We start from the raw sequence: 53,672 nt of genomic DNA, 5'->3' as shown, positions 1-53,672 counted from the left end.
GAGCCGACATCGGTGAGGATGGCGCCCTTCTTCAGCGCCGGTGCGATCTCCTGGGCGACCGTGCCTGAAGAGCCGACCGGCACCGAAACGATGACCAGATCGGCATCGCGAACCGCTTCTTTCGCATCTGTCGTGTAGGTGTCGCCAAGGCCGAGTTGGCTCGCCCGCTCCAGCGTCGCTTCGCTGCGCGTCGAAATGGCGACTTGGCCGGCAAGTCCCTCGCGGCGGATGACGCGGGCCAGCGACGAACCGATCAGGCCGATGCCGACCAGCGCGATCTTTTCGAACATCGGTGAGGTCATGGTGCCCTAGCTTTTCAGGAATGTCGCGAGTGCTGCGACAACGCCGCGATTGGCCTCTTCGGTGCCGATGCTCATGCGCAGCGCGTTGGGAAAACCGTAGCCGGAAACGCGCCGCAATATGTAGCCGCGCGCACTGAGGTAGTCGTCGGCGGCCGCCGCCGAATGCTTTTTGTCTTCGGGAAAGTGGATCAGGATGAAATTGCCGACGCTCGGGGTCACCCGCAGCCCGAGCCCGGTCAATTGCTCGCTCAGCCAGGCCAGCCAGGTCTCGTTATGCGCGACGCTGCGCTCGATATGAGCGCGGTCGCGGATCGCCGCGATGCCGGCCTCGATCGCCGTCGCATTGACGTTGAAAGGCCCGCGCACGCGGTTGATCGCGTCGATGACGTGCATTGGCGCATAGATCCAGCCGATCCGCGCGCCACCGAGGCCCAATTTCGAGAAGGTGCGGGTCATGACCACGTTTTCCGCGCTGCCCACCAACTCGACGCCGGCTTCATAGTCGTTGCGCCGGACATATTCGGCGTAGGCGGCATCCAGCACCAGAAGCACGTTTCGCGGCAGGCCGGCATGCAGGCGGCGCACCTCCTGGAACGGCACGTAAGTGCCGGTCGGGTTGTTCGGATTGGCAAGGAAGATGATCCTGGTACGCGGCGTCACCGCGGCGAGGATCGCATCGATGTCGGCGCGTTCATCGGTCTCCTTGACCGTTACCGGGACGGCACCGGCCGACTGTATGTAGATCTTGTAGACCATGAAGCCGTGTTCGGTGATGATGGCTTCATCGCCGGGCGCGAGGTAGGTCTGCGCAAGCAGGCCCAGGATCTCGTCGGAACCGTTGGAGCAGACGATGTTCGCCGGATTGAGCCCATGCACCTCGGCGATCGCCTCCCGCAGGCGCCTGGCGCTGCCGTCGGGATAGACCGCGAGCTTGTCGGCGACCGCGCGCGCGGCCTCTATCGCCTTTGGCGAAGGACCGAGCGGGTTCTCGTTCGCCGACAGTTTGTAGACTTTGGCGACACCTTCCGGCGCCGCGCTCTTGCCGGGCACATAGGCTTCGATGTCCATGATGCCGGCGCGGGGCGTTGGACGTGTCTGATCCGGTGTCTGGCTCATTCCATGAAATCCGTCGAGGATGCCTCCATCCGGAGGCCGCAGCGGAAATACAAGCCGTGGCCAGGAATGTCGAGGGGCGGCAATTCGGGATCAAGAACTTGCCGTTGACGAAGCCATGCGTCAGTCCTAGAAGAGCATCGACAGTTCCGTGGTGATTTGGCCGGTCGGCTTGCAGCCACGTTAAACAACTTGCTAAAGGGCCGTTTGCATCTTGTAACCGGCTTTGCGAAGGCATGGCCGGTTTTTGTTGCCCAGACCGGTGGACAACTAAAGCCCGGGCAAGGAGATGTGATGGTCGCTTTGCGCGCTCGAAAAACCAACAACGAGGCCGACCAGCCGTCGAGCCCAGTGTTGCGTTTCGGCGCCGACAAGCCGCTCAAGCTCGACGCCGGCACGCTGCTGTCGCCGTTCCAGATCGCCTACCAAACCTATGGCACGCTCAACGACGCGCGCTCCAACGCCATCCTCGTCTGCCATGCGCTGACCGGCGACCAGCATGTCGCCAACACCAATCCGGTGACCGGCAAGCCGGGCTGGTGGGAAGTGCTGATCGGCCCCGGCAAGATCATCGATACCGACCGTTTCTTCGTCATCTCGTCCAACGTCATCGGCGGCTGCCTCGGTTCCACCGGCCCCGCCTCGACAAATCCCGCAACCGCCAAGCCTTACGGACTCGACCTGCCGATCATCACCATCCGCGACATGGTGCGGGCGCAGCTGATGCTGGTCGAGCATTTCGGCATCGAACAGCTGTTCAGCGTGCTGGGCGGCTCGATGGGCGGCATGCAGGTGCTGCAATGGGCCTCCAGCTATCCCGAGCGCGTCTTCTCGGCCCTGCCGATCGCCACCGGCGCCCGCCATTCCTCGCAGAACATCGCTTTCCACGAGGTCGGCAGGCAAGCGGTGATGGCCGACCCCGACTGGCATGGCGGCAAATATTTCGAGCACGGCAAGCGACCGGAAAAGGGGCTGGCGGTGGCGCGCATGGCCGCCCACATCACTTATCTGTCGGAAGCAGCGCTGCACCGCAAGTTCGGCCGCAACCTGCAGGACCGCGAAGCGTTGACCTTCGGCTTCGATGCCGACTTCCAGATCGAGAGCTATCTGCGCCATCAGGGCATGACCTTCGTCGATCGCTTCGATGCCAACTCCTATCTCTACATGACCCGGGCGATGGACTATTTCGATCTCGCCGCCGACCATGGCGGCCGGCTGGCCGATGCCTTCGCCGGCACCAAGACCCGTTTTTGCCTGGTCTCCTTCACCAGCGACTGGCTGTTCCCGACCGAGGAGAGCCGCTCGGTCGTTCACGCGCTGAACGCGGCCGGCGCCTCGGTATCGTTCGTCGAAATCGAGACCGACCGCGGCCACGACGCCTTCCTGCTCGACGAGCCGGAACTGTTCGCCGCCATCAAAGGCTTCATCGCCTCGGCGGCCCGGGCTAGAGGGCTCGGCGCATGACCTCGAAAAGTTGCACGCTTTTCGGATCAGGACCATGTGCCAGGCATCAGCGCATGACCCTGAAAAGTTGCAGACTTTTCGGATCAGGATCATGCGCCAGGCATCAGCGCATGGCCCCGAAAAGTTGCAGACTTTTCGGGTCAGGACCATGCGCCAGGCAGGAGCCGAGCCAATGAGCGTCAACCGCGCCCAGCGCGTCGACCTCGAAGTCGTCGCCGATCTCATCCCGCCGCAGTCGCGGGTGCTGGACGTCGGTTCCGGCGACGGCCTGCTGCTCGAATTGCTGCAGGCGACCAAGAAGGTCGACGGCCGCGGGCTGGAACTGTCGCAGCGCGGCGTCAACGAATGCGTGGCGCGCGGCCTGTCGGTCATTCAAGGCGATGCCGACAAGGACCTCCAATTCTATCCCGACAAGGGCTTCGACTTTGTCGTCTTGTCGCAGACCTTGCAGGCGACCCGCAATCCGAAGCTGGTGCTCGACGAACTGCTCCGGATCGGCAACCGCGCCATCGTCTCATTCCCCAATTTCGGCCACTGGCGGGTACGCTTTTCGCTGCTCTTCAACGGCCGCATGCCGGTGACCAAGGACCTGCCCTATTACTGGTACGACACCCCCAACATCCATTTCTGCACCATTCGCGATTTCGTCAATCTATGCGACGAACTGGGCGCGACGGTGGAAAAGGCAACCGCGCTCGACGCCAACGGCCAGCGGATCGGCTTCTCGATGCCGTGGTGGTTCTGGAACTTTTTCGGCCAGCAGGCGGTATTTCTGCTGAAACGATAGGTTAACAGGCAGAAGCAACGAACCTCCGACCTCCGCAAAAAACCATATTTTCAGTTTTCCATTCAATGAAATTGCCCAGCATTCTTTGTTGCTTTAACAGGTCTCAAATGGGTTGGTTTGGGGGAAGCAATGAAGACGCTAGTATTAGCAACAGCTTTGATATCGGCCACTTTGATTTCTGGGTGTACGACATCGAAGACCGATTTCCAGAATGGACAAGTCGCGTTGAGCGGCAGCCCGGCGCTGAAGCGGCAGGCGATCCAGCGGTGCATGACCAAGTTCAAGATGCGGTTCGGCAAGGTTGAAAGGGCAAACCTCGCCGCGCTCATGAACGTCCCGGACGCCGGATTGGAACACACGTTCTGCACGCGATTGATGAACGGCTTCGCGAACGGGAGGATCAACTACTCGGATTATCTGGCTGCATTGTCGCACGGCGACATGTCCAACGCGATCAAGGTGCTGCAGGGGCGGTGAAGCTGCCGATGCAGACGCGATCCAAATTCAGTGTCGCCGGACAGATGGCGGCGCCATAGAAGCCGATCGTAGCCGATCATTGCCCTATTCAAGTACGTCGGTGGCCTTGTGCGGATGCGCAACGCCGTCGACAAGGACCACATCGGACTGAGAATTCTCGGTGCGCAGCGGCAAGATCTCCTGATAGGCGGCCGAGCGGTACCATCCGCGCGCCTGCTGCATGTCTGGAAATTCGATCATGACGAGGTGCCCCGGCCAGGTGTTTTCAACCACGTCCACCTCGCTGCCATGCACAATGAAGCGCCCGCCGAACGGCTCAAGCGTGGCATCGATCTTCTGCAGGTACTCGACGATCGGCGGCCCCGGCGTGACCTGGCGCATATGGGCGACGGCGTAGGCGGTCATGGTGTAACTCCTTGTGGTCGAAAGCCGGACAACCGGCTTGATGGGAGCAGTTTGCCGGGACGTTGCGCGCTGGTCGATTACCCCCGAGGTAATGACACCGAATACAAAACTGGCGCGCCGCTGCCGTCACCTGAAAGATATTTCTGCCTGGCACCGATGATTTCCGCCCACCTGCGCTGTCCTTATCGATGAGCGCGCCTGGATGGTCCGGCGGCCGGGAACAGAGAGGTGATCCATGGGATCGTTGCAAAATCAGAATGTCGTCGTCGTCGGAGGCAGCCGGGGTGTCGGCCGCTCCATTGCGGAGGTCGCCCTCAAGGAGAAAGCGACGGTGCTGGCGGTCGCCCGCGGAAAACAGGCCCTGGCGCAATTTGCCTGGGAGGTCTCCGGCGTGAAGACGCTCGCGATCGATGCGACGGTGGACTCCGCCCCCGATAAGGTCTTCGCCGCGCTTGAGCCGGACGTGCTGGTGATCTGCGCAGGTGCGCTGGCCCCTTCCGCGCCGGTGCATGAACAGAACTGGAAGGCCTTCTCGGCAAATTGGGACACCGACGTCAAGGCGTCGTTCCTGTTTTGCCGGGCTGCTCTGCGCCGTCCGCTCAAGCCGGGAACCCGGATCGTTCTGATCTCCAGCGGCGCGGCCTTGAGCGGTGGGCCACCCAATGCCGGCGGCTATGCCGGCGCAAAACGCATGCAGATGTTCCTGGCCGGTCATAGCCAGAAGGAGTCGGACCGGCTTGGCCTCGGCCTGCGCTTCATGGCGCTCGCGCCGATGCGGATCATGCCGGAGACCGGCGTGGGCAAGGCCGGCGTCGACAGCATCGCGGCCTATATGGGCATCCAGCCGGCGGACTTCATCGCCGCCATGACCGACATGCAGACGCCGGCCGATGTCGGACGGGCGGTGGTCGCACTCGCCACCGGCCAGCCGCAAGGCAGTTCCTTCATGGTGAGCGGGAGCGGGCTTGCCCCGGCCGCCTGAGGCGCGCGTAATGCAAACCTGACCCGGAACCCGAAAGTAGCATGACAGACGCTCAACCACCTCTGGAACCGGCACGCCAGCCGATCCTCGATCGGCTGGCCTTCGAGAAGGTCACGGCCGCGCATCGCCGCGAGCTCAAGCTGCATTGCTATCGCATGATGGGTTCGCTGCACGAGGCCGACGACCTCGTCCAGGACACGTTGCTTCGCGCCTGGCGCGCAAGGTCGGAGTTCGACGGGCGGGGTTCGGTTCGCGGTTGGCTCTATATGATCGCGACCAATGCTTGCCTTAACGCCATCAAGGCGACGTCGAGGGCGCGTCGCATTCTCCGGGAACCCGGACGGCCGCCGTCGCACGGGGCGGCCATAGGCGGGCCCGTAGCTGACGTCGCGTGGCTGGAGCCCTACCCCGACGCCGAGCTTCCAGACATTGCCGGCAGCGAGCCAGGTCCGGAAGCCCGTTACGAGAGCCGCGAGGCCGTCCAGCTCGCCTTCGTCGCCGCTATCCAGGATCTGCCGCCCAGGCAGCGCGCCGCGCTGCTGCTTGCCGACGTCCTGGGATGGTCGGCCGTCGAGACGGCGCGTTTGCTGGGCGGATCGACGGCTTCGATCAACAGCGCGTTGCAGCGCGCCCGCGCAACGCTGGCGGCGCGCTATCCTGGCGGACGGCCGGCCAGCCGATCACGGCCCAACGCCGAAGAAGGCCTGCTGCTCGAACGTTACATGCAGGCCTGGCAGGCCGCCAATCTCGAAGGTTTGATCGAGCTCCTGCGTGAGGACGCCATCTATACCATGCCGCCTTGGCGCGAATGGTATCAAGGCCGCGAAGCGATCCGCGGTTTCTTCGAGACCGTCTGGCCGAGGTTCGGCGGCTTCCGCACGCTGGCCACCGCGGCCAATGGCCAACCGGCGGTCGGGGTCTATTCCCGCAGCCACGATGACCCGGCGTGGCGGGCCCATTCCCTGCATGTGTTCGAGCCAGCCGAGGGCGGGATCGCTTCCTTGACGATCTTCATAGGGCCGCTCGGCCCCAGCCTGTTCCCGGCCTTCGGCCTGCCACCGGCCTAGCTTACCCCCTAGCAAGCCTTACCGGTCGAGTTCCGGGAAATACGGGTCGGAGAAAAACCGCCGGTCGCGCTCGCCTTGCAGGCAGTCGATCGGTGCGTCGGTGCGGATCGTCCTCGGATCCTCCTTGGGATACTCGACGCCGCTGACCTCGAGGATCAGTTTGCGGCGAGTGGCGGTGGCGAATTCGGAAACCGCGTAGATCGGTAGCACGAACGAGCCCGGTCCGCCGGTGACGCATTCGGCATAATACCGGTCGAGATGGCTGAAGGTCGGTGACGGGCTGATCAGGATCGGCAACCCGTTGATGACGATGCCCTTCGCCAGCGCCGCATCGCGTGCCGTTGTGACCGGCAAGCCGGTGTTGTTTGGGCCATCGCCAGAGACGTCGATGACGCGGCGTTTGGCCACGAAGGCCGTGCCATCGAAAAGCTCGGCGCCGAAGGCCACGGCACCGGAAATAGAGGTGCCGCGAAAGCTCCTGAACGGGCGGGCCGCGATCTTGTCGGCGAAAGCGTTGGCGCTCTCCTTGCTGTCGATGACGTGCCAGGCAATGACCGCATCGTCGCGGATGGTGCCGGCCCATTCGAAATAGGCGATGGCGATGCGGCCGGAAGGGCCGGTACGCACGGCATTGATGAAGTCGGGATGTCGCAGCGCCGCGACATAGCCGGCGCGCTGCAGGGCAAACTCCCTTTCATCCATCGACTGCGAGATGTCGACGGCCAGCACCAGCTCGACGTCGACGGCAATGGCATTGGCGGGCGCGGCCACAGGTGCTGCCGGGGCACAGGCAAGGCAGGCGAGCAGGGCGAGAGCGTCAAGCATGGCCGATCGGAACGTTCCCATCTGAAACGATCGCGATAGTTTTTCGCCGCGATCGCGGCGAAATAAAGCTTGGCTTCTATTTCTTTCGGCGAGCCGAGGCGATAATCGGGGGCGGTTCGATGGCGCCTGCCCTGACACGGGCCGGCTTGAGGGGCGGTTGGCCGGCATCCTTGACGATGGTCAACGCTCGCGGGAAGAAGCGGGTATTGTGCTGGCCGCGGCCGATATTGAGGATCGCGGCGTCGGGAAGGCGCTTGTCCAGCATCGACAGCACTTGCCTCAGCGTCGCGCCGTCGAACGCGTCCAGCGCCTCGTCGATGATCACCCATTTCGGCCGTCGCAAGGCGAGCCTGGCAAAGGCCAGCAGACGCTGCTCGTCGTCGCTGAGCTCACGCTCCCAGCGCGCCGAGTGATCGAGCGAGGACGACAGGCGTTGCAGCCCGACATCGGCCAGCACCTCCGAAATCTCGGCATCGCTCGCCTCCGCCGCGCCGTCTGAATGGTTGAGCACCTCGCGCAGCCTGCCGAGCGGGAAATAGGGAGTACGCGGAACGAAGATCGGCGCTTCTCCGGCCGGCATGCCGATCCGGCCGCTGCCCCATGGCCACAGACCGGCAATGGCGCGGAAGAAAAGCGTCTTGCCGGCGCCCGGATCTCCGGTGATCATGACGCGGTCGCCGGCGCGGATTTCGACATGCGGCTCGGCAAGCTTGGTGCATCCGTCCGGCGAGGCAATCTCGAGCTTCTCGAATGTCAGGCTGCCGTCGGGATTTTCGCCGAACGAAATGCGCCTTTCCGTATCGTGCAGCGCGTCGGTGTCGCCGAGCGCGATGCGGAAGTCGGCGACCCGCATCAGCGTGGCGCGCCAATCGGCGATGCCGCCGATATTGTTGATGAACCAGCGCAGCGAGGAATGGACCTGGTTGAAGGCGCCGACCGCCATCATCAAGCCGCCAAAGCTGATATCGCCGGCAAAATAGACCGGGGAAGCGACGAGGATCGGCGCGACGACAGTGATCCAGCCATAGGTGTCGGTTACCCAGGAAAGATTGATCTGGGCGCTGTAGATGCGCCGCATGGCGCCCAGCACCATGCCAAGGTCGAATTCGAGCCGGCGCCTGGCATCGGCCTCGCCATGCGCAAGCGCGATGGCATCGACATTCTCGTTGACGCGAACCACCGAGGAGCGCAGTTCCGCCTCACGCGTATAGCGATCGTTGTTGAAGCGGATCAGCGGCCGCCCGACCAGCCAGCTCAACCACGAAGCTGTGCCCGCATAGAGGATCGCCGCCCAGACCATGTAACCGGGTATGGCCAGCGAATGGCCGCCTATGTGGAAGACGAAGCCGGAAGACAGCGACCACAAGACGCCAACGAACGAGGCAAGCAGGATGCAGGACTGCAGCAGGCCGATGCCGAGACCGGTCGAAAGGTCGGAGAGATGCCCGGCATCCTGCTGCAGGCGCTGGTCGGGATTGACGCCGATGGCGCCGGCATGGGTCAGCCGGAAGGCACGCGCCGGCCGCATCCATTCGCCGATCAGGTCGAGCGTCAGCGCCTCGCGCAGCTTCAGGCGAAGCATCTGGTCGAGCCAGGTCTGGCTGACATTGAGCACCACAAGCCCGCCGGCGATGCCGGCGAAGACCAGAAGCTGATGCAGGAAAGCCGGCATGTCGCGCCGCGCCAGCGCGTCGTAGAAAGGCTGGTTCCAGCGATTGAGCAGAACCTGCCCGATCGAGCTCGCCACGATGACGGCGACGATGCCGATCGCTGCCCAAAGCAATTGTTTTCGCACTGGCGAGGTGGTCAGCGCCAATTTGATTGTTGCCAGCTGCTCACGCAGGCTGCTGGCTTCGATCGACGTGGCAAGCTTCTGGGCGCTGGGCTCGACATCCGGATGATCAGCCATGAGTGGATCCTTGCATTCGGAAGCGGTGCTAAACCCCGGTCATAGGATCGACCGCATATGCCTTCAATCGGGCAGCGAACCCGTCCGCGACAGATAGGTGAGAAAAAGCCTGCGTCGGATCACGAACGCGTCATCCTGGCGACGCCGGACGTTCGGCCCCCGACAGCCGGCCAAGCGTCGGCGCGCCATGCGGCGAGAGAACCGGCACGAAGACGCGGCGGGAGGCGCGCTGCGCCACCGGGACGCCCTGATAGAGCCGCTTCTGCGCCTCGACAACGATGACGCCCGAAAAGATCGGCCAGAAGCGCCGGCCGGCACGCTCCAGCACATTGTGGAACTGCATCATGAAACGTCGCGGCGACGGCGGAAAGAACAGCGCATCGGACCACGCCGCCGGCGTGAAATTCGCTTCGCGCAGCAATTCGGTCAGCTGGCCGCGCGAGAACGGCCGGCCATTGCCGAAAGGCGTATGCTCGAAGCGCGCCCAGACGCCGCGCCGGTTGGGCACGACGATGACGACACGGCCGGCCGGCGACAGCACCCGCCAGATCTCGTTCAGCGTCTCGCGCGGGTTCTCGACATGTTCGAGCGAATGGACGAGCAGCATGCGGTCGATACAGGAATCGACCAGCGGCAGCTCCTCGTCGAAGACCAGGGCGGTCGCCGTCGGCCCCGTCGCCGGCCAGACCACCGCGCCCTGCGTCGCCGGCATGAAGGCAAAGACGCGCTCGGCATCGCTGCCGAAGCGCTCCAGCCATGGCAAGGTGTAGCCGAGGCCGACCAGCCGCTCGTTGGGCACAACAGCCCATAGCGAGGACAGCGCCATGGTGATCGAGCGTTCGGCCAGGCGCCCGAGCGTGGTCGAATAGAAGGAACGGAGGTCGACAATATCTGAATGCATGGGCGGAACGGTAGCTTCGAAGCAGTCCAAGTTCAACAAAGGCAGATGACATCGGCTGGCAGGCGCCCTATGTCTGCGCCTGTAAACGGAGAGATATGATGCCGGTCGAGATCGAACAATTCATGTGCCGCAGCGACAATTTCGGCGTGCTGGTGCATGACCCCAAAAGCGGCCAGACGGCGCTCATCGACGCACCAGAAGAGGCGCCGATCCTGGCCGCCATCAAGCGCACCGGCTGGACACCGACGATGATCCTGACCACCCACCACCATCTCGACCACGTCGAGGCCAATCTGGCGCTGAAGGAGCGTTTCAAGCTGCGCATCGTCGGGCCGGAAGCCGAAAAGGCAAAGATTCCCGGCATCGACGAAACCGTCGAGCAAGGCTCGGTCGTCCACCTCGGCGATGAGCGGATCGAGGTCATCGCCACACCCGGCCACACCGCAGGCCATGTCACCTATCACCTGCCGGCGTCAAAAGTGGCATTCGCCGCGGATACGCTGTTTGCGCTCGGCTGTGGGCGGCTGCTCGAATGCAAGCCGCCGGTGATGTACGAATCCCTGAAAAAGCTCGCAGCGCTGCCGGCCGAGACGGTCGTCTATTGCGGACATGAGTATACGCTGGCCAACGCCCGTTTCGCGCTGACCGTCGACCCGACCAATTCGGCGCTGAAAGAGCGTGCCGCCAAGATCGAGGCGCTGCGCGCCGACGGCAAGCCGACGCTGCCGACGACGATCGGCGAGGAACTGTCGACCAATCCGTTCCTGCGCTGGCACGATCCGGCGATCCGCAGGCATCTCGGCCTGGAAAAGGCCTCCGACGCCGAAGTGTTCGCCGAGATCCGCAAGCGCAAGGACAATTTCTGAGCGGCACCAGGAGCTAGGGCATGACCAGTTCCGCCGAAATCATCGCCCTGCTCGGCCTGAAGCCGCATCCGGAAGGCGGCTGGTATGCCGAAACCTTTCGCGACGGCGCGGCAGGCACGCGCGGCCATTCGACGGCGATCTATTTCCTTCTGGAGAAGGACCAATTGTCGGCCTGGCACCGGGTCAAGGACGCGGCCGAGGTTTGGCACTTCTATGACGGTGCGCCGCTGGCGCTGTCGATACATCGAGAAGGCGGTCCCGTCATCGAGGAGATCCTTGGCACGGCGCTTGCCGCAGGCGAGCGGCCGCAGATCGTCGTGCCGGCAGGCTGGTGGCAGTCGGCACGCAGCCTCGGCGAATGGACGCTGGTCGGCTGCACCGTGGCGCCGGGCTTCGATTTCGCCGCCTTCGAATTGGCCGAACCAGGCTGGCTGCCGGGCACGCCGTAGTGGTGAAGACCTGACGCTTGGTACCCAACGACAACAGCCGCTCAGGATGGAAAGCCGTCGTTCAGGTTGTCGCAAGAGTCACTCTCGAACCTCCGAAATTTTGCAACGGAAACTACCCTTGATATTCAGGGGGCGACCAATATGTCCCAACACTTAGGATTTCTGCGAAACTACCCGACGATGATCACTTGGCCGGTGATGGCCCCTTCCACGCTCTTCGCATAGGCGAGCCCCACCCGTTTCGACGAAACGGGCTCGTGACCGGGGAACCACTCGCCATATCTCGGCACGGACACGTCCAGAAGTCCGGGACTCACAACATTGATGCGAAGACCGCGCGGCATCTCGATCGCCGCACCAAGGACAAAACCGCCGAGCGCGCCGTTCGCTGTTGCCGCCCCTGTTCCCATCCGAATGGGATCGCGGTCGAGCACTCCGCTAGTCAGTGTGAACGAGCCGCCATCGCTGACAGTGGCCAACCCTGCCAACACCAGATTGACCTGGCCCATGACCTTATGGCGCAGGCCAAGCATAAACGTCTCTTCGGTGTACTTGCCAAGCGGCCCGAAATGGACATTGCCTGCGGTAGAGATGACGGCATCCACTTTGCCACATTTGGCGTACATGGCATCGAGCGATGCGCGGTCAGCCATATCAACCTGAAAGTCGCCACTAGAGCGGCTGGCCTTGATGATCGCGTGGCGGGAACCCAACTCGTCGCAAACCGCTTTGCCGATGTCACCTTCCGCGCCGACGACAATAATTCTCATGATATTTCTTCTGCCATCTCGTCATATCGTTTGAGCTTGTAGGCAAGGAGTTCGGCGCAGCCATCCAACGCAGCTCGCCGCTTGTCCAGATGCGCTGCGTGATCAAGAAGAACCGCTTTCCGTTCGGGCAGAGTCTCGCTGCCCCGCTGATAAAGCCGCGCAAAGTATCGCATCTGCTCCATGGGCATACCTGTCTCGCGCAGCGAGGACAGGAGTATTAGCCATTCGACATTCTCTGCCGAGAAGTCCCGCCTCCCGTCACGTCCTCGCCTGACCTTCGGAAGCAAACCCAATTTTTCATAATAGCGGATAGTGTCGATACCCAGTCCGCTTGTAGCTGCCGCCTCCGAAATGCGCATGTGTCGCCTACCCTGCCGATTGTGCGCTAGGCTACCAAGCTGGAGCAGCTCTAGGTCAAGCGAGAATTTTTACCCTCTGATCTGACGACCTCGAGGATTGCGTCACAAAGGCTTGCCCATGGGCACCAAGCGTCGGATCTTTCGCCGTTTGCAGGCCGGCATCATCTGAATATCGACATGCCTAGCCTAAAACGAAACCCAGGGTGATCGCCAGCTGACCGGCGTAATACAGCGCCCAGACCGCATGGCGCATCCAGGCACGGTGCGGCGAGATGGCGGGCAGCAGGAACTTTTCCGCGGCAAGCAGCCCGTCGGACAATATGAGCAGGGCGACGCCACCGATGACCCAGGCACTACTCAGGGTAAGCGCGCCAATGCCCATGGCGAGGATTGCCGCCACACGAAGGCCTATCGGCAGGCGCAGTGCCGGGCCGACGCGGCGCCGGAGCGCGAAAACCATCGCCAGCGCCAACACGACCATCGCCAGCACGATCGCTGCCCGCCACGGCTCGGCCAAAAGCAGCCCGAGGCCGCCGCCGGCACGCAGGAACAGCACGACGTAAAGCACATGCGCGGCAAGAAAACTGGCCGCGCCGCCAAGAAATGCCTTCTCGCCGTCGCGCGACAGGAAGGCGTCGCCGACGGCGCTGACGCCCAGTGCGGCGACGAGCAGCCATGGGCCGCTCTGCTGCACGACCAGCACCGCCAGCATCGCCACCGCCAATGTCCTTGCCGCCGACCGCGAAAGACGCGGCGGCATGCCGAGGCTGAACGCATAGATCACCGCCGCCGCCAATGAAAACAGCAGCGTCGCATTGGCATTGGCATCGATGCCGCCGGGAAACGGCATCAAGCGTTTGCCTCGCTCGTGGCCCTCTTGCGCAGCAACAGCGATTTCGCCGCCAGTGCCGCGCCGCCGGTGATCAGCACGCAGGCGGCGAGGATGCGCCATGACGGCTCGGCGAAGCCGGCGGCGATCAGCACCAGTGTCGACAGCAGCGGCGCGGCGTAGCTTGCCGCCCCCAGCACCTGGATGTTGCCGCGCTTGACACCGATGTCCCAGGCATAGAACGCCGCCCCTACCGGCATCAGACCGAGGCCGAGCACGGCCAGCCACTGGCCGGCGCCGTTGGGCAGCACCGTTTCTTCCAGCAACAGATGGCAGACGAGCGAAAGTGCCGCCGTGGCGGCGCAGAACCAGGTGACGATGCTGGTCGGCACCGACGGGAAGCGCCGCGATAACAGCGAATAGGACGACCACAACACGGCACAGACGGCGGCCATCGCATAGCCGAAGGCATAACGTGCATCGAAGGCAAGTCCGCCGCCCTTGGTGACGATCAGGACCGTGCCGGCAAGGCCGAGCAGCGCGCCGACGATATGGTTCCAGGCCAGCCGCTCGCCAGGCATCAGCGCCGATCCCAGCACGATCAGCAGCGGCCACAGATAGGCGATAAGGCTGGCCTCGACGGCCGGCGCATTCCGCAGCGCGGTGAAGTAGAAGAAGTGGTAGCCGAACAGGCCGGCAATGCCGATCACCCAGACTTTGCGTGGTATTTTGACTTGGCGCGGTATCTTCGCGGCGCCATCGGCTGCCGGCATGAACAGCCGGGCAACCAGGCCGACGCAGGTGCCGATCGTAAAGGTGATTGCCGAAAGCAGGAACGGCGGCACCGAACCCGAAGCATCCGTAAACAGCGCCAGCAGCGCCCACATGGCGACCGCGGAGAAGCCGATCAGTGTTGCGCGCGCCATACCCGTCGCCCCGTGGCCCATTGGCGGCGCACCATCACGCCTATTCGTCTGCTTCGAACCGCTCCGCGCTGACCGTCAACGGGCCGATTTGCGTGCTGACCGTGGCGCGGATCGGCGCATATACGCCGCTTTGGCCGACCGGTGCAAACGTCACCATGATGCGGCTGCGTTTCTTCAGGTAGTTCAGCGCCTTGCGGTTCTTGCGGTAGCCGGCCACCGGCTCGAAACCCAGCCTGCAGGTGACCGTATCGCCCTCGTAGCCGGCCACCGAGATCGACCCTTTCGACTCGTAGGTCAGTTTCAGATCGGCACGCATTTCGCCGTCATAGAGCTTCACCGTGCGCCCGCAGACCTGGTCGAGGCTGTCGGCATGGATGACGGTCGCGGCCATCGGATCGAGAACGGATACGAGATCGCTGCCGACCAGCGGTATCCAATTCTCGGGATTGCGCTTCTTTGGCTCAGGCACGACCTTGGTCGAGGTGACCACGCCGTTGGCAAACTGGATGTCGATCATCGACGCCTTCTTGCCGGACGTGTAGTCGGCGCGAAACGCCTGCGGCTGCAACTGCTTGCCCGAAATCTTGCCCTTCGATGAGATCGTGCCTCGCGTATCGTCGAACAATGTGGCGAGCCCGGCGCTGGAGACGCTGCCCTCGATCGAATAGGTGTCGCCCTCGTAATGGCTGGAGAATTTCGCCTTGGCCACGGAAAGGCCGAGGAACGACACCGAATACTCGCCCGTGAAGGATTGCGGCTCGGCGGCCGAAACCGTCGTCGACAGCGCGACGGCGAACAGCACGACCAGGGCATGGAGGAAAGAACGAGGCATGGCGGGTCCTTGATTGTCGACCGGAGACGGGCGATCTGGCATGTCCCTGTGTGACCGCTTATAGGCTGAATTCCGGCCTTAATGTGAAGGCGGCGTCGGCAGGGAACGCTGGGGCTGGTCGGTGGGAGGTGACGGAAGCCAGAAATGAAAAACCCGCCTCGGCGGGCGGGTCGTCGGCGCGAATCAGCACCATACCCAAATTAGTAGCATAGCTGCCGGCACAAAGCAAGAACAAAATGTGGCGCTCGATGAATTTGTCGATCTCCCCCTTGCGGAGGAGATGCCCGGCAGGGCAGAGGGGGTGGGAAGGATCGCCAAGATCCAGCTTATCCTCCCAGTGCCGAGAGTTTTGGCTGCAACGGAGCTAAGTCGGAGGGACAGCACCCCCTCTGGCCTGCCGGCCATCTCCCCCGCAAGCGGGGAGATCGGCAGCTTCGCCACTGGTGCTCATCTCTTGAAGGTGCAATTCCCTCTCCCGAACCAACCCCAAGCTTGACGCATCGGCGAAATGCAACTATGGAACGCCAACTTTTTCCATAAGGCCGCCTGACCGAAACCGCGCGCCACCCGGCGCGGGTCGAATGTTTGGCCAGGACCGAGAACCGAAGGTTAGTATCATGTCCCGCACCTGCGAACTCACTGCCAAGGCAGTCATGTCCGGCAACAATGTGAGCCACGCCAACAACAAGACCAAGCGTCGCTTCCTGCCCAATCTCGTCAATGTGACGCTGATCTCTGAAGCGCTGAACCAGAATGTGCGCCTGCGCATTTCGGCCAACGCGCTGCGTTCGGTCGAGCATCGCGGCGGCCTCGATGCCTTCCTGGCCAAGGCCGATGCCAAGCAATTGTCGCAGCGCGCCCGCCTGTTGAAGAAGCAGATCGCCAAGAAGCTCGCCGAACAGCCGGCCGCCTGAATTTTTCGGCGGCAGCCGCCTTCCAGGGCGTGATCCGAACTCCGGATCGCGTTCCGCTGGTTCCATTACCCAGGATAAAAAAATGATTTTCCTCTCGCGATACCTGCCCTTCGTGGCCGCCATGGCGCTCGTCGTCGTGGCCGCGAACATCCTCGTGCAGTTTCCGATGCAGGGCGCAATCGGCGGGTTGTCGCTGGCCGACATCCTGACCTGGGGCGCCTTCACCTATCCGTTCTCCTTCCTGGTCACCGATCTCGCCAATCGCCGCTACGGCCCGGCGGTGGCGCGCAGGATCGTCTTTGTCGGGTTCATGACAGCGGTGGTCTGCTCGATCGTCATCCCGCCCTTGCTGTTTCGCCACGGCCTGATCGAATTCGAGACCGCCGCCGACCGGCTGGTGCGTATTGCCGCGGCGTCGGGTGCGGCCTTCCTCACCGCGCAATTGCTCGACGTCACCGTGTTCAACCGACTGCGCCGGCAGAGCTGGTGGCGCGCGCCGATCGTCGGCACGCTGGTCGGCTCCGTTTTCGATACGGTGGTGTTTTTCACCGTCGCCTTCGCGGCGGCTTTCGCCTTCGCCGGGCCGAACGATGGCTTTGCGCTGGAGACCGCACCGCTCATGGGCATGCTGCCAGTCGAGACGATGCGCTGGATATCCTGGGCGCTCGGCGATCTCAGCGTCAAGCTGATCATAGCGGTGGTAGCGCTGATCCCTTACCGGCTGCTTGCCGCCCGCTGGAGCCAGCCGGCACTGGCGGCATAGAGCATGATCCCGAACCGAAGGTCCGCGTTAGCGAAAAGTGGGAACCGGTTTTCGGACAAGATCATGCTCAAAGACTATCGAGCATGATCCCCTGGCTTCAGCTGGACTCGGCAAAAACGCCTGACGGCGGACAGGAGCTTCGCCTGAAACGGCGCGGCGGCGAATTCTCGATCATGCTTGGCGCCAACGAGCTGATGAACAGTCGGCTCAGCGGTTCCGAAGAGGCGCTGGCCAAACTGTCCCGTCAAAGGATTGCCGGCCGCCGGAACCCAAGCATCCTGATCGGCGGCCTGGGCATGGGCTTTACCTTGCGCGCGGCGCTGGCCGAGCTCGGCGACGATGCGCAGGTCACTGTTGCCGAACTGGTGCCGGCAGTCGTGACGTGGGCGCGCGGCCCGATGGCCGAGGTTTTCGACGGTTGCCTTGACGACCGGCGCGTCAGTGTTCACGAGACCGATGTCGGTCAGCTCATCCGTTCGCAAGCATCGGCCTGGGACGCGATCCTGCTCGACGTCGACAACGGTCCCGAGGGCATCGTCTACAAGGCCAACGATGCGCTCTACAGCGGCACCGGCCTCAACGCCGCACGCGCCGCGCTCAAGCCCGGCGGTGTGCTGGCGGTCTGGTCGCAGGGCCCTGACGCAGGTTTCACCCGAAGGCTCAAGCAGGCGGGCTTCACGGTCGACGAGGTTAAGGTGCGGGCTCACGGCAAGCGCGGCGCTCGTCACATCGTCTGGCTCGCGAGTAAAGCATAGCGGAAGCAATTCGGGCGGATTGCTGTTTGGGCTCCGCCCGGCATGCCGACACCTACTACTTCGCTTTCTGAAGCTCGGCCGCGAGCGCCTGCAGCAGCCCGCGCGTGCCCTCTTCGCGTCCTTGCGCTGAATCAATGCCATCGAAAAACGCACCCTGTTCGGTATAGGTCAGGCGAGTGCCGTCGCCGGAGGGTGCGAGCTCGACGGTGGTGAGCGACGCCGACAGCGGCTGCGGCCCGACCGCCATCCGGTAGGAAAATACGATGCGTCGGTCAGGGACGATGTCCTGGAACTGCGCATCGAGCCTGATTTCCGGGCCGCCCTGATAGCTGAACCGCGAAACCTCGCCGCCGCCGACATGGAAATCGAAGGTGAACTCGGCGATGGTGAAGCCGTCACCTTCGACGCGCCAGCGCCGCACTGTCGCCTTGTCGGAAAAGGCGAAGAAGACGCGCTCGGGCGATTGCGGATAGGTCCGCTCGATCGTGAAGGTCGAATGGATGACGGAGTGGTCGTTCACGGGCGCAATCTGGTTCATTTCTCTTCGTCCTTTTCCTGGTCGTGGAGTGTTGCGTTCGGTTGGTCAGTCTCCGCCAGAATCTGGCCGAGACGGTCGAGGTGGCGTTCGGCCGGCGTGCGGCGCGCGGCGATCCAGTCGGCGAGCGGGGCGAGCCCGCCGGGCTCGATCCGGCAGGTGCGCACGCGTCCGATTTTTTCGCTGCGGATCAGCCCGCACGCTTCCAGCGCCTGGAGATGCTGGAGCACCGCGGCGAAGGTCATGCCGAACGGCTCCGCCAACTGGCTGACGGTGGCCGGCCCGCGGCCCAGCCTTTCCAGGATTGCCCGCCGCGTCGGCTCGGCAAGAGCCCGCAGGATGCTGTCGATCTCGGAATAGTTAAGCATGGACTTGAGTATTTCGCCGATGACACAAATTGTCAAGCCACAACTAAAGTATTTTTGCAGATGGTGAGAGCCGGTTGGAAACGCGCGACGCGGGTCATTGCGAGGGGAAATCGCCATGGGAAATTGCATGCGCTGCGAAACGGCGCGGAAATGCCAGCATCGCCAACAGCCGATCAATGGCCGATCGCGCGTCAATCCTCGTGCAGGATGAATTCCAGATAGAGGTTGCGCTGCAGGATCGAGTGGTTGTCGTCGGACATCAGCGACACGATCAGCGCGCCGTCGTCGCGGGTCCAGACGTCGAGCGCTTCCATGTTGTCGATCTGGTAATCCATGTCCGCTTCAAGCAGCACCGGCCCGTCGGCGACGGCGCCCTTCTCGACGCTTTCGCCATAGATGCGCCGCAGCCGCATCTTGACGCCGCCGGCCATCGAAAAACTGCGCTCCAGAAGCAACAGGTCGCCATCCGGCAGGAAGGCGCCGTCGGTGATGTCGAAGTCGCCATTGCGCTTGACGGTGAAGACGCCCTTATGCGGCCCTTCGATGATCGCCGCGAAGATGTTACCGGCCTTGTCGAGGCTCTTTTCCGACACCACGACCAGCCCGCCCGCGTGCTGTCCGTAAGGATGGGCGCGGGCGACGGTCTCAAAGCCGCGATTGCGGCGAAGTTCCCAGGCCGGGATCAGGAAGTCCAATTGCTTGAACGGCGCCTTCATGTCGTCCGGATCGATCTTGAACTCTGCGATACGGTGATCGCGCTCGAAGCCGACCGTGGCGATGCCGTCCTGGACCGCGAGGCCTTCGGCATCGACCGCCCATTTCAGGTCGATGGCCTGGCCGGCCGCATCGACCATCTGCTGCATGCGAAAATTCTGAATGCCGGAAGGCCGCTTGTCGGCATCGTGGACAAGGGTGCCGAAGAACCAGAAGCCGGTATCGGCGACGCCGATGAAATCGCTGCCCGGCTTGAGGAACCGAAGCGCCGACAGCGCGCCGAAATCGCGCGTCGGCGAGGTCATTTCGAGCCCGCCGACGAATTCGAGCGGCCCGAACTGTTTGTCCGGCCGGCCGATATGGAATTCGCTGATCGGCCGTGCCGAGATTTCGGCCGGCTCGACCGGGGCCGGCCCGGCAGCGACAGCCGGCGCCAAACTGATGCCTGACAACGCAATGGCGGCCAAAAGCGTCTGCCAAAGGCCGCCGCGGGAAAAAATCATCCGGCGCGCCGCATGCCGCCGCGCCGCGTGTCGCGCACGGTTTCCTCGGCGAACAGCGAGGCCAGCTGCTCGGTCATGGCGCCGGCCAGTTCTTCGGCATCGACGATGGTGACGGCGCGGCGATAGTAGCGGGTGACGTCGTGGCCGATGCCGATGGCCAAAAGCTCGACCGGCGAGCGCGTCTCGATGAGCTCGATGATGGCGCGCAGATGCCGCTCGAGATAATTGCCCGGATTGACCGACAGCGTTGAATCGTCGACCGGCGCGCCGTCCGAGATCATCATCAGGATCTTGCGCTGCTCCGGCCGCGCGATCAGCCGGTTGTGCGCCCAAAGCAGCGCCTCGCCGTCGATGTTTTCCTTGAGCAGGCCCTCGCGCATCATCAGGCCGAGATTGCGGCGCGCCCGCCGCCACGGATGGTCGGCGGATTTATAGATGATGTGGCGCAGATCGTTGAGCCGGCCGGGGTTCGGCGGCTTGCCTTCCTTCAGCCATTTCTCGCGCGCCTGCCCGCCCTTCCAGGCGCGGGTGGTGAAGCCGAGGATTTCGACTGAGACGCCGCAGCGTTCCAGCGTGCGCGCCAGGATGTCGGCGCAGGTGGCCGCGACCGTGATCGGCCGGCCGCGCATCGAACCCGAATTATCGAGCACCAGCGACACCACCGTGTCGCGGAATTTGGTGTCGCGCTCCTGCTTGAAGGACAGAGGCTGCATCGGGTCGATGACAACGCGCACCAGCCGCGCCGGATCGAGATAGCCCTCTTCGAGGTCGAAATCCCAGGAGCGGTTCTGCTGCGCCATCAGGCGGCGCTGCAGCCGGTTGGCCAGCCGCCCGACGACGCCGGAAAGGTTGGCGAGCTGCTTGTCGAGAAAGGCGCGCAGCCGGTCGAGCTCCTCCTCCTCGCAGAGTTCTTCCGCACCTACGGTCTCATCGAAGGCCGTGGTGAAGACCTTGTAGTCGATCTCTTTCGGCAGATTGGTGAAGGGATTGTCGTTGCGGCGCGCCTCGCCGGGCGTCTCCGCGTCGGCGTCGTCATCGTCGGAAAGGTCGTCGGCAGTGGCGTCGGAGGCCTCGGTCTCGGCCGATTGCTCGTCGTCGGACGATGCCTCGGTATCTTCGGACTGCGACTGCTCGGAGCCGGAATCGTCTTCGCCGCCCTCCTCGCTCTGCTCCTCGCCTTGCGGCTGGTTTTCGTCGTTGTCCTCCGAGTCTTCCGTCTCCTGGTCGTCGCCGAGTTCCTCGGCCATTTCCATGGAGGCGAGCATTTCGCGCACGACGCGGGCAAAGGCCTGCTGGTCGTCGAGCTTTGCCGACAGCCCGTCGAGGTCGGCGCTGGCCTTTTCCTCGACCCAGGGGCGCCAGAGATCGACCAGCCGTTCGCCGCTCTTCGGCACAGTGCGGCCGGTCAGCTTTTCGCGCACCATCAGCGCCAGCGCTTCCTCGATCGGCGCGTCGGCCTTGTCCTTGACGTCGACGAGGTTGGCCCTGGCGTATTTGTCCTCGAGCATCGAGCCTATATTGTCAGCGACGCCCTGCATGGCGCGAGAACCGATCGCCTCCACCCGGGCCTGCTCGACCGCGTCATAGATGGCGCGGGCCTGCTTGCCTTCCGGCGCCAGCCTGGTGTGGATGCGCGCATCATGGCAGGCGCGCTTCAGCGCCATGGAATCGCCGAGCCCCCGGGTGATGGCGATATCGGCTTTCGATGCCTTCTTCGGCAGTTCGGGCAGCCGGGCGCGGCTGCCGGCCAGCGCCGGCCGGTCCTTGGCGAAGCCGACTTCGAGGTCCTTGTCGCCGGCGATGGCGCGCATGCAGACGGTAACCGCGCGCTTGAAGCTGTCGTTCTCAGCGCCGGTCTTGGATTTGTTTCGCGTGTTGTCGCCCGGACCCGCCATCGAGACTCTGCTTAGCCCAGCACCACATTGGCAGCCGATTCCGGCAGATCTTCGCCGAAGGCGCGCTGGTAGAACTCGGCGACCAGCGAGCGTTCCAGCTCGTCGCATTTGTTGAGGAAGGTCAGCCGGAACGCCATGCCGATATTGCCGAAGATCTCGGCATTCTCGGCCCAGGTGATGACCGTGCGCGGGCTCATCACCGTCGACAAATCGCCGTTGATGAAGGCCGAGCGCGTCATGTCGGCGACACGCACCATCTTGTTGACGATCTCCTTGCCCTTGCCGTCGCGATAGTGCTTGGCCTTGGCCAGCACGATGTTCACCTCATTGTCGTGCGGCAAATAGTTCAGCGTGGTGACGATCGACCAGCGGTCCATCTGCGCCTGGTTGATCTGCTGGGTGCCGTGATAGAGTCCGGTGGTGTCGCCCAGCCCAACCGTGTTGGCGGTCGAAAACAGCCGGAAGGCCGGATGCGGGCGGATGACCCGGCTCTGGTCGAGCAGCGTCAGCCGGCCCGACGATTCCAGCACGCGCTGGATGACGAACATCACGTCCGGACGCCCGGCATCGTATTCGTCGAAGCACAGCGCAACATTGTGCTGATAGGCCCAGGGCAGGATGCCGTCGCGGAATTCGGTGATCTGCAGCCCGTCCTTGACGACGATGGCGTCCTTGCCGACGAGGTCGATACGGCTGACATGGCTGTCGAGATTAACGCGCACGCAGGGCCAGTTGAGGCGGGCGGCGACCTGCTCGATATGCGTCGATTTGCCGGTGCCGTGATAGCCCGACACCATGACCCGGCGGTTGTAGGCAAAGCCGGCGAGGATCGCCATGGTCGTGTTCTTGTCGAACAGATAGTCCGGGTCGATGTCGGGCACATGCTCGCTCGTCACCGAATAGGCCGGCACCACCATCTTGGAGTCGAAGCCGAATGTCTCCTTCACCGACACCGTGGTGTCGGGCAGGTTGGCGATATCGCGATCGACCTTGTTCATCTCTATCAACGTCTCCACAAGCGAAACGCCGCGTTTCGCTGGCAATCGATTTTGTTCGGGGGCGGTCTTAGAGCCTTTTCCAACCTTATGAAAGTTGGAAAGCGACACGAACCGTAAGGTCGCTCAGCACAAACCTGCCTGCTTGAGCACGCGATAGGCCTGGAGCACATCGCGGAACCGGTCTTCCGAACCTCTGTCGCCGCCATTCGCATCCGGATGGTGGCGTTTCACAAGTTCCTTATAGCGCGCCTTGATATCCTTGCCAGTCGCCTTTGTATCAAGGCCAAGCGTTTCCAGTGCCTTGGCCTCAAGCGGCTTGGCCTTGCGCTCGCGTGCTTCGCGCGGGTCCTTCGGGCCTTTGAACAGATCGAACGGATCGCGCATGCGGTTGTAGTAGCCGGCGCGACCGGAGCGCGCCTGGGCGAAGTCGGGCGAGGAGCGTGTCGAAGCACCGTTGACGCCCATTTTCCAGGTCGGCCGGTGGCCGGTCATGGCCTCCTTCTGGAAGCGGGCAATCTCGGTGTCGGGAACGCCCGAGAAATAATTGAAGCCCTTATTGTACTCGCGCACATGATCGAAGCAGAACTGGAAGTACTCGCCTTCCTTCATGCGTCCGACCGGGGCGCGGTGGGTGCCGGCCTCCTTGCAGCCATCCCACTGGCAGATCGGTGAGCGCGACTTCAGCTCCGCGTCCTTCTCCGGGCGGATGCGAATCTTTTCGAAATATTTTGGGTACGGCTTCATCTCACCCATTTATGGGCTGTTCGCTGATGCGAAACAAGAATTGACATTTTCGCGATGATCGCCCTAACCGCTGAATCGCGGCATAAAACCGGCGAACGGCGAATTTTGTGCGATGACATAGATGTGGTGAAGGGAAGCGGCGATGTCCATACAGGCAACGATGGAAGACAAGCTGAAAAAGGCGTTTTCGCCGGAACGGCTGGCCGTCATCAACGAAAGCCATCTCCATGCCGGCCATCATCATCTGGATTCCGGCCATCACGCCACCTTCGACGGCACCGGCGAGACGCATTTCCGCGTCCGCATCGTCGCGCCCGCCTTTGCCGGCATGAGCCGCGTCGAACGCCACCGCGCCGTCAACGCATTGCTGGCCGAGGAATTGAAATCCGGCGTCCATGCCCTGGCGATCGAGCCGGCGGCGCCCGGCGAAAAGACCCGCTGGTAACTCAGCCGAGGCTCGCCCTCAGGAAAGCCATCACCGCGGCGGTCAACGCATCGCCTTCGGTGCCGAAGTCGCGATTGATCGACATGTGCGAATAGGCGCTGCCATCGAACAGCGTGACCCTGGTTCCGGTGGCGCCCAGACGCCCGGCAAAGGCCTGCGCGTCCGCCGCGCGGGTTTTCGCCCGCGAATAGGCGATGAACGTCGGCGGATGCTTGCGGCCGTCGACATAGGTGACCGGCGACAGCGCCCGCCACTGCGCCGGATCGGGAAAGGCGCGGGCATAGACCCCTGCCATGCCGCCGCTCCTGGCCAACGCCTCCAGATCATAGGCCCTGGTATCGTCGAGGACCAGCGCCGCGACGCCGGGCAGGCCGCCGCGCAGGCCGGTCAGCGCGACGAGATGGCAGCCGGCCGAATGGCCCATCGCGACGATCCGGTCCGGATCGCCGCCATGGCTGGCGATGTTGGCGCGGACGTAGCGATACGCCAGTTCGACATCGGCGGCCTGGGTGGCGACGTCGGCTTCAGGCAGCATCCGGTAGTCGATCGAGACGAAGCAGAAGCCATTGTCGAGCAGGAATTGCGGCTTGGAGTTGACGTTGTTGCGGTTGCCGACCCGCCAGGCGCCGCCATGGACGAAAAAGACGACCGGCAGGCCGCTTGCGCCATCGCGGGAATAAATGTCGAGCTTGGCCGGCCCATAGTCGAAGGTTTCGGGTGATGGCGGACGCAGCTGCAATGCCGCTGCAGCCTGACCCGGCAGCAGCGCCGCCATCGACACCAGAAGCAGGGTTCGCCGATCGATTGTCATAGACTCCTGACTGCCCACGGCTGCCATAAGGCGTGCACTGTCATTCGCCAAGCATCGCCGGCTTGATCCTCAGCCGCGCGATCCGATTCTTGTCGCGTTTCATGACGACGAAGCGCTTGCCGTGAAACGTAAAGGCCTGCTTTTCGTCCGGAATCGACTGCGCCTCGTGGATGACAAGGCCGGCAATGGTGGTGGCTTCCTCGTCCGGCAGGTTCCAGTCGAGCGCCCGGTTGAGGTCGCGGATCGACACCGTGCCGTCGACGACGACGGAGCCGTCGGCTTCCTGCTTGACGCCCTGGATGTCGATGTCGTGCTCGTCGGCGATCTCGCCGACGATCTCCTCGATGATGTCCTCCAGCGTCACCAGTCCCTCGACCTCGCCATATTCGTCGACGACGATGGCGAAATGCGCCTTGCGGCGCAGGAAGGCGTTGAGCTGCTCCTGCAGCGTCGTGGTGTCGGGCACGAACCACGGCCGCGACGCGATCTTCATCACGTCGATCCTGGAGAAATCATTGCCGACCTCGTTCAGCGCGCGCAGCAGGTCCTTCGCGTGCAGCACGCCGACGATGTTGTCGAGCGAGCCCTTCCACAGCGGCATGCGGGTATGCGGGCTCTGCAGGATCTCGCGCACCACCGCTTCCGGCGGGTCGTCGGCGTTGACCGAGCGCATATTGGTGCGGTGGACCATCACGTCCGACACTTCGAGCTCCTCAAGGTCGAACAGGCCGCCAATGCGGGCACGATCCTCGCGCACCACCTGGCCGTCGCGGCGGAAATCGTCGACGGCGCCACGCAATTCCTCATGCGTCGAGCGCTGCGGCTCGATACGCTGCAACTCGTAGCCGAAGGCGGCGAACAGGTGCCGACGCAAGACGAAGCCCAGCAGGCCGAGGCCGGCAAGCGCAGCAGCCGCGATCCAGCCGGCCTGGCTCATCCCGGATGGTTCTCCCCGAGGAACGCCAGCACTTCCGAGGCCGGCACATCCCTGGCGATGAAGGCCTGACCGATGCCGCGCGTCAGGATGAAGGTCAGCGCGCCGCGCGACACCTTTTTGTCCTGGGTGATGAAGGAGAACAGCTTTTCGGCGTCAGGCAATTCGCCTGGAATGTCGGCCATGCACCACGGCAGGCCGACGACGCGAAGGTGCGCCTCGACGCGCGCCGCATCGTCGGGGCTCGCCAAATTGAGCCTTGAAGAAAAACGGTGCGCCAGCGCCATGCCGATGGCAACGCCCTCGCCATGCACCAGCCGCGTGCCGTCATAGCCGGTCGCCGCCTCGAGCGCGTGACCGAAGGTGTGGCCGAGATTGAGCAGCGCACGGTCGCCGGTCTCGAATTCGTCGCGTGCAACGACGTCGGCCTTGGCGCGACAGGCCTCGGCAATCGCTTTTGCCCGCTCCGGCCCGCCGGCAAACACGCGAGACCAGTTTTCCTCCAGCCAGGCGAAGAACTCCGGCCGGTCGATCAGCCCGTATTTGGCCAGTTCGGCATAGCCGGCGCGAAACTCGCGGATCGGCAGCGTGTCGAGCACTTCGGTGTCGGCCAGTACCAGCCTCGGCTGGTGAAACACCCCGACCAGGTTCTTGCCGCGCTTGCTGTTGATGCCGGTCTTGCCGCCGACGGAGGAATCGACCTGCGCCAGCAGCGAGGTCGGGATTTGCACGAAGTTCATGCCGCGCCGCGCGATGCCGGCGGCAAAGCCGGCGAGGTCGCCGATGACGCCGCCGCCGAGCGCGACGACGACATCGCCACGCTCCAGCTTGGCGGCCAGCACGCCGTCGACCACCTCTTCCAGGTGCGCAAAGCTCTTGGTCTTTTCGCCGGGCGGCAGCGTGATGACTGCATGTTGGATGCCACCGCTTGCCAGGCCGGCCGCAAGCGTTGCGAGATGCGCGCTAGCGACGTTTTCGTCGGTGACGACCGCCGCCCTTGTGCCCGGCAGACGGCGCGCAATTTCGGCGCCGGCGCGTGACAGCAGGCCGGGGCCGATCAAAATGTCGTAGGTACGCTCGCCAAGCCCGACTTCGACAGAGACCGTTGCATCAGCGCTCACGACCGCACCTCGTCGATGTCGGCAACGCCGAGATGGCCGCGCAGCGCGTCCACCACTTCGGCGGCAATGATCTCCTTGCGGTCGTCGCGGGTCGGCACGATGACATCGGCCGCGGCGTAAACCGGGTAGCGTTCCGCCATCAGCCGCTCCAGCACCCCCCGGGGATCGGCGCTTTTCAGCAGCGGCCGGTTCTGCTTCTTGGAAACGCGCTCCATCAACAGGTCGATCTCGGCCTTCAGCCAGACCGAAACGCCATGGCTGGCGATCGCCTCGCGCGTCTGCGCATTCATGAAGGCGCCGCCGCCGGTCGACAGCACCTGGGGCCCGTGCTCCAGCACGCGCAGGATGACGCGCTGCTCCAGTGCCCGGAACTCCGCCTCGCCATAGCGCTCGAACAGGTCCGGGACGCTCATGCGCGAAACACTTTCGATCTCCTGGTCGCTGTCGATAAAGGGTAGCGCCAGCATCGCCGCCACCTTGCGGCCGATCGCCGTCTTGCCGGCGCCCATCAGCCCGACAAAGACGATGGAACGGTCGCCCAGCCGGCCGAGCAGCGCGGCATGGCTCTTGCCCGGAGGGTTTGCTGGTAACGCGTTCATGTTTCTAGGGCCTCTTTGCCGGCGTATCGACATCAAAAGCCTGTTTGCGTCAAGCGCGGCGCGCCCGGGACCTGTTATTGGCTTCACCCTTGAATTGGTGGGATTGGCGTCTCATAAGGGCACAGGGTTGGAAATGCAGAACAAGACGACGGGCGAAAATTAATGCCGACACTGTTTCGCTTTGTCGTGACGCTCGTGATTCTGGCCGGCATTGTCTACGGCGCGATGTTCGCCCTGGTCATGTTCGTCGAGCCGAGAAAGGCGGAAATGAGCGTGCGTATCCCTCCGGAAAAGCTCAATCCCAAAAAATGAACAGCGCCGCCCGCATCGAAGCCTTTCTCGAGATGATGAGCGCCGAGCGCGGCGCTGCCGAAAACACGCTTTCCTCCTATCGCCGCGACCTCGAGGACGCTTCCGCCGGGATCGGCGGCGGGCTCGCCGCTGCCACCAGCACCGACATCCGTGCCTATCTCGACGACATCGCCGCGCGCGGCTTTGCCGCCACCTCGCAGGCGCGCAAATTGTCGGCAATCCGTCAGTTCTTCAAGTTCCTCTACGCCGAAGGCCTGCGCGGCGACGATCCGACCGGCACGCTGGACAGCCCGAAGAAAGGCCGGCCGCTGCCGAAGACGATGAGCGAGGCCGATACCGGCCGGCTGCTCGACCGCGCCACGCAGGAGGCGATCGACCCCTCGCTCAACGACGACGACAGCCTGGCGGCGCTGCGCCTGCACGCACTGGTCGAGGTCCTCTACGCCACCGGCCTGCGGGTTTCGGAGTTGGTCAGCCTGCCGGTGACGGTGGCGCAGCGCGACGACCGCTTCTTCATGGTGCGCGGCAAGGGCAACAAGGAACGCATGGTGCCGCTGTCGGCCAAGGCGCGCACGGCGATGCGGACCTGGCTTGCCGCACGGGCGGCGGTGCCGGCTCTTGCCGACAGCCCGTTCCTGTTTCCGGCCGCCTCCGAAAACGGCTATCTCTCGAGACAGGTCTTTGCCCGCGAGCTGAAAGGGCTTGCCGCGCGAGCCGGCATTGCCGCGGCGAAGATATCGCCGCATGTGCTGCGCCATGCTTTCGCCAGCCATCTGCTGCAGAACGGCGCCGATCTCAGGGCCGTGCAGCAGCTGCTCGGCCATGCCGATATTTCAACGACGCAGATCTACACCCATGTGCTGGAGGAGCGGCTGGTGCGTCTGGTCAACGATCATCATCCGCTTGCCGACTAGGCGTCATGTCGCTATGTGAGAACGACGTTCCACCGCGCCCAGCCTGCATTTTCGGGCTTGCGTCAGTCATTGCCTTCCGACTTGCCGGTTCGCCCAAGAATGTACAATTACCTCGATTTCGAAAAGCCTGTGCAGGATCTCGAAGGCAAGATCCTCGAGCTGAAGAAGCTTGCCGAGAACGGTGAGGCGGTCGACGTCGGCGATGAGATCGCCCGTCTCGAGAAGCGCTCACGCGATGCGCTGCGCGACGCCTATAAGGCGCTAACGCCATGGCAGAAGGTGCAGGTGGCGCGCCATCCGGACAGGCCGCATTGCATCGACTACATCAAGGGCCTGCTTACCGATTTCACGCCGCTCGCCGGCGACCGCAATTTCGGCGAGGACCAGGCGATCGTCGGCGGCTTCGCCCGCTTCCGTGGCGAGCCGGTGGCGATCATCGGCCAGGAAAAAGGTTCCGACACGGCAAGCCGGCTGAAGCATAATTTCGGCTCGGTGCGGCCGGAGGGCTACCGCAAGGCGGTACGGCTGATGGAACTCGCCGACCGCTTCCAAATCCCGCTGCTGACGCTGGTCGACACTGCCGGCGCCTATCCCGGCGTCAACGCCGAAGAGCGCGGCCAGGCGGAAGCCATCGCCCGCTCGACCTCAGCCTGCCTTGGCCTGAAGGTGCCGTCGATCTCGGTGGTGATCGGCGAAGGCGGCTCCGGCGGCGCCATAGCGATCGCCACCGCCAACCGCGTCTACATGCTCGAACACGCCATCTATTCGGTGATCTCGCCGGAGGGCGCCGCCTCGATCCTGTGGCGCGACACCACCCGGTCCAGGGATGCTGCGACCAACATGAAGATCACGGCGCAGGATCTGCTGGAGCTGAAGATCATCGACGCCATCGTCGCCGAACCGCTCGGCGGTGCCCATCGCGCCCCCGAAACGGTGATTGCCGCCACCGGCGACCTCATCGCCAGGACGATGAAGGAATTTTCCGGCGCCAACACCGACTTCCGCGAGCATCGCCGCGAGAAATACCTGGCGATGGGCCGCAATCTGTAGCCAACGCAGGTGCGCGGCCTGAAATGTGACGGCGTGGAGCAATTTCGCCACAAAAATGCCGCTGCGTTCGTCACAGTGAGCTTGCCGTAAGGGACGCGCCAATTTCGTTTGGGGCAAGAGGGCTGCTTGGCGCAAGGTCGCTTGCGGTAAGGAATTTTCAAGGTTAACGGGCTTAAGGTCCGTCAGTGGTCAGTTTAGCAGCCGCGGCATCCGCGGCGCAGAGATGAAGACGATAGCCATATCCATGTTTGCCAAGCTTGCCCGCACCGGAGTTCTGATCGCTGCGATCGGCGTCGCCGGCTGCAATGATGCTTCGATGAAGGATTTTGCACCGCAGGCCAACAAGCCGCTGCCGGACAAGATCCTGGCCGAGATGAGGGCCAAGGGCATGGTCCGCACCTCTTCGGTGATGGCCCGCATCTTCAAGGAAGAAGGCAAGCTCGAAATCTGGAAGGCCAAGACCAACGGCCGCTACGACCTGGTCGCCAGCTACGACATCTGCAAATGGTCGGGCAAGCTCGGGCCGAAGTTCACCGAAGGCGACCGCCAAGCGCCGGAAGGCTTTTACACGGTCCGCCCGGCGCAGATGAACCCGCGGTCGAATTATCACCTGTCCTTCAACATCGGCTACCCGAACGCCTATGACCGCGCCAATGGCCGCACTGGTTCCAACCTGATGGTCCATGGCGCCTGCTCGTCGTCGGGCTGCTATTCGATGACCGACGCGCAGATCGAGCAGATCTACGCTTTCGGTCGTGACGCCTTCCAGGGCGGCCAGACCGAGTTCCAGATCCAGGCTTTTCCGTTCCGCATGACTGCAGCCAACATGGCGCGCTACCGCAACGACCCGAACTACGAATTCTGGAAGATGCTGAAGGTCGGCTACGACAATTTCGAAGTCACCAAGGTGCCGCCGAAAGTTGACGTCTGCGAGAAGCGCTACGTCTTCAACCAGGTTGCGGCCGACGGCTCGACCTTTAATCCGACCGGCGCTTGCCCTGCGACCACCCAGCCCGATTCACTGAAGAGCGCCATCAACGCCTATCAAAGCACCTATGAGGCGGCCTTCAACGGCGCCGTCAAGGCCAGCGTGCCGGCACCCAAGCCGACCATCGCCGGGATCAAGGAAGCCAGCATCGTTTCCGACTGGTCGAAACGGCGTGCCCGCGGCGAACGCGTGCCGATCGAGCCGCCGTCGCTCAACCCAGACGGCACGGTGACCGAGACGGCGCGCATGGGCCGCGTCGATTCGCCGGCCGGCCGCAAGATGGCGGCACTCGACGCCGAAAAGGCCGCCAAGCAGAAGGCCGAGGAACAAAGGCTAGCCGCCATTGAAGCGGCCAAGGCCGCCAAAGAGGCAGCCAAGGCGCAGGCGCTGGCCGAGAAGGAAGCGGCCAAGGCGCAGGCACTGGCTGAAAAGGAAGCTGCCAAGACCGCCGCCGAGATGCCTGTCGCCACCGCCACTGTAGCGCCATCGGAGGCCGCCCCGGCAGTCGAAACGCAGGCTGCGGACGCCGAAAGCACGGCGACAAGGTTGAAGAAAAAGCTGCTCGGCATGTTTGGCGGCTGAGCTTCATGCTTGAACAAGAAGATGGGGGCCAAGGAGGCAGGCCCTCAACCAGCCCCGCCGCCGTCTACGACCTCAAAGGTCTGAACTGCCCGTTGCCCGCGCTCAAGGCCAAAAAGCGCTTGGCCGCAATGCAGCCGGGTAGCCGCCTCTGGCTCGAAACCACCGACCCCCTCGCCGTCATCGACATCCCCGCCTTCTGCGCCGAGAGCGGCCATCGGCTGATCGAAACGGCGGCAATATCGGGCGGCCACCGCTTCCTGGTCGAGCGCGGCGGCGGCCGAGCCTGGACTTAGCTCGTTCTGCTGACGGTGCGCTGCCCCTCATCTGCCTGCCGGCATCTTCTCCCCGTATAGTGACGGGGAGAAGGGGCTGGCCGCAACTTTGGCGCTCTTTCTGCGGCGCTGGAGATTGGCGAAATCGTCGACGAGAGCGTCCTTCTTGAGAGGATGCCGGCAGGCAGATGAGGGGCAGCGCGGCGTTCGACTTAAAACTGATGAAAGCCTCTACCGCCCGGCAATAGCCAGCGGGTTGCTTTCCAGTGCCGCGCGGTCCGGCGTGTCGATCGACGGCCGGTTGGTGAAGGCGGCGAACAGCCGGCGGATATAGTCTTCCGGCATGTCGAGCGTGATCAGCACCAGCCTGGTGCCGCGCTGGCTGTCCGGCCAGGCCGGCAGTTGCACCGGCGGATGCAGGATCTTCTGCACGCCATGGATAACCAGCGGCCGCGACGGGTCTTCTGCAAGCTCGATGACGCCCTTCATCCGCAACAGGCGCTCGCCATGCGCCGAGCGCAGCAGATCGAGGAACATCTCGATTGCCGAAAACGGCACCGGCCCGTCATGAACCACCGAATACGCGCGGATGCGGGAATCGTGCCTGTGGCCATGGTCATGGTGACCGTGGTCGGCATGACCATGACCGCTGTGGTCATGGCTGCCAACATCATGGTCGTGGCCGGCTTCTTCGCCGAGCCAACGCTGCACATCGACGGATTTGGTGGCCGGATTGTAGAGGCCGCAATCGAACAGGGTCGCGGCGCTTGCCTGGCTCGCGTCGAGCACCACGGCACCCGGGTTGAGCTGCCTGAGCCGCGCCCGCAACGCCTCCGCGTCGCCTGCATCCGTGGCCAGGTCGGCCTTGCTGAGCACGATGCGATCGGCGACGGCCACCTGCTTCACCGCCTCGACATGGGCATCGAGCGTCGCATTGCCGTTGACGGCGTCGACCAGGGTGATGACGCCGTCGAGCCGGAAGGCCTGGACCAGGGCCGGGTGCGCCATGATCGACTGCAGCACAGGGGCGGGATCGGCGAGCCCGGTGGTCTCGACGACAACGCGGGCAAGCCGGTCGATGCGGCCGGTCTGCAGCCGGTCGACGAGGTCGGCCAACGTGTCGACCAGCTCGCCGCGCACCGTGCAACAGAGGCAGCCGTCGGAAAGCTGGATGATGCCATCGGACGCCTGCTCGACCAGAAGGTGGTCGATCGCCACTTCGCCGAACTCGTTGATGATGACGGCGGTGTCGGCGAGCGCGGGATTCCGGAGCAGCCGGTTGAGCAGCGTCGTCTTGCCGGCGCCGAGAAAGCCGGTGAGCACCGAAACGGGGATCGGGAAGCCGGCCATACGGCTAGTTCAGCGCCTTGGCCGGCCGTTGGACCTGCGCGGCGGTGGTGGACCCGGCCACGGCCGGCTCGGCGCCGGCCGGCGGCGCCCGGTCCGGCCGCCATGTCGGCAGCGGCACGTCGGCATATTCCTTCCCGGAGGCATCGAGCATCGCCTTCGGCTTCGGCCCCGTGGCGCCGCCGAGGCCGACGGCGATAAGCGTCGGCACATGGCCCAGCTTTTCCTGATAGGGCGATTTCGGCACGTCCTTGCCCTTGTCGCCGACGGCGGGTGCGGCTTCCGACTGCTCCTCGACCGGCTTCTTCTTGCAGATCTCGTCGTTCATGTCGTTGGCCGACATGGTGTCGCCATAGGCAGGCAGCGCTGCGACCGTCAGCCAACTCGGGGCCGGGGTTGCAAAGCCCTGGTCGAGCAGTTTTGCCGCCGCCTCGGCGCGGGTGACGGCCGATTGCTCGCCGAGCACCACGGCGACCAGGGTGCGGCCGTTGCGGGTAGCCGAGCCGATCATGTTGAAACCGGACGAGCAGACGAAACCGGTCTTCATGCCGTCGGCACCCGGATAGCGGCCGATCAGGAGGTTGTAGTTGGAGATCGCCTTCTTGCCGACGGCAAGGCCTTCGATCGAAAACCAGGGGGCATATTGCGGAAATTCCTTGCGGATCGCCATCACCAGCAAAGCGAGATCGCGCGCTGTCGTATACTGGTCCGGCGAATAGAGCCCGTTCGGATTGACGAAATGGGACCCGCTCATGCCGAGCCTCCGCGCCTCCGCATTCATGCGTTCGGCAAAGGCCGCTTGCGAACCGCCGATATTCTCGCCGACCGCCATGGCGATATCGTTGGCCGATTTGACCAGCATCATCTTCAGCGCATTGTCCAGCCGCATCACCGAACCCGGCTTGAAGCCCATCTTGCTCGGCGGCTCGCCGGCGGAATGTTTCGTCACCTTGATCGGCGAATCGAGCTGGACCTCGCCCGCGGCAATCGCACGAAACGCCACATAGGCGGTCATCAGCTTGGTCAGCGATGCCGGGTACCAGCGCCTGAACGCCTCCTGATGCTGCAGGATCTTGCCGCTGTTCAGGTCGAACAGGATGGTCGGATTGGCCAAGGCAGGCCCGGCCAGCGCCGCAAGCACCACCGCGCCCGCCACCAACAGTTTGAGGAAATGCCTATAGCGCATCATGAAAACCGAAATAGCCTCTTGCCGCAGTCGCCCCTGGCTCCGTAAGATTTCGTTACACGATCGCCAGGATAATGGTCCGGCTCTCTGTTCCCGGACCACAGTCGCGGTGCTATTTACTCTATGTGACGTCAACATGGCAAAGTGCTGCCGATCACAATGTGGAAGCAGCAGCACAATGCAAAGCAGCGTGCATGGTTGCAGGGCAGCAGGCACAATTGCACAGCAGCAGGTCAAGACCGCCTGCTCCAACAGCGAAATGGAACCATCATGCCGATCCTGAACCGAGCCGCCGAAATGCAGGATGAGGTGGCCGGCTGGCGCCGCCATTTGCATCAGACGCCGGAGCTGAATTTCGACGTCTTCAAGACCGCCGCCTTCGTCACCGAGAAGCTGAAGGCTTTCGGCTGCGACGACATCGTGACGGGTTTGGGCAAGACCGGCGTCGTCGGCATCATCCGCGGCCGCCACGGCGAAGGCTCGACGATCGGCCTGCGCGCCGACATGGACGCCCTGCCGCTCAACGAGATCAGCGGCAAATCCTATGCCTCGACCATCCCCGGCAAGATGCACGCCTGTGGCCATGACGGCCACACCGCGATGCTGTTGGGTGCCGCCAAATACCTCGCTGAAACGCGCAATTTCGCCGGCTCCGTCGCGGTCATCTTCCAGCCGGCCGAAGAGGGCGGCGGCGGCGGCAACGAGATGGTCAAGGACGGCATGATGGAGCGCTTCGGCATCTCCAAGGTGTTCGGCATGCACAACATGCCGGGCCTGCCGGTCGGCCAGTTCGCCATCAGGCCGGGCCCGATCATGGCGGCGACCGCCGAGTTCACCATCACCGTCAAGGGCCGGGGCGGCCACGCGGCGATGCCGCACGGCACCATCGATCCGATCGTCATCACCAGCCAGCTTGTCGGCGCATTGCAGACGATCGCCTCGCGCAGCACCGATCCGGTCGAGGCGGTGGTCGTCTCGGTGACGAAATTCCATGCCGGCGACGCCTATAACATCATTCCCGAGAGCGCCGAGATCGCCGGCACCGTACGCACGCTGAAGAAGGAGGTCGCCAAGAAGGCTGAAGAGCGCATCCGCGCGCTTTGCCAAGGCGTGGGCGCTGCCTTCGGCGCGACAATCGAGGTTGATTACAATGCCAACTACCCCGTCACCTTCAACCATCCGGAAGAGACGGTCTTTGCCAGCGACATCGCGGCCGACGTCGCCGGCGACAGCCATGTGCACCGCGCCATCCAGCCGGTGATGGGCGGCGAGGATTTCTCCTACATGCTGGAAGCGCGGCCGGGCGCCTTCATCTTCATCGGCAATGGCGATACCGCCGGCCTGCACAACCCGGCCTACGACTTCAACGACGAGGTCATCCCGCACGGCATGAGCTATTGGGTGAAGCTGGCGGAGACGGCGCTGGCGGCGTAGCCGTTCGGCATCGGCGGTGGGGCGACCGCCGCACCTCTGGGCGGCAAAATCGGGCAGGACATGTTCTGCTGGTCACTTCCGGCCGGACGACTTCCGGGCAAGGCCGAAGGCAATGCCCAGAGCAATACCTATACCACTGCCCGCAACAATGTTGTCCAACACGACGCCGATGGCCACGCCGATCACGACGCCGAGCGTGAGGTGTTTGGCATCCATTATGCCCGGTCATGTAGCGTGGAAGGGAAGAGCCGCAACCGCTACGGTCCGCTCTTCGGATCCTCGACCTCCAGCGCCTCCATAACCGGCGCCAGCTCATTGTCGTCGGCAGCCTGCGGCTCTTCGCCTGTCCTTGCCTTCTTCAGGGCTGCCTCGATCGCCTCCTGGATGTTGCCGAGCTCGTCTTCGCGAACCTCGTGGCCGTAGCCGGCAGCATCGGCATCCTGCTCGAATTGCTGCGCCAGGACGGCGACGCTCACCTCGCTCTCGGCCGGCAGATTGCCGACATTCTCCTGCAGCCAGGTTTCAAAGAACTCTTTTGTGGCGCTCATGCGGTGTCTCCTTCGGGACACTAAAGCGCGCCGGCATCCCGAAAGTTCCGCTATCTTAACCGTCTTTGCACCGCTCGCCATGTCGGCTACGCAGGAACCCGCCGCTTCAACCAATCGACCATTAGCGTGGTGACTTCGCCCGGCTTCTCCTGCTGTGACCAATGTCCACAGCCGGCGACCACATGTTTTTCGAGATCGGCGATGTGGGCGTCCATTCCATCCATCATCGCTGGAGATAACACGACGTCGTCCTCAGCGCCGATCATGAGCGAAGGCACTTTTATCGTCTGGTCGACATTCAAGCCGGCTCTCCAATTGCGGGACAAGTTGCGGTACCAGTTGATGCCCGGCGTGAAACCGGTGCGCCCGAAGCTCTCGGCATAGAAAGCAAGCTCGTCTGGCGTCAGGATCAGCTCGCCGGGCAGCGTCTTCGGCTCCGGCTGCGAGAGCGCCTGTAGGAATGTCATGTGTCGGGCCTGCGGCGGCAGCTTGGCGTATTGCGCGGCGGTGATAATACCCTTGCGCATATTGCTCCTGAACACCCGCGCCACGTCGTGCGCCATCAAACGGTCCGCGAGATCACCATCTTCGAACATCAGCACATACATGTCGGGATTGTAGACTTCGCGCATCTGCGCGATCGGGTCTTTTGCCGGGTTGGCAACGAACGGCTTGTCCGGGGCGGTCAGCCCCTTGGTGAGGCTCGGATGCAGCCACAGCATTTCATGGGGAATGAATGGCGTGTTGACACCGATGACGCCAGTGACCCGGCTCTGATGCAAAAGCGGCATCTGCCATGCGACCAGGCCGCCCCAGTCATGGCCCGCGAACACGGCCTTTTCGACGCCGAGAGCATCGAGGAGACCGACGAGATCGCCGGTCAGGTGGACCATGTCATAATCCTCGACCTTGGACGGCCGGTCGGTCAGACCATATCCGCGCTGGTCGGGAACAATGACGTGGTAGCCGGCGGCCGCGAGCGGCGCGATCTGGTGACGCCAGGAAAAGGCGAGTTCGGGAAAGCCGTGCAGCAAAACAACCGCCGGTCCCTTGCCGGCTTCATAAACAGCCATATCGATGCCGTTGGAGCGAACGTATCGGACCGGCGGCATGGCCGGCGACGCGCCAAAGACCGGCAGGCAAGGCGCAAGAAGACTGCCGGCGGTGCCGAGAAGCACCGCCCTGCGGGAAAGGGTGATCATGGCAGAAGTTTCCTTAGCTGCTCGAATTCTGATCGAATGACGGCCGGGCAGGCCGAGACGTCTCGGCCGGCGCGGATCAGCACGAGAATGCCTTGGTAGAGAAGCAGAAGCCTGACGACGTGGAGATCGACCTGCCCTCCACCGATCTGGCGCTCCACGACCTGCCGGATGGCGGCTTCCAGCACGGCGAAGCCTTCCGCGAGACCTTCCGAGGCGACCGACGGTTGCGCACCGAACTCGACAGCAGCGTTCGTTAACAAACAGCCGAGGTCGCCGGATTCCGGGGCGGGCAGCAACAACGACAGGAACAACTGTTCCAAACCATCCAGATCGCTTGCTGCGCCGATGTAGGTCTCGATACGGTGTCGGATGACGGCATCGATATAGTGGCCGAAGGCCGCCCGATAGAGACCTTCCTTGTCGCCAAAGGCATTGTAGATCGAGCCAGACGTCAGGCCGGTGGCATCGCTCAGATCCTTGATCGAAATTCCCGCGAAACCGGCCCGTCGAAACGCGTTCATCGCGTCCCCCAGCACAGTGGCTTCGTCAAATAGTCGCGGTCTGGTCATGGAGCAACCCAATGTAAAATGATCATTCTAGAATGAGCATTTTACATCGCCAGTCAAGCGACTCTTTTTGCAAAGACAGCTCGATGGGCACACAGGCACGCCAACGATGCCAGGTTGCATCGCGATCTCCCGGAGCTTGGCCCCTCTGTGAGATTAAAAACCAGGCGGCGTTGGCGCCGCCTGGCCCGGCTGCTTACTGGCTGGCAGCAGTCGTCGGTTCGCACGACACGTTCGGGTTCATGTCGGCGAACGCGCCGGTCGGGTTGCCCTTCCAGGCCCAGACATGCAGCTCGTAAAACGGGCCGAGGCCATAGCGGTTGGGCGCGCTGTTGAAGTTGAACAGATGCCCATCGAGCGAGGCCGGGCCTTTCGAGGTGATGTATTCGACCGCGATCAGTTTTAGCGTGCCGTCGGCCATCGGCTCGTACATCACCGCTTCGGGCTTGGCGACATCGACAGCGTCGTCCTTGAGGTAGCCGGGATTGACGTAGTGGATGCCCATGGCGCCGCCGGTGATGCCGCTGGCGCAGGGGATCGGCGCATAGCCCTCGGCGGTCGCCGCCGCCACATTCTCGAAGCGGCTGTTGGCGGCGCGTACCTTGTCGGCCAGCGGATTGGGACCGGACGCGGGCGCTGCCTGATGCGCCTGCGCCAATGCAGTGCAGGCCGACAGCAGCGCCGCGGCAGCGAGGAATTTGTTGCGAAAGTTGATTGTCATAGTCATTCCATTCTTCTTGAAAAGCACAGCCCGGGCGGCCGCCGGAAGTAAGGAGGTCCGGCAGGTGGGCGCTGTGGCTGTTGTTGCTGGGAGATCCCTGTCCCGATGCGACAAATGCAGGGGAAGATCATCCCTTCGGCAGATACGGGATGGTTCCGGCCAGATCGGAGTTGTCGATCAGCTGGAAACGGCTGTCGCTGCCGCCCTGACGGGCCGAAACAAAGGGTGCGTAGGCGGGATCGTCGGTGAAGGCGCGCGCCGCGGCCTCGGTCGGGAACGCCATCAAGGCAATCAGCGTCGTGTCGAGCGGCTTGCCTTCGAGCGTCTTCACATTGCCGCTGCGCGACAGATATCTGCCGCCGTGCTTGTGAACGAGGTCGTGGACCGACGCGGCATAGGCCGGCATCCACTTCGGGTCCCTCACCTTGATGTCTGCGATAACGTAAGCGGTCATGGGTCATGTCTCCTGGTCGTGCACAGGGGTATCCCGTGCAGCGGCAGAGGGGTCGCATGGCAAGGCCGGCGCCAGCCAGTCCGCGATCTGTACTGGTGCGGCGAATTCGAAATTCGCATTCACTTTGGAGCAACGCAGCGAGCGAATTTCGGATTCAAAAGCCACACCAGCAAGTGCTTGGATTTCCAGTGTGGTTTTGGATTTGAAGTTCCTAACGCTGATGCCACCCAGAAAGCAGGAACTTCAAATCCACCACACTTGGGCCGGTACAGTTTCTGTACTCGCCGCACCGCTGGGAAAGGCCTATGCTCCCGGCTGAGTTTGAGGGGAAGGCAACATCATGACCCAGGCCGGATACAAGCAGTTCTGCCCGTTATCGATGGCCGCGGAGGTGCTGTGCACCCGCTGGACCATGGTTCTGCTTCGCGAATTGGTGGCGGGCTCGACCCGTTTCAACGATCTGCGCCGCGGCGTCCCCAAAATGTCGCCGACCCTTCTGTCGCAACGGCTCAAGGAGCTCGAGCTGGCCGGGATCGTCGAGCGCAAGGAGGTGCGCGGCGAGAAAGGCATCTTCGAATACCGGATGACCGAGGCAGGCAGGGATCTGCGGTCCGTCGTCGAGGCGATGGGCTTTTGGGGGCAGAAATGGGTCGAGTCGCGGCTGTCGCTGAAGAACCTCGATCCGTCGCTGCTGATGTGGGACATGCGGCGCAATCTAAACGCGTCGCCGCTGCCCGACGGGCGCACGGTGATACAATTTCTGTACCAGGAGCTCCCCGCCTCCAAACGGTCGTGGTGGCTGATCGTCGAGAAGCACGGCGAGGTCGACCTCTGCTGGTACGATCCGGGGTTCGATGTCGATCTCTACGTCTCGACCGACCTGCACACCATGACCGAAATCTGGATGGGGCTGATCACCGTCGAGAAGGCCGGACCGAAAGTCATTCTGACGGGCGATCAGGATATCGCCCGCAAAATGCAGACTTGGCTGGGCCTGAGCCCGTTCGCTGTCGAACCCAAGCGAGCAGCCTAGCTGCCTCTTGGCGAAACGATCCGAAGCGGTTATGTGTCGGGCGCGATGGTCCCGTAGCTCAGTAGGATAGAGCGGCAGATTCCTAATCTGTAGGTCACAGGTTCGATTCCTGTCGGGATCACCAAGTTTTTCAAGCGCTTAGCCAACAAGCCGCCGTACTTTTTGGTAAATTAGTACGGCAATTAGTACGGCGAATTTCGCATGAACTTCGGCTTCAGCTGCTCAATCCAACCGAGTTGTGGATTTCCATGATTCTGGAATTGAGTAGATTGTTGGGACGGGCGGCCACCGATGTCGCTTCAGGTGGCGATTTGAGGTGGGGTCTGTCGAGACGCGATGCCGCGCCTCGGCAGGCATTGATTTTACGATGTTTTTTCTAGTCTAGGAGCCCACAGCGATTTGTATCACAGTTTGTATCTCAGTCCGTATCGCACGAGGCTGACCTAGCCACCTGGTAAAATGGCACGTCTTACGAGGCCTGAGCCGTAATCAATGTTGTCGTGCCAGCGCTACATACGGTCCCTTGCACGACAGCCATGGAGCCGAGAGCGGACTGGCAGCTCATAGGTGTGGATCACGGAAAAGTTCGCATTCGACGATTAAGAGCTGGATGACTGCTACCGCCCCCCATTTCCGACATTGATGGATGCGACGCGCGTCCCATAAGCAGCCAACGTCAGTGCCGAGGCTGCAAGGTCAAAGGGTGGCTTTCAGTAGGCCGGCTGTGGCTGCCCTCGAAAAATGCGGTACTGCAAGAACGAAATTTGTTGCCGAGGACCTGATCTGCAGCGCCATACTCTCACAGGGTCCTCAGCTCCTCGTCGGCAATCGCGGCTTGGATCGATCGACAGATCTTTCAGCGAACCTACAAATTTGAAGGGGCGCTTACCGGCGCAACCTGATCGCCACGCTTCAGGAACGCGAGGTTGACCGTGCCGGTGGGGAACTGGCGGCGAAAAAGGCACTGCCGTTCCGAGCTGCCGCCGAGGGCGAAACCGTGACCGGCACCTTCACCGGGGCCGCGCAGCTATCCAGTGGCAAGTTCGCCATCGTCGAGAAGTCCCACGAGTTCACGCTTGTCCCGTGGCGGCCAGTCATCGACCGCCAGCTCGGCCGCGAGGTCAGTGGCATCGTGCAGGGCGGATCGGTGTCCTGGCAGTTGGGGCGGCAGCGGGGATTGGGGCTTTCGCCCTCAAACCCCTTGACCGACTTCACTGAGCACCCGTCGCAGCCATTGATGCCCTGGGTCGGCGTCGTGGCGCGCATGCCAAGTCTGCACCACTCGAAATGAAGGAATATCCAATGGCGGCGGAAAAAGTCGGAGCGGTAGCCGCCCTGCCAACGGTGCGAAGAGACGACGGGGTTCCGTTGCCACGAGCTCGGAGGCATCGACCAGCATCGGTGCCATCAAGAAGTGGCCGACCGTCACGACGACATTCCTCTTCAATCCTTTCTCGGTGAGCACAGCATCGACATAGCCGCTCGGATTGCCCTTCATCGAAACCTGAAGATGGCGCAGCGAGAGATAGCGGTCGAGGTCGAGACTATCGGCCAGATCGGTGTGATCGCCGCGGCCAGCGCAGATGAAGTCCTCTTCGTATAGCAGTTCTTCTCGCATATGGGTCGGCGGCTGGGGGAAGTTGCCGGCGATGAGTTCGACTGCGCCGTCGTCCAGCATCGGCAAACCGACGCTGCGGCTCGTGTTGCGGACCACCAGAGAAACGCCTGGTGCTTCGCGGCCGAGCCGTGCAGTCAGACGCGGTAGCAGCACGAAAGCGGCATAATCGGAGAGACCGACCACGAATTGCCGAGTGCTTTCGGTCGGATCGAACGAGCGCCCGCCGAGCAGGACGCCTTCAACCTGTTCGAGGATCGACCGAACACTCGGCGCAATGTCCTGCGCCAGTGGCGTCGGCGTCATGCCGCGCGGGGATCGGACAAACAGCGGGTCTCCGAACAGAGCCCGAAGGCGATTGAGCGAATGGCTGACCGCCGGCTGGGTCAGCCCAATCCGCTCGGCCGCGCGCGTGGCGTGCCCTTCGGCAACGAGGGCGTCGAAGACGACCAGCAGATTGAGATCGACGTTAGCGATATGAATCTTCTTCATCACGGCGATGCTAATAATGAATTTGATTTATCGCAATCGCCGATGCAAGGTCTGACCTGAAATAAAGCGGGGGCGGGCAGAGTTAGAGAACATGAGTGTCAGGTCCCACCACCGCAGCAACGGGAAGAGTAAGTTCTCGCCGACGCTTTATTGAGGCTGCCTTCATCGCAGCAAGTTCTTTCGCCATCAGTCGGAGCGGGCAAGCCATGGCCTCGGAAACTCATGAGGATCGATTTTCACGCGGCCTGGAGATGCTCCGCCGGATCGGCGGGGAGAATTTCGATGGACCGATCAATGCTCTGGCGGAGACCTCCGCCGATTTGTCGCGCTTCACCGTCGAATATCCCTATGGCGATGTGTTGTCCCGCCCGGGGCTGGATCTCCCGCTAAGGCAGCTCTGCACCGTCTCGATGCTGCTGGCCGACGGAAGCGCCCAGCCGCAATTGAAGTTTCATATCGCCGGCTTTCTCAATGCCGGCGGCACCCCCGAAGCGATCGTCGAACTGCTCTTCGTCTCGATCGCGGTCCTGGGCTTCCCTGCAACCGTCAATGCCGTCGGCATCGTCCGGTCGGTATTCGCCGAACGCGAGCTGGCATTTCAGCCCATCAAGCCCGCGACGGGTGACGGAGCGGGACGCGGATGGGCCGGACGCGAGATGCTGGAGCGGCTCGTAGCGGGCGACGCCCAGGGCTATTTTGACCGCTTCGCCGGCACCGCGCCCGACCTCGCGCAGCTTTCGATCGATTTCGGGTTCGGGGAGGCGCTGGCTCGGGACGGCCTCGATCACAAGGCCAAGCTGCTCGCGATCACGATTTGGCTTTCCCGGTCCCGATCGACATAGGTCCGCGACCTTCGACCCACCATGAAGCATCGAATTTTCGACAGCGAATGTATAGCGCTTATCCGGCGCGCATGTCGCTCTGTTCGAGCCTTTGAACCCCGGCGCTGACCACGGATGTGCTGGCAGCATTGGGATCTTTCCGGTTCGGATGGAAAAGATGCAGGAGGGGGCGTCGGCGTGCTCCTGCGGAAAGCCGCACCCCCTCATGCAAACGCAGCCTCCCCGCGTGGGGAGCGCTTGCCTGCGCTACGGCGGCGGCTTTCCATGCGAGCCGCTTCAAAAATGATGCTGCGAAACGGCTCCGGCTTTATCCGACGAACGCCTCACGCATCCGAGCGAACATGCCTGGCTGTCTCCCGGCAATCGCCGCACGGATGTGACGGGCGGCCGTTACGGCGCTCACCGTCGCGCCGAAATGACAATAGCAGATGATCTCATGCAATTGCCTGTCGGTCAGTTCGAAGAACCGCTTCGCTTCGCCGTAGTTGTCGTTTTCCAACCCGGCGGCGCGGAGGACAGGATCCTCGAAAGCGACTGAGATCGGCGAGCCGTCGCCGCGCATGGCCCCGCGTGATCTAACCGGCTGATACTCGGTCTGGTGTAGCGTCGAGAGTCGCCGGTCAGGGTTCCGTTCAAGGAGCTCCGCCCAGCGTTCAAGACGTTCGCTGCGCGACATGGCCTGGCGCAGGTAGTCCTGATCGATCTCGGCGACGATCTGCAGTTGCTCAAGCGTCTGGTGCTTCATTTTAGCCTCCTATTCGGACGATAGTTGGCCCACCCATATCTTCTTATACCTGCGGCCAGCGTGACTCCGACCGATCGTGAAGTCCAATCACGATGATGCTGGGAGGGCTTCCCCCCACGAAAATGCGGAGGCTTCGCAAAGATCCGGCCATTAATTTGGCGAACGCGGTCAAATGCGCGGCTGTTCGACGATGTCGGTCTGGAGTCCGTGCCGATCGAGGTGATCGACGGGCAGAGTCTGTGCTGGAGTAGCCCGGCTCCATCGCTGGCCGGGCAGCGGGATCAAGCGAGTGGCAGTTTAGCTTCGAAACCGCCGAAGGCCGGGCTGATGCGAGTTCTCCGCCCGGTCGTTGGGCCCTTGTGGCTCCAGTGTACGACTTCCGGCATGACCTGGCGCCTGGCTACTCCGTAGGATCGCAGTTTGTCCGTGTCGAAACCATTATCGAAGTTACCCGGCCCGATGGCGGAGTGTTGCGGATTGCGCGATCCAAGGACCGGTCCGTCCAACAACCAACAAGTTGCGCGGAAGCCATCTCAAAAACGGTCCAGGCTGTGCGTCGTCAGGATGGTAGCCGAACCAGCGAAACAGCCAATCAGGTGTCCCTTCCTTCGACCTTTAGAGACTGAGCAGTCAGCTGCCGCCAAGCGAGAATGACGATCGCTCTCACTGCTGCGGCGCTGGTATCGGTGTGCCGCCAAACCAACCAGCCGCATACGCAATCACGACCAATACCACGATCACGGCTACCACGCCGTACCAGAGGCGCCTGTCCTTGAGATCCATCGTTACCTCCTGCCCGCTACGTGTTGGCCACTGGGCGAATTCCTTGAGCCTTTAGCCGTCATTTCCCAGATGAGCGACCCATTTGCCGTCTGGCAGGCACACAGTAGGCTGGATAAGGGGTCTTTGAGAAGCGCGCAATACGACCGCGCCGGCATGATCGCCAGCGGCTGCGACCGGCGGCGGCAGGCGTGCTCGACGAGTGGCGTTGCGGCATGGATGTCAAAAGATCGGCGATGCCATCCAGCGCCTGTGTGATCGATGCGGCGCGCGTTATCCTGATCTTCCAGCACGGCTCCGCGCAGCCGCACCCCTCATTAGACCGTTTCGAGACGGCTGAACCGAACCGGGATGAGTTTGCGAGTCTTCAGTTGCCCTGCCGCGTCCTTGTCGATGACCGTCAGAAACTGTGCATTTTCAGATCCCAAAGGCAGAACCAAGCGTCCTCCCGGCTTGAGTTGCTTCAGTAAAGCCGGCGGTGTCCGCTCAGCCGCCACCGTGACCAGGACCTTGTCGAATGGGGCGTGCTCAGGCCAGCCGCGAGACCCGTCTCCGACACGAATGCCGACATTGGAGAAGCCGAGACCCTGCAGGAGAGCCTCGGCATGGCTTGCGAATTCCTCGATGATTTCGACGCTCCAAACTTGCCCGGCAAGGTCCGCGAGGATTGCGGTTTGGTAGCCTAGGCCGGTGCCGATCTCGAGCACTACCTCGTGCGGTTGCGGCGCAAGGAGATCGGTCATGAGAGCAACGATGAAGGGCTGCGAGACGGTTTTATCAAAGCCGATCGGCAGCGGCATGTCTTGGTAGGCATAAGGCGCAACTGATGCTGGCACGAAGAGATGCCGCGGTATCCGCCTCATCGCCGCCAATACCCGCTCATCGAGCGCCGCCTTGCCAAGTTCATCGCTTGCAAGATCGGTGTGAATTGCAATCATCTCGACCATGTGCCTGCGTAGAACCGCGAGATGCTCTTCGTTCATCGGCTTCATGACGGTGGGGCGCTCCTCAACCAGTCTGCTGCCTCATAGCCTTATACCCTGTTCGTCTTGTCACAGTAACCATGTCGTCGAGAACGCGGCTTCGGTTGGGGCGGGTTGTACCGCCCTGCTATTTCGTCGCCGTCCTTGGTGCTCTCCCGTTCCTCGCACCGGGGTGGAACGGCGTGCGCATCAGAAGCTCGCCAGCCAGGCGACAACATCGATATAGCGGATCGCCAGCCAATTGAGCACCAATAGGCCGAAGGCCAAAACGACGCCGAACCCTGCGCTGTCGTTCACCGGCTCCATCCCGTGCTGATCGTGCGTGATCTGGCGATTGACGATGGCCGAACCTGGGCGAGCCAGCAGCGCGATTCGCGCTGCAGGCCGGCCATACAATAATCAGCGTTAGCCCGCGTGGCGCTGCTGAGAAGAACCGGAATTTCGTGATGGCTTGCCGCCGCCATTGGCGCGGCACTGGGGGACAGGCTGCCCTTCTGGATCGGCAAACGGCTTGGAAAGCGGGTTTCGCACTATTGGCCCCTCTCCTGTTCTTCGAGCGGTGGGGGGCCGCCGGCGCTTCTTCGGTCCCTTGCGTGCATCCGTACCCATGGTGGCGGGCATCTGCGCGATGCCCGCTCTGACGTTTCAGTTTGCCAATATCGCTTCGGCTCGCCGGAGTTCGTAGCCGACGTTGCACGGTTTTTCGACGTCACGAGAGGACACGTCTTGCTCGCCGGTCCCAAGACGATCGCGAGCGTTCCGGATTTTGCTCGCGCGGATCGGGAACTTGTCGTCGTTCGCTCCAGTATGGATCCCGAGGACACGCTCAAGCGCTTTGCCGGCCGTGTCGTCTTCATCGGCGGCGGTCCACCGGTCTGGGACGCCTACGCGCGCTTCGTCAGCCACTGGGATGTCACGCGGCTGCCCTATGACGGGCCGGCGGACCGCTGGTTCGATGCAAGATGGCTTACGGCGGGTGGCGAAGTTGCCAGAAATCACCGCGACCAATGAAGGCTCGGCTCGTATCGATCTGGGATTATTTAGACCACCTCGCGACTCAAGTTCCAGACCGCATTTTATGCAACTTTACATCGAACACAGAACCGACAGCGGTGCAGCTTGCAATTATTTCGCCGAACGGCGTCACACGGTGATGGTCGTGCAGCACCAGCCCGCGCACAAAACGATCGCGGACTCCTTCCTGCAACTGGTGCAATCCCCGAAAGTCCTGCGGAACCGTTTGCGGAGGCCTTCACCTCGATACCGACGACCCGACCGCGTCGATCCTCGATCACGACGCCGACCTCGTCCTGATTCTTGGTCCGGTAGTGTGAGAAAGACACCCGTCGCTCTGACCACCATGCGAGCTTCAGGAATTCCGACACCACGAACCTCTCGAGCAAAGCACCGAACCGCGATCGGTCCTACGTTCTTCGTCTACGGCCGCTCACAAGATTGTCAACAATCCGATAAAGTTTTGTTGACAGGTGATTGATTTGAGCCTTCACTCACAAAAATCCGCGTATCGGTCGAGTTCTGTCGCAACAATGCGCGGCCTCCAAAGGGGAAAGAACAATGATCAACAGACGTTCAATAATCACATCCGCGGCGCGCGGCGCCGTCTCCGCGCTGGCAATCATGGCCGGCGGCACAATAGCGGTGCACGCCGCCAACAAGGAACTCAAGATCGGCTTTGTCGGCGTGACGAGTGGCGCGGCCGCTGCGTGGGGCACATCCAACGTCCGCTCGATGCAGACGCGCGCCGCCTGGATCAACGAAACCGGCGGTGTGAAGATTGGTGACGAGACCTATGACGTCAAAATCGTCACCTTCGACGACCAGAAGGACCCGAAGCGGGCGATCGCCGGCATGGAGAAGATGGCCCAGGAGGGCATCCACTATGTCGTCGGTCCGAATGTCGACGACGGCGCGGCGGCGGTGCGTCCCGTGGCAGAATCCAAGGGCATCATCTATTTTCCCTACGCATTCCCGAAGGAACTCTACACCCCGCCGGCATCCAACGCCGTGCTCGGCATGATCGCCAACTACCAGTCGGCTCCGGCGATCTACAAATATCTCATGGAAAACAGGGGCGTGAAAAAAGTTGCCTTTGTCGCCGCCAACGAATCCGATCCGCTGAGCCAGCGGGATGGCGGTGTTGCCGCGGCAAAGGCGCTCGGGCTCGAGGTTGTGGCTGCCACGGATGTCTACCAAAACGATACCCGCGATTTCACGCCGGTACTGACGCCGATCGTTTTGCAAAAACCGGACCTGCTGGTGCTTTCGGGCGTCGCGCCGGGCAATGCGCCGCTGCTGATCCGCGCCGCGCGCGAGCTCGGCTACGAAGGCCTGATCTCCACCGAAACGGCGCAGGATGCCAAGGTGTTGGAAGAGGGCGCGGGCGAGTTGGCCAACGGCTTCATCTCGGTCGGCGGCGCATCGACGCCCGAAATCGCGTCCGACACGATGAAGGAGTTCGTCGAACGCTATACGAAAATGTTCGGCGAATACAATGACGAGTCCAACACCAAGGTCTACGCGCTCGAATACATCATCGAGACGCTGAAGGCGAACCCGGCCGCGATCGACAATGTCGAGGAGTTCAAGAAGACGATCGACACTTTCTCGGCGCCCAATCCCTATCTGAAGGACGATGCCAAGCTGACCTATGTCGGAATGACGTCGTTTGGCCAGAAGCGCCAGCTTTCGGTCCCGATGGTGGTCACGGAATACCGCGACGGCAAGTTCGAGACGCTCTTCGTCGCTCAAGTCGATTGACGCAACTGCACTGAAGCGGATTGCCGCAGAGACTCGAGCATTCGTCTTCAGCCTCTGAACGGCCGGAACCATCCTGATGGAACAAGTCATCGCCAACGGGCTTTATCTTGGCGCGCAATACGCCTTGATCGCGCTCGGTCTGACCCTGATCTTCGCGCTAATGAACGTGCTTAACTTTGCCCATGGGCAGATGTACGTTCTCGGCGGCTTCGTCACCTACACCGTCTATGGCCAGCTCGGCATGCCTTTCGTCGTCGCGCTCGTCGCGTCCGGGGTCACGCTGCTGGTCATTGGAGCGCTTGTCGAGAAATTCCTTTTCAGGACGGTGATTAAGCGAAGCGTGCGGGAGGAAAGTACGATGCTTCTCGCGGCGGCGGTCGCATTCTTCCTCGACGCCGTGATCCTCCTCCTGTTCGGCGAAAAGCAGCGCGGCGTGCCGAAGATCGTCAAAGGCGTCTTCGTCTCCGACAGCCTCATAATGCCTTACGACCGGCTGCTGGTCGGCGCACTCGCCATACTGTTCATCGCCTCCTTCGTGCTTTTCATGCAGTACAGCAAGCCGGGACGTGCCATGCGGGCGCTGGCGCAGGACCGGGTCGCGGCGCAGCTGATGGGCGTCGAGGTCGACCGCTATTCGATGATCGGCTTTGCGCTCGGCGCCATGCTTGCCGGCATAGTCGGGGGGCTGCTGGTCGCCATCACCGGCGTCAATTCGGGCATCGGCGGGCCGATCTCGATCAAGGCGTTCTTGATGGTGATGATCGGCGGGGCCGGCGTGGTCAGCGGAGCGATCGCCGGCGGCTTCATCCTCGGCATGATGGAATCGGTCGGCCTGACGGTGCTACGCCAATATGGCGACGTCACTTATCTCGTCATCTTCGCCGCGCTGATGGTGTTCCTGAGCATCCGCCCGAACGGGCTCATGGGCAAGCCGTGGGGATGATGGACATGAAGCGTACACGCAACATCCTCGTCGTCGCTGTCTTCCTGCTGGTCGTACTCGTCGGCGTGCCCTGGCTGATTGAGGCGACCGGTCGGCTCGACCTCTACTACACGCTGACCTCGGTCGCGCTGCTCAGCATCGCCAGCGCCGGGGTGTGGGTGACTTTCTACATCGGCCGCATAAATATCGGCCAGGGCGCCTTCGCGCTTATGGGCGGCTATGTTTCGGCCATTCTTGTCGTCCAGTACGGTGTGTCGTTCTGGCTGACACTGCCGCTGGCTGGGCTATTCTGCGCCGCTGCAAGCGTGCTGATCGGACTGCCCATCCTCAGACTTCGCGGCGTTTATTTCGCCATGGTCACGCTGGTTTTGACCGAAGTGGCGCGGCTGCTCGCGCTGGCGCTGCCGATCACCAACGGAGCCAAGGGCATGGTCAGCATTCCGCTCCCCGGCGGCATCTCGATCTTCGGGCTGACCATCCTTCCAGATTTCGCGGCGCTCCCCAATCCGCGTCCCGCCTTCTATCTGGTGTCGGTTGTGCTGATGGTGCTGTGCTTTGCGGCGCTCTACCGCCTAGTCCATTCGCGCATTGGCAAACTCTGCCAGTCGTTGCAGCAGAACGAGGAACTGGCCTCCTCGATCGGCGTCAACATCGCCTATCTGCGCGTTATCGCCTACGCCATCTCCTCATTCCTCGGCGGTCTCGGCGGTGCGATGTTCGTCGCCATCTCGCAGTCGATCTATCCGTCGAGCTTCACCGTCACCGACTCGGTGAACTTCATGCTGAACTGCTTCCTCGGCGGGCTCGGCCACGTCTTCGGGCCGATGGCACCTTCGTGCTCTATTTCGGCTGGGATTTCCTGTTCGAGACCGGCGAGTTCCAGTTGCTGATCTTCTCTTCGGTGCTGATCGCGCTGATGCTGTTCCTTCCCAACGGCCTGCTCAGCCTCAGGCTGTTCGGCAAGAAGCAGGGCTAGGACCATGACTGAGCTTCTCCAGATCAAGGCAGTGACCAAACGCTTCGGCGGGCTGGTCGCGGTCAACAATGTTTCCTTCGCGGTCCGCGAACGCGAAATCCTCTCCGTCATCGGCCCCAACGGCGCCGGCAAGTCGACGCTGTTCAAGTTGATTTCCTCTTTCCTCAATCCGACCTCGGGCGAAGTGCTATTCCGGGGAGAGCGGATTTCAGGCCTGGCGCCGCATATCGTCGCCCGGAAGGGCGTGGTGCGCACGTTCCAGGAGACGACGATCTTCAAGGGCATGACGGTGCGCGACAATGTCATCATCGCGCATCACCTGCGTTCCAATGCCAGCCTTGCCGGCTTCTATCTCGGCACGAACACCGCACGGCGCGACGAGGATGAATTCGGCCGCTCGGCCGACGAGATCATCGACTTCCTCGATCTCGGCACGCAACGGCATGAGATCGCCAGCACGCTGCCGCACGGCCATCTGCGCGCGCTCGGGATTGCCATCGGGCTCGCTACCAACCCGACCGTGCTTCTGCTCGACGAGCCCTTCGCCGGCATGAACCATGACGAAACCGTGCGCGCGGTGGAGATGGTGCGCGGCGTGCGGAAGCGCGGCGTGACTGTCCTGCTGGTCGAGCACGATATGCCCGCCGTCATGAACATTTCCGACCGCATCGTCGTCCTGAACTTCGGTGTGAAAATCGCCGAGGGAACGCCGAAGGAAATCCAGGAGAACGAAAAGGTCATCGAGGCCTATCTCGGCGTCGAAGATGAGACGATCGGATTTTAGCCATGAGCGAACTGCTGAAAGTCTCCGACATCGAACTCTACTACGACCATGTCTATGCACTGAAGGGCGTGTCGCTCAACGTCAACGAGGGCGAGACCGTCGCGCTGATCGGCGCGAATGGCGCGGGCAAATCCTCGATCCTGCGCGCCATCACCGGCCTGAAGAAAGTCCGCAGCGGCGAGATTCATTTCCGGGGCCACCGCATCGACGGAACGCGCCCGGACGAGCTGGTCAGGATGGGCATCGCCATGGTGCCGGAGGGTCGGCGCGTCTTTTCCTACATGACGGTGCGCGACAATCTGATGATGGGCGCCTTCACCCGCACTGACAAGGCCGAAATCGCCAGGACGCTGGACATGGTGCTCGCGCGCTTTCCGCGCCTGAAGGAACGCTATTCCCAGACGGCGGGCACGATGAGCGGCGGCGAACAGCAGATGCTGGTGATCGGGCGGGCGCTGATGGCCAAACCGAAGCTTCTGCTGCTCGATGAACCACCCTCGCTCGGCGTCGCGCCGAAGCTCGTCCAGGACATCGCCCGCTCCATCGTGGCGATCAATCGCGACGAAAAGGTCAGCGTTCTCTTGGTCGAGCAGAATTCGCGCATGGCGCTGCGCATCTCGCAGCGCGCCTACGCACTGACGACCGGAAAGATCGCGCTGGCCGGACATTCGGCTGAGCTGCTTGGCGACGACCGGGTCAAGAAACTCTATCTCGGCGGCGAAATATGAAAGCGCAAATGGACATACTCGTCGTCAATCCCAACACCACTGCGTCCATGACCGAAAAGATCAGCGAGGCGGCGCGCGGCGCGGCTTCGGCCGGCACCAGGATCATCGCCGTCAATCCGAAGGACGGGCCGCCGAGCGTCGAAGGCTATTTCGACGAGGTCTTCGCCATCCCGGGAATGATCGGCGAGATCCAGAGATATCCGGCGGCGAGCGCCTGCGTCATCGCCTGCTTCGACGACACCGGCCTCGACGCAGTACGCTGCGTCGGCGAGATGCCGGTGGTCGGCATCGGCGAAGCGGCGTTTCACATGGCAAGCTTAATTGCCGGCAAGTTCAGCGTGGTGACGACGCTGTCGCGTTCGGTGCCGGCGATCGAGCACAATCTGGTGCGCTACGGCCTCGCCAGCCGCTGCGCTAGGGTGCGGGCAAGCGACGTTCCCGTTCTGGAGCTCGAAGTGCCCGGCTCCAACGCCCGCCATCGAATTTCGGAGGAGATCGAGCGCGCCATCCGCGACGACCGGGCCGAAGCGATTGTGCTGGGATGCGCCGGCATGGCCGACCTCGCCGCCGCGCTCAGCCGCGAACATGGCCTTCCTGTGCTCGACGGCGTCGCCTGCGCGGTACAACTCTGCGAGAGCCTCGTCAGCCTTGGCCTGTCGACCTCGAAGCGCGGCGGCTACCAGGTTCCACTCGAAAAGTCCTTCGCCGGAATCTTTGCGTCCTTTTCGCCCTCCGGCCGTGTATCCTGATGCGTGCAAAATTGTTGACATTCCCACACAGGATGTTCGATGTCCGGCCGGAAACGCGGTGTTCGCGCCGCTATGCGATCCGGCCGCCGGGACAATGAGACGATGGACCTGCTTGGACCAAAGACACGGGATGGCGACAAGCCGACGATGCGCTGGTTTCCGGTCTATGCCGGCCTGCGCGACGCCATCGTCAGCCACCGCCTCGCACCGGGCACAAAGCTGCCCGAGGACGAGCTCGCCTCGATCTATTCGGTGAGCCGCGCGGTGATACGCGCGGCGCTGCAGGCGCTGTCGCATGACCGCTTGGCTCGGCTCGAGCCGAACCGCGGCGCGTTCGTCGCCCAGCCGACCAAGCAGGAAGCGCGCGAGGTGTTCGAAGCGCGAGCGCTGATCGAGCCCAAGGTCGCGGCGCTTGCCGCCGAAGTGGCAAAGCCGGCCGAGATCGCGCAACTGCGGCTTCATCTCGAAAAAGAGCACGAGGCCCTGCATGCCGGCCGCGACAGCGACGCCATAATGCTGTCGGCAAAATTCCATGTCGGCATCGCTGAAATCGCCGGCCATTCGATCCTGACCGGCTTCGTCAAGGACCTGTTGTCGCGGTCGTCGCTGATCATCGCGCTCTACTGGCGCCGCCGCGACACCACCTGCGAAAGCCACGCCCATCACGCCCTCGTTGATTCCATCGAAAAGCACGACGCAAAAAACGCGTCCGACCTGATGCAAAGTCATCTCATCGACCTTCTGTCGGGCCTTGATCTGTCGCTTGGCGAGAAGAAGCCCGAGAGCTTGTCGGACATCTTGCGCTGATCTCCGCTGTCAAACTCTTCGCCGGAGTTCGCCTATGTCCGCACGTGCTGGGCGTGATCGAAGCAATGCATAGCATGCATCGGTCCATGAGGACTGCTTCTTCGTTCCTGCCGTCATAACAGTAGCGCTCGTTGAGTCCGCGGCGCTGCCCTCCAGCTTCGGCTACTCCTGCTGCCGCACAACGGACGGGCAATGCGCCGATCAGAGCTTGAGGCACGCAGTCGCAGCAAGGATTGGCAAACTGCCGGTTCTGTTTATGCGACTTTGGAAGCACAAAAGGGGAACATCTAGCGGCTTATGTGTTTTCGACGTCAACAGCCTCTGGCGGTCAGATCGGCGATCGACCGGCATTGTGAATGCCTGGAAGGGGCCGGAAAGTTGTGTGCGTCAAGTTCTGCAAAAATGGCGTGGCAGTAGCTGTGACGTCGGCGTGTCCGCCGCGCAGCCCCCGTGTTTAGCGGAGCGGCGGACACACCGCG

Annotated in this window: 59 protein-coding genes, 1 tRNA gene, 4 pseudogenes and 1 riboswitch (1 of these 65 running past the window's edge); of the genes and pseudogenes, 29 read left to right on the top strand and 35 right to left on the bottom strand. The window is 62.8% G+C overall.

Annotation, left to right across the window (positions count from 1 at the left end):
* Together NKJ09_RS20990 and hisC are read right to left on the bottom strand one after the other, a co-directional pair.
* A protein-coding gene (locus NKJ09_RS20990; RefSeq protein WP_352483504.1) for a prephenate/arogenate dehydrogenase family protein crosses the window boundary here: on the bottom strand, positions 1–302 show its start. The gene continues 634 nt to the left of window position 1, outside the view; the window shows 302 of its 936 coding nt (coding positions 1–302); the start codon lies at positions 300–302; its stop codon lies off the left edge, out of view.
* 6 nt (positions 303–308) lie between these two features.
* Positions 309–1,418: a histidinol-phosphate transaminase gene (gene hisC / locus NKJ09_RS20985; protein WP_023721107.1), complete on the bottom strand. Its 1,110-nt coding sequence runs from the start codon at positions 1,416–1,418 to the stop codon at positions 309–311.
* A 138-nt stretch (positions 1,419–1,556) separates the two neighbouring features.
* Positions 1,557–1,634, top strand: a riboswitch (SAM riboswitch).
* Positions 1,635–1,709: 75 nt separating this feature from the next.
* Here hisC and metX point away from each other — a divergent pair.
* A complete protein-coding gene (metX, locus tag NKJ09_RS20980) occupies positions 1,710–2,879 on the top strand; it encodes a homoserine O-acetyltransferase MetX (protein WP_292661143.1) in 1,170 nt (389 codons plus the stop codon).
* A 172-nt stretch (positions 2,880–3,051) separates the two neighbouring features.
* Entirely contained in the window at positions 3,052–3,666 is a 615-nt protein-coding gene (gene metW, locus NKJ09_RS20975) for a methionine biosynthesis protein MetW (RefSeq protein WP_023721109.1), read from the top strand.
* Between the two features lie 62 nt (positions 3,667–3,728).
* Here the strand turns inward: metW and NKJ09_RS20970 are convergent, their stop codons facing one another.
* Complete coding sequence (locus tag NKJ09_RS20970; protein WP_352483503.1) at positions 3,729–3,938, bottom strand: hypothetical protein; 210 nt, start codon at positions 3,936–3,938, stop codon at positions 3,729–3,731.
* Between NKJ09_RS20970 and NKJ09_RS20965 the strand changes: the two genes are divergently transcribed.
* Positions 3,937–4,143, top strand: coding sequence for a hypothetical protein (locus tag NKJ09_RS20965; protein WP_352483502.1), 207 nt, complete (start codon positions 3,937–3,939; stop codon positions 4,141–4,143). The two genes, NKJ09_RS20970 and NKJ09_RS20965, sit on opposite strands and share 2 nt — an antisense overlap.
* Positions 4,144–4,227: 84 nt before the next feature.
* Here NKJ09_RS20965 and NKJ09_RS20960 read toward each other — a convergent pair whose 3' ends face one another.
* Entirely contained in the window at positions 4,228–4,548 is a 321-nt protein-coding gene (locus NKJ09_RS20960) for a DUF1330 domain-containing protein (RefSeq protein ID WP_023721111.1), read from the bottom strand.
* Between the two features lie 235 nt (positions 4,549–4,783).
* Between NKJ09_RS20960 and NKJ09_RS20955 the strand changes: the two genes are divergently transcribed.
* A complete protein-coding gene (locus NKJ09_RS20955; RefSeq protein ID WP_352483501.1) occupies positions 4,784–5,530 on the top strand; it encodes an SDR family NAD(P)-dependent oxidoreductase in 747 nt (248 codons plus the stop codon).
* 41 nt (positions 5,531–5,571) lie between these two features.
* Complete coding sequence (locus NKJ09_RS20950; RefSeq protein ID WP_352483500.1) at positions 5,572–6,597, top strand: RNA polymerase subunit sigma-70; 1,026 nt, start codon at positions 5,572–5,574, stop codon at positions 6,595–6,597.
* Between the two features lie 18 nt (positions 6,598–6,615).
* Here the strand turns inward: NKJ09_RS20950 and NKJ09_RS20945 are convergent, their stop codons facing one another.
* From NKJ09_RS20945 to NKJ09_RS20935, 3 genes are all read right to left on the bottom strand, one after another.
* On the bottom strand, positions 6,616–7,422 hold the full coding sequence (locus tag NKJ09_RS20945; RefSeq protein WP_352483499.1) for a DUF1194 domain-containing protein: 807 nt from the start codon (positions 7,420–7,422) through the stop codon (positions 6,616–6,618).
* Positions 7,423–7,498: 76 nt separating this feature from the next.
* Complete coding sequence (locus NKJ09_RS20940) at positions 7,499–9,331, bottom strand: ABC transporter ATP-binding protein/permease (protein ID WP_023721115.1); 1,833 nt, start codon at positions 9,329–9,331, stop codon at positions 7,499–7,501.
* A gap of 130 nt (positions 9,332–9,461) precedes the next feature.
* Positions 9,462–10,232: a class I SAM-dependent methyltransferase gene (locus NKJ09_RS20935; RefSeq protein ID WP_352483498.1), complete on the bottom strand. Its 771-nt coding sequence runs from the start codon at positions 10,230–10,232 to the stop codon at positions 9,462–9,464.
* Between the two features lie 98 nt (positions 10,233–10,330).
* Here NKJ09_RS20935 and gloB point away from each other — a divergent pair, with 98 nt between their 5' ends.
* Both gloB and NKJ09_RS20925 read left to right on the top strand, forming a co-directional pair.
* A complete protein-coding gene (gloB, locus tag NKJ09_RS20930) occupies positions 10,331–11,098 on the top strand; it encodes a hydroxyacylglutathione hydrolase (protein WP_023721117.1) in 768 nt (255 codons plus the stop codon).
* Positions 11,099–11,118: 20 nt separating this feature from the next.
* Complete coding sequence (locus tag NKJ09_RS20925) at positions 11,119–11,547, top strand: cupin domain-containing protein (protein ID WP_352483497.1); 429 nt, start codon at positions 11,119–11,121, stop codon at positions 11,545–11,547.
* Between the two features lie 170 nt (positions 11,548–11,717).
* Here NKJ09_RS20925 and NKJ09_RS20920 read toward each other — a convergent pair whose 3' ends face one another.
* The 5 genes from NKJ09_RS20920 to NKJ09_RS20900 form a co-directional block, all read right to left on the bottom strand.
* Positions 11,718–12,317: a short chain dehydrogenase gene (locus NKJ09_RS20920; RefSeq protein WP_352495626.1), complete on the bottom strand. Its 600-nt coding sequence runs from the start codon at positions 12,315–12,317 to the stop codon at positions 11,718–11,720.
* Positions 12,314–12,676, bottom strand: coding sequence for a MerR family transcriptional regulator (locus NKJ09_RS20915; RefSeq protein ID WP_352495627.1), 363 nt, complete (start codon positions 12,674–12,676; stop codon positions 12,314–12,316). The genes NKJ09_RS20920 and NKJ09_RS20915 overlap by 4 nt, the downstream gene beginning before the upstream one ends.
* 181 nt (positions 12,677–12,857) lie before the next feature.
* Entirely contained in the window at positions 12,858–13,526 is a 669-nt protein-coding gene (locus NKJ09_RS20910; RefSeq protein WP_352495628.1) for a lysoplasmalogenase family protein, read from the bottom strand.
* Entirely contained in the window at positions 13,526–14,431 is a 906-nt protein-coding gene (gene yddG, locus NKJ09_RS20905) for an aromatic amino acid exporter YddG (RefSeq protein WP_352495629.1), read from the bottom strand. Before yddG ends, NKJ09_RS20910 begins: the two co-directional genes overlap by 1 nt.
* Before the next feature lie 40 nt (positions 14,432–14,471).
* On the bottom strand, positions 14,472–15,263 hold the full coding sequence (locus NKJ09_RS20900) for a DUF3108 domain-containing protein (RefSeq protein ID WP_352495630.1): 792 nt from the start codon (positions 15,261–15,263) through the stop codon (positions 14,472–14,474).
* A 617-nt stretch (positions 15,264–15,880) separates the two neighbouring features.
* Here NKJ09_RS20900 and rpmB point away from each other — a divergent pair.
* From rpmB to NKJ09_RS20885, 3 genes are all read left to right on the top strand, one after another.
* A complete protein-coding gene (rpmB, locus tag NKJ09_RS20895; protein WP_023721124.1) occupies positions 15,881–16,177 on the top strand; it encodes a 50S ribosomal protein L28 in 297 nt (98 codons plus the stop codon).
* 82 nt (positions 16,178–16,259) lie between these two features.
* Positions 16,260–16,940 carry a queuosine precursor transporter gene (locus NKJ09_RS20890; RefSeq protein WP_352495631.1) on the top strand — a complete coding sequence of 227 codons (681 nt, stop codon included), beginning with the start codon at positions 16,260–16,262 and terminating at the stop codon, positions 16,938–16,940.
* 83 nt (positions 16,941–17,023) lie between these two features.
* Positions 17,024–17,695, top strand: a complete 672-nt coding sequence (locus tag NKJ09_RS20885; RefSeq protein ID WP_023721126.1) for a spermidine synthase — start codon at positions 17,024–17,026, stop codon at positions 17,693–17,695.
* A 55-nt stretch (positions 17,696–17,750) separates the two neighbouring features.
* On the opposite strand, the gene NKJ09_RS20880 is transcribed toward NKJ09_RS20885, so the two are convergent.
* The 6 genes from NKJ09_RS20880 to NKJ09_RS20855 form a co-directional block, all read right to left on the bottom strand.
* Positions 17,751–18,233 carry an SRPBCC family protein gene (locus NKJ09_RS20880; RefSeq protein WP_352483490.1) on the bottom strand — a complete coding sequence of 161 codons (483 nt, stop codon included), beginning with the start codon at positions 18,231–18,233 and terminating at the stop codon, positions 17,751–17,753.
* Positions 18,230–18,598, bottom strand: coding sequence for an ArsR/SmtB family transcription factor (locus NKJ09_RS20875; protein WP_352483563.1), 369 nt, complete (start codon positions 18,596–18,598; stop codon positions 18,230–18,232). Before NKJ09_RS20875 ends, NKJ09_RS20880 begins: the two co-directional genes overlap by 4 nt.
* Before the next feature lie 191 nt (positions 18,599–18,789).
* Positions 18,790–19,815, bottom strand: coding sequence for an esterase-like activity of phytase family protein (locus NKJ09_RS20870; protein ID WP_352483489.1), 1,026 nt, complete (start codon positions 19,813–19,815; stop codon positions 18,790–18,792).
* Positions 19,812–21,710: a cobaltochelatase subunit CobT gene (gene cobT, locus NKJ09_RS20865; protein ID WP_023721130.1), complete on the bottom strand. Its 1,899-nt coding sequence runs from the start codon at positions 21,708–21,710 to the stop codon at positions 19,812–19,814. Before cobT ends, NKJ09_RS20870 begins: the two co-directional genes overlap by 4 nt.
* An 11-nt stretch (positions 21,711–21,721) precedes the next feature.
* Entirely contained in the window at positions 21,722–22,708 is a 987-nt protein-coding gene (gene cobS, locus NKJ09_RS20860; RefSeq protein WP_023721131.1) for a cobaltochelatase subunit CobS, read from the bottom strand.
* 123 nt (positions 22,709–22,831) lie between these two features.
* Positions 22,832–23,461 carry a J domain-containing protein gene (locus tag NKJ09_RS20855; RefSeq protein ID WP_036238769.1) on the bottom strand — a complete coding sequence of 210 codons (630 nt, stop codon included), beginning with the start codon at positions 23,459–23,461 and terminating at the stop codon, positions 22,832–22,834.
* Positions 23,462–23,594: 133 nt separating this feature from the next.
* On the opposite strand from NKJ09_RS20855, the gene NKJ09_RS20850 reads away from it, so the two are divergent.
* Positions 23,595–23,897, top strand: a complete 303-nt coding sequence (locus tag NKJ09_RS20850) for a BolA family protein (protein ID WP_023721132.1) — start codon at positions 23,595–23,597, stop codon at positions 23,895–23,897.
* Between the two features lies 1 nt (position 23,898).
* On the opposite strand, the gene NKJ09_RS20845 is transcribed toward NKJ09_RS20850, so the two are convergent.
* Genes NKJ09_RS20845 through NKJ09_RS20830 form a run of 4 tightly spaced genes read right to left on the bottom strand, consistent with a single transcriptional unit; the run spans position 23,899 to position 27,362 of the window.
* The gene (locus NKJ09_RS20845; RefSeq protein WP_352483488.1) at positions 23,899–24,708 is read right to left on the bottom strand and encodes an alpha/beta hydrolase; all 810 of its coding nucleotides are present in this window, start codon (positions 24,706–24,708) and stop codon (positions 23,899–23,901) included.
* Between the two features lie 40 nt (positions 24,709–24,748).
* On the bottom strand, positions 24,749–25,645 hold the full coding sequence (locus tag NKJ09_RS20840) for an HlyC/CorC family transporter (protein WP_023721135.1): 897 nt from the start codon (positions 25,643–25,645) through the stop codon (positions 24,749–24,751).
* Complete coding sequence (gene aroB / locus NKJ09_RS20835) at positions 25,642–26,763, bottom strand: 3-dehydroquinate synthase (RefSeq protein WP_352483487.1); 1,122 nt, start codon at positions 26,761–26,763, stop codon at positions 25,642–25,644. Before aroB ends, NKJ09_RS20840 begins: the two co-directional genes overlap by 4 nt.
* Positions 26,760–27,362 carry a shikimate kinase gene (locus NKJ09_RS20830; RefSeq protein ID WP_352495632.1) on the bottom strand — a complete coding sequence of 201 codons (603 nt, stop codon included), beginning with the start codon at positions 27,360–27,362 and terminating at the stop codon, positions 26,760–26,762. The genes aroB and NKJ09_RS20830 overlap by 4 nt, the downstream gene beginning before the upstream one ends.
* A gap of 162 nt (positions 27,363–27,524) precedes the next feature.
* On the opposite strand from NKJ09_RS20830, the gene NKJ09_RS20825 reads away from it, so the two are divergent.
* The 5 genes from NKJ09_RS20825 to NKJ09_RS20805 all read left to right on the top strand — a co-directional run bounded on the left by NKJ09_RS20825 (position 27,525) and on the right by NKJ09_RS20805 (position 31,501).
* On the top strand, positions 27,525–27,674 hold the full coding sequence (locus NKJ09_RS20825) for a hypothetical protein (protein WP_023721139.1): 150 nt from the start codon (positions 27,525–27,527) through the stop codon (positions 27,672–27,674).
* A complete protein-coding gene (locus tag NKJ09_RS20820) occupies positions 27,671–28,588 on the top strand; it encodes a site-specific tyrosine recombinase XerD (RefSeq protein ID WP_352495633.1) in 918 nt (305 codons plus the stop codon). The genes NKJ09_RS20825 and NKJ09_RS20820 overlap by 4 nt, the downstream gene beginning before the upstream one ends.
* Before the next feature lie 99 nt (positions 28,589–28,687).
* Complete coding sequence (locus tag NKJ09_RS20815; RefSeq protein WP_023721141.1) at positions 28,688–29,638, top strand: acetyl-CoA carboxylase carboxyltransferase subunit alpha; 951 nt, start codon at positions 28,688–28,690, stop codon at positions 29,636–29,638.
* A 244-nt stretch (positions 29,639–29,882) separates the two neighbouring features.
* The gene (locus tag NKJ09_RS20810) at positions 29,883–31,208 is read left to right on the top strand and encodes a L,D-transpeptidase family protein (RefSeq protein ID WP_352483562.1); all 1,326 of its coding nucleotides are present in this window, start codon (positions 29,883–29,885) and stop codon (positions 31,206–31,208) included.
* A 5-nt stretch (positions 31,209–31,213) separates the two neighbouring features.
* Positions 31,214–31,501 (top strand): sulfurtransferase TusA family protein, encoded by a 288-nt coding sequence (locus NKJ09_RS20805; RefSeq protein ID WP_352495635.1) that lies wholly within the window; start codon positions 31,214–31,216, stop codon positions 31,499–31,501.
* A 210-nt stretch (positions 31,502–31,711) separates the two neighbouring features.
* On the opposite strand, the gene NKJ09_RS20800 is transcribed toward NKJ09_RS20805, so the two are convergent.
* Together NKJ09_RS20800 and NKJ09_RS20795 are read right to left on the bottom strand one after the other, a co-directional pair.
* Positions 31,712–32,830, bottom strand: coding sequence for a CobW family GTP-binding protein (locus NKJ09_RS20800; RefSeq protein ID WP_352495636.1), 1,119 nt, complete (start codon positions 32,828–32,830; stop codon positions 31,712–31,714).
* A 4-nt stretch (positions 32,831–32,834) separates the two neighbouring features.
* A complete protein-coding gene (locus NKJ09_RS20795; RefSeq protein WP_352495645.1) occupies positions 32,835–34,013 on the bottom strand; it encodes a D-alanyl-D-alanine carboxypeptidase family protein in 1,179 nt (392 codons plus the stop codon).
* 270 nt (positions 34,014–34,283) lie between these two features.
* Between NKJ09_RS20795 and NKJ09_RS20790 the strand changes: the two genes are divergently transcribed.
* Entirely contained in the window at positions 34,284–35,447 is a 1,164-nt protein-coding gene (locus NKJ09_RS20790) for a M20 aminoacylase family protein (protein WP_352495637.1), read from the top strand.
* 72 nt (positions 35,448–35,519) lie between these two features.
* On the opposite strand, the gene NKJ09_RS20785 is transcribed toward NKJ09_RS20790, so the two are convergent.
* The 6 genes from NKJ09_RS20785 to NKJ09_RS20760 form a co-directional block, all read right to left on the bottom strand.
* Entirely contained in the window at positions 35,520–35,663 is a 144-nt protein-coding gene (locus tag NKJ09_RS20785; RefSeq protein WP_352495638.1) for a glycine zipper domain-containing protein, read from the bottom strand.
* A gap of 41 nt (positions 35,664–35,704) precedes the next feature.
* Positions 35,705–35,995 carry a DUF768 domain-containing protein gene (locus NKJ09_RS20780; protein WP_023722345.1) on the bottom strand — a complete coding sequence of 97 codons (291 nt, stop codon included), beginning with the start codon at positions 35,993–35,995 and terminating at the stop codon, positions 35,705–35,707.
* 86 nt (positions 35,996–36,081) lie between these two features.
* Positions 36,082–37,107 (bottom strand): alpha/beta fold hydrolase, encoded by a 1,026-nt coding sequence (locus tag NKJ09_RS20775; protein WP_352483560.1) that lies wholly within the window; start codon positions 37,105–37,107, stop codon positions 36,082–36,084.
* 86 nt (positions 37,108–37,193) lie between these two features.
* Positions 37,194–37,718, bottom strand: a complete 525-nt coding sequence (locus tag NKJ09_RS20770; protein ID WP_352495639.1) for a TetR/AcrR family transcriptional regulator — start codon at positions 37,716–37,718, stop codon at positions 37,194–37,196.
* 241 nt (positions 37,719–37,959) lie between these two features.
* A complete protein-coding gene (locus tag NKJ09_RS20765) occupies positions 37,960–38,484 on the bottom strand; it encodes a hypothetical protein (RefSeq protein ID WP_502896926.1) in 525 nt (174 codons plus the stop codon).
* 127 nt (positions 38,485–38,611) lie between these two features.
* Positions 38,612–38,938 carry a DUF1330 domain-containing protein gene (locus NKJ09_RS20760; RefSeq protein ID WP_023677873.1) on the bottom strand — a complete coding sequence of 109 codons (327 nt, stop codon included), beginning with the start codon at positions 38,936–38,938 and terminating at the stop codon, positions 38,612–38,614.
* A 340-nt stretch (positions 38,939–39,278) separates the two neighbouring features.
* On the opposite strand from NKJ09_RS20760, the gene NKJ09_RS20755 reads away from it, so the two are divergent.
* The 3 genes and pseudogenes from NKJ09_RS20755 to NKJ09_RS20745 form a co-directional block, all read left to right on the top strand.
* A complete protein-coding gene (locus NKJ09_RS20755; RefSeq protein WP_023722341.1) occupies positions 39,279–39,971 on the top strand; it encodes a winged helix-turn-helix transcriptional regulator in 693 nt (230 codons plus the stop codon).
* A 47-nt stretch (positions 39,972–40,018) separates the two neighbouring features.
* Positions 40,019–40,095, top strand: a tRNA-Arg gene (locus tag NKJ09_RS20750).
* 762 nt (positions 40,096–40,857) lie between these two features.
* A pseudogene (locus NKJ09_RS20745) lies at positions 40,858–41,151 on the top strand (DUF3363 domain-containing protein); the annotation flags it as partial.
* Between the two features lie 12 nt (positions 41,152–41,163).
* Here the strand turns inward: NKJ09_RS20745 and NKJ09_RS20740 are convergent.
* On the bottom strand, positions 41,164–42,078 hold the full coding sequence (locus NKJ09_RS20740) for a LysR family transcriptional regulator (RefSeq protein ID WP_023722340.1): 915 nt from the start codon (positions 42,076–42,078) through the stop codon (positions 41,164–41,166).
* 206 nt (positions 42,079–42,284) lie between these two features.
* Between NKJ09_RS20740 and NKJ09_RS20735 the strand changes: the two genes are divergently transcribed.
* Positions 42,285–42,920 (top strand): carboxymuconolactone decarboxylase family protein, encoded by a 636-nt coding sequence (locus NKJ09_RS20735; RefSeq protein ID WP_352763397.1) that lies wholly within the window; start codon positions 42,285–42,287, stop codon positions 42,918–42,920.
* Positions 42,921–43,227: 307 nt separating this feature from the next.
* Here the strand turns inward: NKJ09_RS20735 and NKJ09_RS20730 are convergent, their stop codons facing one another.
* The 3 genes and pseudogenes from NKJ09_RS20730 to NKJ09_RS20720 all read right to left on the bottom strand — a co-directional run bounded on the left by NKJ09_RS20730 (position 43,228) and on the right by NKJ09_RS20720 (position 45,437).
* Positions 43,228–43,665 carry a hypothetical protein gene (locus NKJ09_RS20730; RefSeq protein ID WP_292659986.1) on the bottom strand — a complete coding sequence of 146 codons (438 nt, stop codon included), beginning with the start codon at positions 43,663–43,665 and terminating at the stop codon, positions 43,228–43,230.
* 303 nt (positions 43,666–43,968) lie between these two features.
* A pseudogene (locus NKJ09_RS20725) lies at positions 43,969–44,093 on the bottom strand (IS6 family transposase); the annotation flags it as partial.
* A gap of 669 nt (positions 44,094–44,762) precedes the next feature.
* Positions 44,763–45,437 (bottom strand): protein-L-isoaspartate(D-aspartate) O-methyltransferase, encoded by a 675-nt coding sequence (locus tag NKJ09_RS20720; RefSeq protein ID WP_352495641.1) that lies wholly within the window; start codon positions 45,435–45,437, stop codon positions 44,763–44,765.
* Between the two features lie 663 nt (positions 45,438–46,100).
* Between NKJ09_RS20720 and NKJ09_RS20715 the strand changes: the two are divergent.
* A pseudogene (locus NKJ09_RS20715) lies at positions 46,101–46,439 on the top strand (diacylglycerol kinase); the annotation flags it as partial.
* A 65-nt stretch (positions 46,440–46,504) separates the two neighbouring features.
* On the opposite strand, the gene NKJ09_RS20710 reads toward NKJ09_RS20715, so the two are convergent.
* A complete protein-coding gene (locus NKJ09_RS20710; protein WP_352515872.1) occupies positions 46,505–46,813 on the bottom strand; it encodes a DUF4143 domain-containing protein in 309 nt (102 codons plus the stop codon).
* Positions 46,814–47,003: 190 nt separating this feature from the next.
* Between NKJ09_RS20710 and NKJ09_RS20705 the strand changes: the two genes are divergently transcribed.
* From NKJ09_RS20705 to NKJ09_RS20675, 7 genes and pseudogenes are all read left to right on the top strand, one after another.
* Complete coding sequence (locus NKJ09_RS20705; RefSeq protein ID WP_031195079.1) at positions 47,004–48,206, top strand: ABC transporter substrate-binding protein; 1,203 nt, start codon at positions 47,004–47,006, stop codon at positions 48,204–48,206.
* A gap of 76 nt (positions 48,207–48,282) precedes the next feature.
* Entirely contained in the window at positions 48,283–49,149 is an 867-nt protein-coding gene (locus NKJ09_RS20700; RefSeq protein ID WP_023722333.1) for a branched-chain amino acid ABC transporter permease, read from the top strand.
* 5 nt (positions 49,150–49,154) lie between these two features.
* Positions 49,155–50,125 (top strand): annotated as a pseudogene (locus NKJ09_RS20695) (branched-chain amino acid ABC transporter permease).
* A gap of 4 nt (positions 50,126–50,129) precedes the next feature.
* A complete protein-coding gene (locus NKJ09_RS20690) occupies positions 50,130–50,909 on the top strand; it encodes an ABC transporter ATP-binding protein (RefSeq protein ID WP_352495644.1) in 780 nt (259 codons plus the stop codon).
* Between the two features lie 2 nt (positions 50,910–50,911).
* On the top strand, positions 50,912–51,637 hold the full coding sequence (locus NKJ09_RS20685; RefSeq protein ID WP_352763393.1) for an ABC transporter ATP-binding protein: 726 nt from the start codon (positions 50,912–50,914) through the stop codon (positions 51,635–51,637).
* Positions 51,638–51,645: 8 nt separating this feature from the next.
* Complete coding sequence (locus tag NKJ09_RS20680; protein WP_352484980.1) at positions 51,646–52,386, top strand: aspartate/glutamate racemase family protein; 741 nt, start codon at positions 51,646–51,648, stop codon at positions 52,384–52,386.
* 102 nt (positions 52,387–52,488) lie between these two features.
* Positions 52,489–53,193, top strand: coding sequence for a GntR family transcriptional regulator (locus tag NKJ09_RS20675; protein WP_023722328.1), 705 nt, complete (start codon positions 52,489–52,491; stop codon positions 53,191–53,193).
* Positions 53,194–53,672 lie beyond the last annotated feature (479 nt).

This window comes from Mesorhizobium sp. M0189, assembly GCF_040322135.1.
GTDB lineage: Bacteria > Pseudomonadota > Alphaproteobacteria > Rhizobiales > Rhizobiaceae > Mesorhizobium.
This window is presented reverse-complemented; position numbering and strand designations above follow the sequence as displayed.

Coding starts and splice junctions, on each gene's coding strand:
- NKJ09_RS20755 (WP_023722341.1), top strand. CDS start 39,279: ATGACCCAGGCCGGATACAAGCAGTTCTGCCCGTTATCGATGGCCGCG.
- NKJ09_RS20730 (WP_292659986.1), bottom strand. CDS start 43,665: ATGAAGCACCAGACGCTTGAGCAACTGCAGATCGTCGCCGAGATCGAT.
- NKJ09_RS20825 (WP_023721139.1), top strand. CDS start 27,525: ATGCCGACACTGTTTCGCTTTGTCGTGACGCTCGTGATTCTGGCCGGC.
- NKJ09_RS20845 (WP_352483488.1), bottom strand. CDS start 24,708: ATGACAATCGATCGGCGAACCCTGCTTCTGGTGTCGATGGCGGCGCTG.
- NKJ09_RS20775 (WP_352483560.1), bottom strand. CDS start 37,107: ATGCCGCCGGTCCGATACGTTCGCTCCAACGGCATCGATATGGCTGTT.
- NKJ09_RS20875 (WP_352483563.1), bottom strand. CDS start 18,598: ATGCTTAACTATTCCGAGATCGACAGCATCCTGCGGGCTCTTGCCGAG.
- NKJ09_RS20925 (WP_352483497.1), top strand. CDS start 11,119: ATGACCAGTTCCGCCGAAATCATCGCCCTGCTCGGCCTGAAGCCGCAT.
- yddG (WP_352495629.1), bottom strand. CDS start 14,431: ATGGCGCGCGCAACACTGATCGGCTTCTCCGCGGTCGCCATGTGGGCG.
- cobS (WP_023721131.1), bottom strand. CDS start 22,708: ATGAACAAGGTCGATCGCGATATCGCCAACCTGCCCGACACCACGGTG.
- NKJ09_RS20880 (WP_352483490.1), bottom strand. CDS start 18,233: ATGAACCAGATTGCGCCCGTGAACGACCACTCCGTCATCCATTCGACC.
- NKJ09_RS20965 (WP_352483502.1), top strand. CDS start 3,937: ATGACCAAGTTCAAGATGCGGTTCGGCAAGGTTGAAAGGGCAAACCTC.
- NKJ09_RS20680 (WP_352484980.1), top strand. CDS start 51,646: ATGGACATACTCGTCGTCAATCCCAACACCACTGCGTCCATGACCGAA.
- cobT (WP_023721130.1), bottom strand. CDS start 21,710: ATGGCGGGTCCGGGCGACAACACGCGAAACAAATCCAAGACCGGCGCT.
- NKJ09_RS20735 (WP_352763397.1), top strand. CDS start 42,285: ATGGCCTCGGAAACTCATGAGGATCGATTTTCACGCGGCCTGGAGATG.
- NKJ09_RS20935 (WP_352483498.1), bottom strand. CDS start 10,232: ATGCATTCAGATATTGTCGACCTCCGTTCCTTCTATTCGACCACGCTC.
- NKJ09_RS20850 (WP_023721132.1), top strand. CDS start 23,595: ATGTCCATACAGGCAACGATGGAAGACAAGCTGAAAAAGGCGTTTTCG.
- NKJ09_RS20870 (WP_352483489.1), bottom strand. CDS start 19,815: ATGATTTTTTCCCGCGGCGGCCTTTGGCAGACGCTTTTGGCCGCCATT.
- NKJ09_RS20700 (WP_023722333.1), top strand. CDS start 48,283: ATGGAACAAGTCATCGCCAACGGGCTTTATCTTGGCGCGCAATACGCC.
- NKJ09_RS20770 (WP_352495639.1), bottom strand. CDS start 37,718: ATGAACGCGTTTCGACGGGCCGGTTTCGCGGGAATTTCGATCAAGGAT.
- NKJ09_RS20805 (WP_352495635.1), top strand. CDS start 31,214: ATGCTTGAACAAGAAGATGGGGGCCAAGGAGGCAGGCCCTCAACCAGC.
- NKJ09_RS20675 (WP_023722328.1), top strand. CDS start 52,489: ATGGACCTGCTTGGACCAAAGACACGGGATGGCGACAAGCCGACGATG.
- NKJ09_RS20690 (WP_352495644.1), top strand. CDS start 50,130: ATGACTGAGCTTCTCCAGATCAAGGCAGTGACCAAACGCTTCGGCGGG.
- NKJ09_RS20780 (WP_023722345.1), bottom strand. CDS start 35,995: ATGAGCGCCACAAAAGAGTTCTTTGAAACCTGGCTGCAGGAGAATGTC.
- gloB (WP_023721117.1), top strand. CDS start 10,331: ATGCCGGTCGAGATCGAACAATTCATGTGCCGCAGCGACAATTTCGGC.
- NKJ09_RS20685 (WP_352763393.1), top strand. CDS start 50,912: ATGAGCGAACTGCTGAAAGTCTCCGACATCGAACTCTACTACGACCAT.
- NKJ09_RS20855 (WP_036238769.1), bottom strand. CDS start 23,461: ATGGGTGAGATGAAGCCGTACCCAAAATATTTCGAAAAGATTCGCATC.
- NKJ09_RS20840 (WP_023721135.1), bottom strand. CDS start 25,645: ATGAGCCAGGCCGGCTGGATCGCGGCTGCTGCGCTTGCCGGCCTCGGC.
- NKJ09_RS20885 (WP_023721126.1), top strand. CDS start 17,024: ATGATCCCCTGGCTTCAGCTGGACTCGGCAAAAACGCCTGACGGCGGA.
- NKJ09_RS20900 (WP_352495630.1), bottom strand. CDS start 15,263: ATGCCTCGTTCTTTCCTCCATGCCCTGGTCGTGCTGTTCGCCGTCGCG.
- NKJ09_RS20830 (WP_352495632.1), bottom strand. CDS start 27,362: ATGAACGCGTTACCAGCAAACCCTCCGGGCAAGAGCCATGCCGCGCTG.
- metW (WP_023721109.1), top strand. CDS start 3,052: ATGAGCGTCAACCGCGCCCAGCGCGTCGACCTCGAAGTCGTCGCCGAT.
- NKJ09_RS20720 (WP_352495641.1), bottom strand. CDS start 45,437: ATGAAGCCGATGAACGAAGAGCATCTCGCGGTTCTACGCAGGCACATG.
- NKJ09_RS20760 (WP_023677873.1), bottom strand. CDS start 38,938: ATGACCGCTTACGTTATCGCAGACATCAAGGTGAGGGACCCGAAGTGG.
- hisC (WP_023721107.1), bottom strand. CDS start 1,418: ATGAGCCAGACACCGGATCAGACACGTCCAACGCCCCGCGCCGGCATC.
- NKJ09_RS20910 (WP_352495628.1), bottom strand. CDS start 13,526: ATGCCGTTTCCCGGCGGCATCGATGCCAATGCCAATGCGACGCTGCTG.
- NKJ09_RS20945 (WP_352483499.1), bottom strand. CDS start 7,422: ATGCTTGACGCTCTCGCCCTGCTCGCCTGCCTTGCCTGTGCCCCGGCA.
- NKJ09_RS20940 (WP_023721115.1), bottom strand. CDS start 9,331: ATGGCTGATCATCCGGATGTCGAGCCCAGCGCCCAGAAGCTTGCCACG.
- NKJ09_RS20955 (WP_352483501.1), top strand. CDS start 4,784: ATGGGATCGTTGCAAAATCAGAATGTCGTCGTCGTCGGAGGCAGCCGG.
- NKJ09_RS20740 (WP_023722340.1), bottom strand. CDS start 42,078: ATGAAGAAGATTCATATCGCTAACGTCGATCTCAATCTGCTGGTCGTC.
- NKJ09_RS20970 (WP_352483503.1), bottom strand. CDS start 3,938: ATGCACCGCTGGATCGCCTGCCGCTTCAGCGCCGGGCTGCCGCTCAAC.
- NKJ09_RS20890 (WP_352495631.1), top strand. CDS start 16,260: ATGATTTTCCTCTCGCGATACCTGCCCTTCGTGGCCGCCATGGCGCTC.
- NKJ09_RS20915 (WP_352495627.1), bottom strand. CDS start 12,676: ATGCGCATTTCGGAGGCGGCAGCTACAAGCGGACTGGGTATCGACACT.
- NKJ09_RS20960 (WP_023721111.1), bottom strand. CDS start 4,548: ATGACCGCCTACGCCGTCGCCCATATGCGCCAGGTCACGCCGGGGCCG.
- NKJ09_RS20705 (WP_031195079.1), top strand. CDS start 47,004: ATGATCAACAGACGTTCAATAATCACATCCGCGGCGCGCGGCGCCGTC.
- NKJ09_RS20785 (WP_352495638.1), bottom strand. CDS start 35,663: ATGGATGCCAAACACCTCACGCTCGGCGTCGTGATCGGCGTGGCCATC.
- NKJ09_RS20815 (WP_023721141.1), top strand. CDS start 28,688: ATGTACAATTACCTCGATTTCGAAAAGCCTGTGCAGGATCTCGAAGGC.
- NKJ09_RS20765 (WP_502896926.1), bottom strand. CDS start 38,484: ATGACAATCAACTTTCGCAACAAATTCCTCGCTGCCGCGGCGCTGCTG.
- NKJ09_RS20820 (WP_352495633.1), top strand. CDS start 27,671: ATGAACAGCGCCGCCCGCATCGAAGCCTTTCTCGAGATGATGAGCGCC.
- metX (WP_292661143.1), top strand. CDS start 1,710: ATGGTCGCTTTGCGCGCTCGAAAAACCAACAACGAGGCCGACCAGCCG.
- NKJ09_RS20795 (WP_352495645.1), bottom strand. CDS start 34,013: ATGCGCTATAGGCATTTCCTCAAACTGTTGGTGGCGGGCGCGGTGGTG.
- NKJ09_RS20800 (WP_352495636.1), bottom strand. CDS start 32,830: ATGGCCGGCTTCCCGATCCCCGTTTCGGTGCTCACCGGCTTTCTCGGC.
- NKJ09_RS20810 (WP_352483562.1), top strand. CDS start 29,883: ATGTTTGCCAAGCTTGCCCGCACCGGAGTTCTGATCGCTGCGATCGGC.
- NKJ09_RS20790 (WP_352495637.1), top strand. CDS start 34,284: ATGCCGATCCTGAACCGAGCCGCCGAAATGCAGGATGAGGTGGCCGGC.
- rpmB (WP_023721124.1), top strand. CDS start 15,881: ATGTCCCGCACCTGCGAACTCACTGCCAAGGCAGTCATGTCCGGCAAC.
- NKJ09_RS20950 (WP_352483500.1), top strand. CDS start 5,572: ATGACAGACGCTCAACCACCTCTGGAACCGGCACGCCAGCCGATCCTC.
- NKJ09_RS20920 (WP_352495626.1), bottom strand. CDS start 12,317: ATGAGAATTATTGTCGTCGGCGCGGAAGGTGACATCGGCAAAGCGGTT.